The sequence below is a fragment of the Microbacterium sp. LWH7-1.2 genome, from assembly GCF_038397755.1.
Lineage (GTDB): Bacteria > Actinomycetota > Actinomycetes > Actinomycetales > Microbacteriaceae > Microbacterium.
Window position 1 is genome coordinate 733,991 of sequence record NZ_CP151637.1, and the last position, 56,725, is coordinate 790,715.

The window sequence follows — 56,725 nt, forward strand, 5'->3', positions numbered from 1 at the left end:
TCGGCAAGTGGCTCGAGGGTGCGCGCGACTGGTCGATCAGCCGCAACCGCTACTGGGGCTCGCCGATCCCTGTGTGGAAGAGCGACGACCCGGAGCACCCGCGTGTCGACGTCTACGGCTCCCTCGAGGAGCTCGAGCGCGACTTCGGGCGCCTTCCGCGCAATGCGGAGGGGGAGGTGGACCTCCACCGCCCGTACATCGACGATCTCACGCGCCCGAACCCGGACGACCCGACCGGCAAGAGCACGATGCGCCGCATCGAGGACGTCTTCGACGTGTGGTTCGACTCGGGCTCCATGCCGTACGCCCAGGTGCACTACCCCTTCGAGAACCAGGAGTGGTTCGACGAGCACTCGCCGGCGGACTTCATCGTCGAGTACATCGGGCAGACGCGGGGCTGGTTCTACGTCATGCACGTGCTCTCGACGGCGCTGTTCGATCGCCCCGCGTTCACCGGGGTGTCGTGCCACGGCATCGTGCTCGGCAGCGACGGCCTGAAGATGTCGAAGTCGCTGCAGAACTACCCCGACGTCAGCGAGGTGTTCGACCGCGACGGCTCCGACGCGATGCGCTGGTTCCTCATGTCGAGCTCGGTGCTGCGCGGCGGCAACCTCATCGTCACGGAGGAGGGCATCCGTGCAGGCGTCCGCGAGTTCCTGCTGCCCGTGTGGAACGCGTGGTACTTCTTCGCGACCTACGCCAATGCCGCGGGCGGCGCCGGCGGCGAGGGCTATGAGGCATCGTGGCGCACCGACTCCACCGACGTGCTCGACCGCTACATCCTCGCGCTCACCGGCGATCTCGTCCGCGACGTGGCCGCTGATCTCGAGGTGCTCGACTCGACGCTGGCCGCGGCGAAGCTGCGTGACTTCGCCGAGGCACTCACGAACTGGTACATCCGCCGCTCTCGCGACCGCTTCTGGGTAGGCGTCTCCGACGATCCGAAGAGCCGTGAGGCGTTCGACACCCTGTACACCGTGCTCGAGACACTGACCCGCGTGGCCGCGCCGCTCATCCCGCTGGTCTCCGAGAAGGTCTGGCAGGGTCTCACCGGCGGGCGCAGCGTGCATCTGCAGGACTGGCCCGATGCCGGCGCCTTCCCGGCTGCCGACGACATCCGCGCCGCGATGGACGCCGTCCGCGAGGCATCCAGCGTCGCGAACGCCCTGCGCAAGAAGGAGGGCCGCCGCGTGCGCCTGCCCCTTCCCACCCTGACGGTGGCGGTTCCGGATGCTGCGTCCCTCGCGCAGTTCGACGGCATCCTGCGCGACGAGCTCAACGTGAAGTCGGTCCAGCTCATCGAGCTCGGCGACGACGTGTCGGAGCGCTATGGGATCAGCAAGCGTCTGACCGTGAACGCGCGTGCCGCGGGTCCCCGCCTGGGCAAGCAGGTCCAGCACGTGATCTCGGGCGCGAAGGCGGGCGTCTGGGAGGAGCGAGACGGAATCGTGGTCGTCGACGGCATCGCCCTGGAGCCGGGGGAGTACGAGCTCACGCTCGAGGCGGGCGGCGTCGCCGAGGGAACCGCGATCGCGCTGCTCGCGGGCGACGGCTTCGTGCTGCTCGACACCACGACGACGCCCGAGCTCGAGGCCGAGGGCCTCGCCCGCGATGTGATCCGTGCCGTGCAGGACACACGCAAGGCCGCCGGCTTCGACGTCAGCGACCGCATCCGCCTCGGCCTCGTCTTCGACGAAGACGCCGACGGTGAGGCCGTCGCGGCGGCCTTCGACGTCGCCGACGTGGCGGGTGAGACACTGGCCCTCGCCCACACCGTGCGGACGCGGAGCACCGAGCTCGCAGCATCCGGTGATTCGGAGACGGCCATCGAGTACGAGGCGGTGGTCGACGCGGGAACCTATGCCAACCGCGGCGCGTTCACCGTTTCGGTCGGCAGAACGGGGACTCAGGCATGAGCGATCGCGACCGGCAGCGCGCCGACGCCGTCTACGAGGCGCTCCTCCGGCGCCAGGGGGAGCGGTGGGTACAGCCCCGCGTGGAACGCACGAGGCGGATGCTCGAGCTGCTCGACGACCCGCAGAAGACGTACCGCGTCGTCCACGTCACCGGCACCAACGGCAAGACGTCGACCAGCCGCATGATCGAGAGCCTCGTGCGCGCGCACGGATTGCGCACGGGTCTGTTCACGAGCCCCCACCTCGAGCGGTTCACCGAGCGCATCATGATCGACGGCGAGCCGATCGACGATGCCGCGGTCGCGGACGCGTGGGACGAGATCGCGCCCTTCGTCGACCTGGTCGACGCCGAGCTCGCCGCGAATGGCGATGCAGCGCTCACGTTCTTCGAGCTGCTCACGGTGCTGGCGTTCGTCGCCTTCGCCGATGCGCCGATCGACGTGCTCGTGCTCGAGGTCGGCATGGGCGGGTCGTGGGACTCCACGAACACGGCCGACGGCGACGTGGCGGTGTTCGCCCCGATCGACCTCGACCACTCGGACCGCCTCGGCGACACCATCGCCGAGATCGCGAGCGTGAAGGCGGGCATCATCAAGGACGGCGCGGCGGTCGTCTCGGCACGGCAGGATGCTGCCGCCGAGGCGGTGCTCCGCGAAGCGGCGGCCGCCCGCGGAGCGTCGATCGCCTTCGAGGGCGCCGAGTTCGCGCTCGCGCAGCAGCGACTCGCGGTCGGCGGACAGCAGATCAGCGTGCGGGGCCTCGCCGGCACCTACGAAGACGAGTACCTGCCCCTCTACGGAGCGCATCAGGGCTTCAACGCCGCCCTCGCGATCGCGGCCGTCGAGTCGCTGGTGGGGGGCGCGTCGCAGCCGATCGCCGGAGACGTGCTTGCGGACGGCCTCGGTGCCGTGACCTCGCCCGGGCGCCTCCAGCTCGTCGGCGCCGCCCCGACCGTGCTCGTGGACGCGGCTCACAATCCGCATGGCGCTCGCGCCCTCGTGACGGCGTTGCGCGAGTCGTTCGACTTCGACGAGTGGGGCATCGTGCTCGGCGTGCTCTCCGACAAGGATGCCGCCGGGATCGTCGCGGAGATCGCCCCCGTGGCGGCGCACGTGTTCGCCACCGCTCCCGACTCCGAGCGGGCCGAGGACGCCGACGCCATCGCCGACCTCGCCGAAGCGCACGACCTGCGGGTCTCCGTGCACCGCGATCTGCCCGACGCCGCAGAGGCGGCGCGCGCGTGGGCCGCGGCATCCGATCGGCGCGCCGTCGTCATCGCGGGATCGGTCGTGCTCGCGGGCGAGGCCCTCGCCCTCGCCGCGGACGAGGACTGGAAAGCCGGGTGGAACGAGTGACCGACGCGAAGCAGCCGAAGCCCCGCCGCCCGCGCGGTGCGGCGGAGTCGCTCGCCACGATCGTGCTCGGCTTCGAGTCGATCGTGGTGTTCCTCGGGGGCCTCGTCGTCTACGGCCTGAAGGCGCTGCCCGCCTCAATCGAGCCCTGGTGGGGAATCGTCGCGGGGGCCGTGCTCGCGGCGCTGATGATCGCGACGACGCGCCTGGTGCGCTATCGGTGGGGCATCGTGCTCGGGTGGGTGCTGCAGGCGATCGTCCTGCTCGGCGCCTTCCTCGTGCCGGCACTCGCGATCGTCGCGCTCATTTTCGGCGGCATGTACGGGTATGCGACGATCAAGGGGGCCGCTCTCGACCGGCGCAACGCGCGCCTCGCAGCGGATCCCCCTCCCCACGCCTGATCCGTAACGAAAGGTCCCCGCATGCCCATCGAAGAGACCCTCGTCCTCGTCAAGCCTGACGGCGTCGCCCGCGGCCTCACCGGCGCGATCCTCGCCCGTATCGAGGCGAAGGGGTACGCGCTCGTCGACATCCGCCTGGTCGAGCCGGACCGCGAGACCCTCGAGCGGCACTACGCCGAGCACGAGGGCAAGCCGTTCTACGAGCCGCTGCTCGAGTTCATGATGTCGGGCCCGTCGGTCGCGATCCGCGTCGCCGGCAATCGCGTCATCGAGGGCTTCCGCTCGCTGGCGGGCACGACGGACCCGACGACGGCCGCACCCGGCACGGTCCGCGGCGACTACGGCCGCGACTGGGGCCTGAAGGTGCAGCAGAACCTGGTGCACGGCTCCGACAGCCCCGAGTCCGCCGCGCGCGAGCTCGACATCTGGTTCAGCTGATCGCTCGCTCGGCTGACCTGCCGGGAGTGCTCAGGAAGGTCAGCCGAACAGCGTCTGCCAGATGTTGACGACGGCATTCATCTCCAGCTGAGCCAGCAGCAGGACGATGGCGTAGCTGATGATCGCCGCCAGCGGCACCCACACCATGAGGCGGTCCGCGACCTGGCGCACCTTGTCGGATGCCGGAAACAGTCCGGCGCGCAGCATGTGCAGGGTCACCGCGTAGAAGGTAGGGATCGTGACCGCCCACGTCACCATGCACCACGGGCACAGCGTGTGCAGGTTGGGGGCGTAGATGCTCTGGCTGATGAGCCAGATCACGAACCCGAACGCGAACGCGATGCCGGCCCAGAAGCACCACCAGAACCAGCGGGCGAAACGAGCGCGGGCGAGGATCGCCATGCCCACGACGATCGGGGCGGCCCAGCCGGTGAGCCCGAGGATCGGGTTCGGGAACCCGAACACGCTTCCCTGCCACGAATCGAGGTTCGCGCTGCACTGCACCAGCACGCTCAGATCGCACGACGCGATCGCGTCGGGGTTGGCGAGCTTCTCGAACTTCTCGACCGTCAGCGAGAAGGCCGCCCACCAACCGATCACACCTGCGATCACGAGCCATACGGCGAGTCCGGTGGGACGGGTGTGGGTCTGCTGCTCGGGCATGCCTCGGATTATGGCATCGAGATCTGCACGGATGCCGCACCCTCGAGCCGTGGCAAATCGCCGGTCGTCGGCGTGGGGAAGGCGTGACTGGGTGACGAATGGGCATTCTGGCGGGGGAAGTGCGATAATGGGGGTCGATGACTCACGGCCGCGCCGTAACGGTCATCACCAGAAGACTTCAGGGCGACGAATGCCCTTGGCAGCGCGAGCATCCGCCTAGTGCCGGACGACCGCTGCAGACCGAGTGAGTTCGCGGCACCGCCCCGTCCAGAGGGGCATGGGCGGCGCCGCACGAGATTTCGCCGGGCGACGCGCGGTGTCGCCCCGCTAGGAGTACGCCAGTGATGGCTGATGGAACCGATGCAGAATTCAACCCTCAGACCGAACCCGACGCACCGCTGACATCAGCGGGCGACGAGGCGACCACCGCGGCTGACGCGGACTCGCCGGTCGAGGGGCCGCAGGAGACCGCCGAGGTCTCCGAGCCGGCCGAGGAGAGCGCCGCCGAGACGGAGGTCGAGGCTCCTGAGGCGGCCACCGAGACCGAGACTCCCGCAGAGCAGGAGCAGGAGCAGGAGCCGGAGCCGGACTCCGCCGTCGCCGCGCAGCCCCCTGCCGAGGCGACTCCCGAGCCCACCGGAGAGGTCCCCGAGGACGAGGCGACGCCGGCAGCCGAGGCCGCAGAGCCGGGGGCTCCTGCAGAGCCCGACGCCGTGACCGCGGTGAGCCTGGGGCTGCTGCCCGAGGACTTCGTGTCGGCGGTGTCGACGCAGCTCATGTTCTACGCGCCCGAGATCACGCCGCTTCCGGCGCGCCCGGGACGCTCGCAGCCGGAGGCGGAGCCCGAGGCGGCGGCATCGTCCAGCACCTCGCGCCGGCGCAGCCGTCGCCGCGGCGAGGTCCGGGACGAGGCATCCGCTCCGTCGGAGCCGTCGCAGCCCCGCCAGCGTGCCGTCGAGCTCATCACCGAGCCACAGCGCATCAAGGGTTCGACCCGCCTCGAGGCGAAGAAGCAGCGCCGCCGTGACGGTCGTGAGGCCGGCCGCCGCCGCGCGGTCGTCACCGAGGCGGAGTTCCTCGCTCGTCGTGAGGCCGTCGACCGTGACATGATCGTGCGCTCGCGCAACGGCCGCATCCAGATCGCCGTGCTTGAAGACAACGTGCTCGTGGAGCACTACGTCGCGCGAAACCAGGACGCGTCTCTCATCGGCAACGTCTACCTCGGCCGCGTGCAGAACGTCCTGCCGAGCATGGAGGCCGCCTTCGTCGACATCGGCCGGGGCCGCAACGCCGTGCTGTACTCGGGCGAGGTCGATTGGGACGCCGTCGAGACCGGCAACCAGCCCCGCCGGATCGAGCTCGCGCTCAAGACCGGCGACCGTGTCCTCGTCCAGGTCACGAAGGATCCGGTCGGCCACAAGGGCGCCCGGCTCACGAGCCAGATCTCGCTTCCCGGTCGCTATCTCGTGTACGTGCCGGGCGGCAACATGAACGGCATCTCGCGCAAGCTCCCCGACACCGAGCGCGCCCGCCTCAAGAAGATCCTCAAGGAGGTGCTGCCCGAGTCTTCCGGCGTCATCGTCCGCACCGCCGCCGAAGGCGCCACCGAGGATCAGCTGACGCGCGATGTGCAGCGCCTCACCAACCAGTGGGAGCACATCTCGAAGCAGATCGAGACGATCCAGGCGCCCGCGCTGCTGCACTCCGAGCCGGATCTCCTCGTCAAGATCGTCCGCGACGTCTTCAACGAGGACTTCTCGAAGATGCTCATCCAGGGCGACGACGCGCATCACACGATCTCGAAGTACCTCGAGTCCGTGGCACCCGACCTTCTCGAGCGCGTGGAGCGGTACGAGGGCGAGCACGACCCGTTCGACGTCTTCCGCGTCACCGAGCAGATCGAGAAGGCCCTCGACCGCAAGGTGTGGCTGCCCTCCGGCGGCTCGCTGGTCATCGATCGCACCGAGGCGATGACGGTCGTCGACGTCAACACCGGCAAGTTCGTCGGCTCAGGCGGCAACCTCGAAGAGACCGTCACGAAGAACAACCTCGAAGCCGCGGAGGAGATCGTCCGCCAGCTGCGCCTGCGCGACATCGGCGGCATCATCGTGGTCGACTTCATCGACATGGTGCTCGAGTCCAACCGCGACCTCGTCCTGCGCCGCCTCGTCGAGTGCCTGAGCCGCGACCGGACGAAGCACCAGGTCGCCGAGGTCACGTCGCTGGGTCTCGTGCAGATGACGCGCAAGAAACTCGGATTGGGCCTGCTCGAGACCTTCAGCGAGGCGTGCGAGGTCTGCGCCGGGCGCGGCCTGATCGTGCACCACGACCCCGTCGTCAAGCACCGTGTGCCCGCCGCTGCCGGCGGTGCGCCGTCATCCGGCCGTCGCCCGCGGGGCGGAGCCTCGACTCCTGCGACCGGCAGCGGCTCGAACGGCACGCACGTGATCACCGAGGGCGTGAAGTCGGCGCTCGCGCAGATCGCAGCGTCGACGATCCACCACAGCGAAGAGGCTCCGCACGTCGAGGCGGAGCCGGTCGTCGAGCAGACTCCCGTCGAGCGTCCGAAGAAGCCGCGCAAGAAGCGCCAGGATTCCGGCGGGAAGAAGGAGAACCGCACCGAGAAGGACCTCCTCCTCGACTCGGTGCTGAATGCGCTTCCTGAGCCCAAGGCTCCGGGGCAGGGTCGCTCCCGTCGTCGCGTGACGACGGCGGCGCTCACGGGCACACCGGTGCCCCACACGCCCTCAGAGGATTGAGCGCGCACGCCGTCCCGGCTCCGGCCGGGGCGGCGTGACCCCCACTGTCGGCCTCGCCGACGACACCGTGGCACTGATCTCGGCGTTCCCCGCCGACGTCGTGGTGGTCGACTGCACGCTGTTCGCGGTCCTCGACGTGCTTGATCGGATCGACCAGCGCTTCGCGGTGCTCGAGCACACGCTGCACGACTTCCTGGCGTCGGGCGCGCGAGTGGCGGGGCCGGTGCTGTGGACGAGAGGGATACGCGTGCGGGCGCCGCGCCGACACGCCACACCGATCCTGGTGGCGTCCGTGCCCGGTTTCGAGCTGCCGTTCCTTTCGCAGCGCGCGCTTTCCGCGGTTCCTGGACAGGTCGTCTACGCGGGCGCGATGACACGCGCCGTCCCCGCACGACCCGCCGCGCCCACGGTTGTGCTGAGCCTCAGCACCTTCCGCTTCGCCGATCTCGTCCCGATCTGGCAGCGCGTGCTCGACGCCGTCGACGGCCTCGACGTGCGCGTGGTCGCCACGCTGGGCCCGGCCCTGGCGAGAGGGGAGGTGCGCGTACCCGGCGGCATCGAAGTGCATGAATGGATGCCGCACGACGAATTGTTCCCCGAAGCCTCCCTCCTCGTGGGCCACGGTGGGCACGGCACGACCCTCGCGGCGCTCGCGCATGGCGTGCCGGTGCTGGTGCTGCCACTCGAACGAACGTCGGATCAGCCGCGCATCGGACGGGCGGTGGCGCGTGCGGGCGTGGGTGCGAAGTTGTCGCGCCGCACGGATGCCGCGACGATCCGGCGTGCGATCACGCGGACGCTGGCCGACGATGTCATGCGGGATCGCGCCCGCCGGCTGGGCGATGCGATCCGCACGCTCGACGGACCCGGTCGCGCGGCGGACGTGCTCGAACTGTCGGCGGCCGCCGGCGGTGAGGTCAGCGGCGGTCGCGCCCCCGCACCCTGAGCCCGGACGCGATGAGCCGTCGCACCAGCTCGTGTCCGCTGACATGGAGGGCGCCGGCGGCGACCAGGCGCGCGTGCGCCTCTTCGGGCACGTCGTAGTGGTCGAGGTCGAATCCCCGTGCGGGGATCCCGTTCGCCGCGGCGAACGCGTGGAGCTCCGCGAGGTCGGTGTCGGTCACCAGGTGCGCCCACAGCCGACCGTGCGCCGGCCAGAGAGGATCGTCGATCAGGATCGCCACGACCAGATCCTACGCACCGGATGCCGCGCCGACCGCTTTCGCGGAGTGTTCAGGGATCTGGTAAAGTAGACCCTTGGTGCGTCGAGATATCCGCACCAAGTCTTCGTTGACGTCCTCGAGTGCGTGCGCGCGCTCCCAGAAGAAACAGGTGTGAAGTGGTTTACGCAGTTGTGCGCGCCGGCGGCCGGCAGGAGAAGGTCGAGGTCGGCACGATCGTCGTTCTCGACCGTCAGGCCGCGAAGATCGGCGACAAGATCGAGCTCCCCGCGGTGCTCTTCGTCGACGGGGACACCGTCACGACCGATGCCGACAAGCTCGCGAAGGTCACCGTGACCGCCGAGGTGCTCGGTGAGGAGCGCGGCCCGAAGATCGTGATCCAGAAGTTCAAGAACAAGACCGGCTACAAGAAGCGCCAGGGGCACCGTCAGGACCTCACGCGCGTCAAGGTCACCGGCATCAAGTAAGCCACAGGAGACGCAGAGATGGCACACAAAAAGGGCGCAAGCTCCACCCGTAACGGTCGTGACTCCAACGCTCAGCGCCTCGGCGTGAAGCGTTTCGGCGGCCAGGCCGTCAACGCCGGCGAGATCCTCGTCCGCCAGCGTGGCACGCACTTCCACCCGGGCGCCAACGTCGGCCGCGGTGGCGACGACACGCTGTTCGCGCTGGCCGCGGGCGCGGTCGAGTTCGGCCACAAGGGCGGCCGCAAGGTCGTCAACGTCGTGGCGGTCGCGGAGTAATCCAGCGAGTCGCGCAGACTTCCGGAAGGGGCGGGCTTCGGCTCGCCCCTTCCCTTTATCCCCTTCCCGGCACGCCGGGAAGCATCCACACCTGAGGGGGACCGCATGGTCACGTTCGTCGATCGGGTGACGCTTCACCTGCGCGCCGGCAAGGGCGGCAACGGCTGCGTGTCGGTCAAGCGCGAGAAGTTCAAGCCGCTCGCGGGACCCGATGGCGGCAACGGTGGCCACGGTGGCGACGTCGTGCTCGTCGCCGACCCGCAGGTCACGACGCTGCTGTCGTACCACCACTCGCCGCACCGCTCCAGCGGCAACGGCGGCTTCGGCATGGGCGACCACCGATCCGGGGCAGCGGGCGAGCCGCTCGAACTGCCCGTCCCGGTCGGCACGGTCGTGAAGGACGCCACGGGCGAGGTCCTCGTCGACATGATCGAGCCGGGCATGCGCTTCGTCGCAGCCCCCGGAGGCCTCGGCGGGCTCGGCAACGCCGCCCTCGCGAACCCCAAGCGGAAGGCGCCGGGCTTCGCACTGCTCGGCACGCCCGGCTGGGAGGGCGACGTCCTCCTCGAGCTCAAGACCGTCGCCGATGTCGCGCTCGTCGGCTTCCCTTCGGCGGGCAAGTCGAGCCTCATCGCGGCGATCTCCGCCGCGCGGCCGAAGATCGCCGACTACCCCTTCACCACGCTCCACCCGAACCTGGGCGTCGTGCAGGCGGGAGAGCAGCGCTTCACCGTCGCCGACGTGCCCGGCCTCATCGAGGGCGCGAGCGAGGGCAAGGGCCTGGGCCTGGAGTTCCTCCGTCACGTCGAGCGCTGCACGGCACTCGTCCACGTCCTCGACTGCGCCACGCTCGAGCCGGGTCGCGACCCGCTGAGCGACCTCGATGTAATCCTGGCCGAACTCGCCGCCTATCCGGTGCCCGACGGTCAGCTCCCGCTGCTCGAGCGCCCGCAGCTGGTGGCGCTCAACAAGGTCGACGTCCCCGAGGCGAAGGATCTCGCAGACCTCGTCCGCCCCGACCTCGAGGCCCGCGGCTTCCGCGTGTTCGAGATCTCGACGGTGAGCCACGAAGGACTGCGACAGCTCTCGTTCGCGCTCGGCGACATCGTCGCGAAGCACCGCGCCGAGCAGGCTGCGGCTCCCGCACCCGAGCGCATCGTCATCCGGCCGAAGGGCTCGGAGAAGGACTTCTCGGTCCGCGTCGAAGGCGGCACCTACGGCAACATCTACCGCATTCTCGGCGACAAGCCCCTCAAGTGGGTGCAGCAGACCGACTTCCAGAACGAGGAGGCCGTCGGGTACCTCGGCGACCGTCTCGAGAAGCTCGGCGTCGAGGACGAGCTGTTCCGCGCGGGTGCCACGCCTGGCGCGACCGTCGTGATCGGCGAGGGTGACGGCATCGTCTTCGACTGGGAGCCCTCGATCTCTTCGAACGCGGAACTGATGACGGCGCCGCGCGGCACCGATCCGCGCCTGCTGCGCGACAACCGCCGCACGACGTCGGAGCGCCGCGAGCGGTACCACGACATGATGGACGCCAAGTCGGAGGCACGCGCCGAGCTGGAGGCCGAGCGGATCGCGGAGCGCTACCGCGACCAGGAGGACGCGGAGTGAGCGCACGCGAGCGCAGCGATCTCCCGTTCGCCCGCCGCGTCGTCGTCAAGGTCGGATCGTCCTCGATCAGCGGCGAGAACGCGCACAAGATCAAGCCGATCGTCGATGCTCTCGCCGCTGCGCACGGACGCGGCACCGAGGTGGTGCTCGTGTCGTCCGGCGCCATCGCGACGGGCATGCCCTACCTGCTGCTCGACGAGCGTCCGAGTGACCTCGCGACCCAGCAGGCGGCGGCCGCGGTGGGGCAGAACGTGCTCATCTACCGCTACCAGGAGGCGCTTCGTCCGTTCCGCATCGTCGCCGGCCAGGTGCTCCTGACCGCCGGCGACCTCGAGAACGCGACGCACCGCTCCAACGCGCGCCGCGCCATGGAGCGGCTCATGGGCCTGCGCATCCTCCCGATCGTCAATGAGAACGACACGGTCGCGACCCACGAGATCCGTTTCGGCGACAACGACCGCCTTGCAGCCCTGGTCGCGCAGCTGATCGGAGCGGACGCCCTGGTGCTGCTGAGCGACATCGAGTGCCTGTACACGCGTCCGCCGGACGAGCCCGGCGCGTTGCCGATCCCGCGCGTGATCTACGGCGACGACCTGCACGGCTTCGAGTTCGGCTCGGTCGTCGTCAACAGCGTCGGCACCGGGGGAGCGGCGACCAAGGTCTCGGCCGCGCGGCTGGCCGCAGCATCCGGAATCGGGGTCCTCGTCACCAGTGCGGACCTCGTGGGCGAAGCACTGTCGGGCGACGAGATCGGCACGTGGTTCCAGCCCAACCCGGAGCCGACGGCGCCCGCCGCGACGGGTCCCTTGCGGACCACGGTCGATACACTGGGCGGATGACCACCACCGCCACGACGGCACGCGAACGGATGCTGCTCGCCAAGGATGCGGCGCGCAGCATCGGTCTCCTCGGCGACGACGCGAAGCGCGATGCGCTCCTCTCGATCGCCGACGCGATCGAGGCCGCGGCGCCGGAGATCGTGGCGGCCAATGCGGGTGACCTCCGCCGCGGCACCGAGACCGGGCTCTCGACCGCACTGCAGGACCGTCTGCGGCTCGATGAGCCGCGCGTCGCCTCTCTCGCCGCAGCGGTGCGCGAGATCGCCGCACTGCCGGACCCCGTCGGCCGCGTACTCGACGAGCGGATGCTGGAGAACGGCGTGTCGCTCACCAAGATCGCCGTGCCGTTCGGCGTGGTGGGCTCCATCTACGAGGCCCGGCCCAACGTCACCGTCGACATCGCCGCCCTCGCCCTGCGCTCGGGCAACGCGGTCGTGCTGCGGGGCGGCACAGCCGCCGAGCACACCAACGCGGCCCTCGTCCGCGCCATGCGCGGCGCGCTGGCCGACCAGGGCATCGACCCGGAAGCCATCCAGACGGTGGACGAGTTCGGCCGCGAGGGAGCCCGCGAGCTGATGCACGCACGCGGCATCGTGGACGTGCTGGTGCCGCGCGGCAGCGCGCAGCTGATCGAGACGGTCGTGACCGAGTCCTCGGTCCCCGTCATCGAGACTGGCGCCGGCGTGGTGCACATCGTCCTCGATGAGTCGGCGCCGTTGGACTGGGCGCGCGACATCGTGGTGAACGCCAAGACCCAGCGGCCGAGCGTGTGCAACGCCGTCGAGACCGTCCTCGTGCACCGGGGGGCCGCCGACCGCCTGGTCGGCCCGGTCGTGGCGGCCCTGCAGCAGAGCGGCGTCACCGTCCACGGCGACGAGACCGTCGAGCGGCTCGCGGCGGGCGTCACCCCGGCGACCGACGAGGACTGGGCGACCGAGTACCTCAGCCTCGATCTCGCGATGCGTGTCGTTGACGACCTGGACGGCGCGCTCGAGCACATCCGCCGGTATTCGACCCACCACACCGAGTCGATCGTGACGCAGGATGCCGCCAACGAGGCCCGCTTCCTCGCCGAGGTCGATTCCGCCGTGGTGATGACCAACACGTCGACGCGGTTCACCGACGGCGGCGAGTTCGGCTTCGGCGCCGAGGTCGGCATCTCCACCCAGAAGCTGCATGCGCGCGGCCCGATGGGGCTCGCTGAGCTCACGAGCTCGAAGTGGCTCGCGCGGGGTGCCGGGCAGGTCCGCGCGTAACGGAATAGACTTGTCCAGTCCTGCGCCCCAGAGGCGAACCCGAACGGAGCCCGAATGACACTCGTCACGATCATCGCCCTCGCCGCCGAAGAGTCGGAGCACCATGGCAACGTCGCCCTCGAGACCGTCGGGTACGGCATCACCGCGATCGTGGTCTTCGCCGCTCTGGCGATCGTGACGCTGTCGTACCGCAACGTGGCGAACCGCCACGCGCACAAGGCCGAGGCGTACGCCAGGGCTCACGCGAACGACGTCCAGCGAGCGGGGCACGGCCACTAAGGCTGCTGCATGTCCTTGGCGACAGCCCCGAGAGTCGGGGTCATGGGCGGCACGTTCGACCCGATCCATCACGGGCACCTGGTCGCCGCCAGCGAGGTGGCGCAGTGGTTCGACCTCGACGAGGTCGTCTTCGTGCCGACGGGCGAGCCCTGGCAGAAGGCAGACGTCTCGCCGAGCGAGCATCGCTATCTCATGACGGTCATCGCCACGGCATCCAACCCGCGATTCACGGTCAGCCGCGTCGACATCGACCGCGACGGTCCCACCTACACCATCGACACGCTCCGCGATCTGAAGGCCCAGCGCCCGGACGCGGAGCTGTTCTTCATCACCGGTGCCGACGCCATAGCGCAAATTCTCAGTTGGAGGGACCATGATGAGTTGTGGGACCTCGCCCACTTCGTCGCGGTGTCCAGGCCCGGTCACGTTCTGAACACCGACGGTCTGCCGAGCGACGACGTCAGTCAGCTCGAGATCCCCGCCCTCGCGATCTCATCGACGGATTGCCGTGACCGAGTTCAGCGAGGACACCCCGTGTGGTACCTCGTGCCCGACGGGGTCGTCCAATACATTGCGAAGCACCATCTCTACCGGAGCAAGGAATGAGTACACCCGAGCACCCGGCGACGCCAGCCCTCACACGTAAGCAGATCCGCGAGCTGCGGAACACGGGATCTACACCCGTCATCACCGTGACGCCGGACGACGGCGAGGCCTCCGAGGCTCCCGCGTCCGTCGCGGCGCCCCCGGTCGAGGCCACCCCGTCGATACCGCCGCCTATGCCGGTGGCCTCCGCGCCGTTCCCTCGACCGTCCGAGCCCGCCGCCGTGGCGCCGGCACCGGTTCCCGACTCCGCCGTCGACCTGGGCGTGTCGCCGCTCACGCGCCGCCAGGCTCGGCAGCAGGAGCGCATCCGCACCGCGTCGGTCCCCGTGATCACGCCGGAGGTCGTCGCCGCACACGCCGCCGCCACGGGCGGCAGCGCCCCGACGTTCGCGTTCCCCGTCGCCCCGCCGCCCGTGGCGCCGTTCGACGAGCCCGCACCGTCGCTCTTCACACCCCCTCACGACGAGACGCAGGTGTCGACCGACAGCGGCATCCACGCGCTTTTCGGCATTCCGCGGGAGACCGAAGCCGCGCCGGCCGCTACGCCGAACAGGCAGCAAGCCGTGCCCGCGGCACCCGTCCCGGTACCCCCCTTCGCGGCGGAGCCGGCGGAGCCGGCGGCGTCCGAGGTCGAGGAGCGTTCGTTCGACAACGGATTCGGCACCACTGCGATCGACGAAGCCGAAGCGCCCGCCGCGGCGCCGAAGGCGGTCAACCCGCTTCTGGGTGCGAGCCTGCTCGACGAGGCACCGGCCGCCGCTCAACCCGCCGCGGTCGAGTTCCCGCCGTCGTTCGACCAGCTGCTGACACGTACCACCGGCGCCATCGCGATCCCCAACGCACTGATCGTGTCGCAGGCCCCCGAGGTCGCGCCACTGGTGGCGCCCGTCACCGCGACCGGCGAGGTCATCGTCACCGGCACGTTCAACCTGCCTGAGGGCCTCGGCTCCACAGGCCACGCCAAGGGCACCGCCGACGGCAAGGAGATCGACGCGACGCTCGTCGACGGCGAGCTGCCCTCGCACTCCTCGCCGACGCCGATCGCCGCGAGCTCCGCCGTCAGCACCGCGAAGGCGCCCGGCGACGTCATCAAGCCGCCGGTGCCCGAGAAGGGCGGCAAGCTCATGATGTCCCTCGCGATCACCGCGGGCGTACTGGCCCTCGCGCTCGTGGGCGTTCTGATCCTCGCCTTCGTGACAGGAGTCTTCTGATGGTGGCGAGCGCGCAGTCGCACGATATGCTCCAGACCGCTGCGGCAGCGGCCGACGCGAAGGGCGGCGAGGATCTCGTCGCGCTCGACGTGTCGGAGCCGCTTCCGCTGGTCGACATCTTCCTACTCGTCACGGGCCGCAGCGAGCGCAACGTCGCGGCGATCGCCGACGAGATCGAGGACAAGCTGCTCGAGGCGGGCCACAAGCGCCTGCGTCGCGAAGGCCGTGAGGAGTCCCGGTGGATCCTCATCGACTTCGGCAACCTCGTGGTGCACGTGTTCCACGAGCAGGAGCGCGTCTACTACGGCCTCGAGCGACTGTGGAAGGACTGCCCCGTGGTTCCGATCACCCTTCCCGCGCGGGCGACTGCCGAAGAGTGATCCTGGTACGGATCACCCCTCGGAGTGTTGTAAGCTAGACGAGTTGCCCCGCGAGAGCGGGAACAGCGTCTGGGCCTGTGGCGCAGCTGGTAGCGCACCTGCATGGCATGCAGGGGGTCAGGGGTTCGAGTCCCCTCAGGTCCACCAAAACTCCCGGTAAAGCACCGAATCTTCACTCCCTGATCAGGGAGTTTGGATGTTTGGCAGTCGTCTGCTGGACACTTCGCCAGGTCGCCGCAGTGCGCTCTCGCACCTTCTTGGAGTATCTCGAAGGTGCTCGACAACCCCCGCGCACCCTCGCTCTATGGACGGCGTCGGCACCTCGGGTCCGGGACACGGGAACGACCCTCGTTGGCCGAGCTTGCCACCGAGCTGAAGTTTCCGTCCGGACGATCTACGACCCGCGGCAGACGCGCGCACGAATCCATGTCGCGCAGCGCGATGGCGGCTTCGATCAGCGCGGCGTGAGTCAGCGCTTGGGGGAAATTGCCGAGCTGGGCGCCGCTGTCCGGGTCCATTTCCTCCGCGAAGAGGCCGAGCCCCGTCGCGCGGGTCAGCAGCTGCTCGAACACCTCGAGCGCTTCTTCTCGTCGATCGGAGCACGCGAGGGCGCGGACCAGCCAGAAGGAGCACGGGAGGAACGCTCCTTCGCTGCCATGCAGCCCGTCCCGGCCGGGAGGGTAGCGGTAGAGCAGTGGACCGCCGGCGCCGAGGCGGACCCGGATCGCATCGACCGTGCCGCGAACCCGGGGAGAGGTCGCATCCTCGAGGCCGATCACGGGTAGCACGAGCAGCGCCGCATCGAGGTCGTCCGCTCCGTAGCTGCGGGTGTAGCACCCGGCCGCCTCGTCGAACCCCTGCGTCCGGACGTCGGCGGCGATCGCGTCGCGCGCGGTGAGCCACCGTTCCCGGCGGCGCGCCGACAGCGGGTGCGTCTGCCCGATCCGCAGCGCCCGGTCGAGGGCCAGCCAGCCCATCAGCTTCGAGTGCACGTACTGCGCCTCTGTGCTTCGCACCTCCCAGATCCCGGAGTCCGGGTCTCGCCACCGCCGAGCCACCTCGTCGGCGTAGCCTCGCATCGTGCGCCAGGTCTCGCCGTAGAGCCGCCCGTGGCGCTGCGTCATCAGCCACGCCGCCTCCAGCACCCAGCCGTAGCCGTCGAGTTGGTGCTGGTCCGCGGCTGCGTTGCCGACCCGGACGGGAACGCTCCCCGCATAGCCCGACCAGTGTCCGAGCACCCGCTCCCGCGGGGCGGGCCTGCCATCCACGGTGAGCAGCACGGGCAGGCGGGGTCGCTTCAGGCGGCTCGCGTGCAGCAGCCACCAGAAGAAGCCCTGCGCTTCGTGCTCCTTGCCGAGCTTGAGGAAGGCGCCGACGCCGATGCTCGCATCACGCGGCCAGGCGTAGCGGTAGTCCCAGTTGCGCTCGCCACCCAGGCGCTCCGGCAGCGACGTCGTCGGCGCGGCGACCGGCGCCCCCGATGGGGCGTAGGTCAGCAGCCGGAGCGTCACCGCGCTGCGGACGACGGCCGAGCGGTACGGAACAGCGGGATCGATCTCCGCCGCCCAGGCCAGCCACCTCCCCTCGTCGTCGAGCAGCAGGCTCCAGGCGGCCTCCGGGTCGACGTGGACGATGGGCTCGCGGTGAGCGATCCCGAGCGCCATTGTGACGTCCTCACCCTCCCTCAGCCGGACAGTGGTGGCGCGCCCGGGTGTGATCGCTTCTGGGTGCGACGTGCTGAGCGAAAGCGCCAGGGCGTCCCATTCGCACACGAGCGCGTGGCGGTCACGCCGCACGCGGGGCAGCCGGAAGCGGGCGCCCAAGCGGGGATCGAAGTCGACAGCGGCGTCGACCGATCCCCCCTGGACCGAGAGGCGGCGGACGAGCAGCGTCGACGGCAGGAGCCGTCCGGCAAGCTCGGCCACCATTCCCTCCGTGAGCGTCAGCCGTGCGTCGCCGACCTGCCACGTCGTCGCCAACGTCGCGCTGTCTCCGCGGTATCGCCGTTCGACGACAGGGGCCTCCATGGCAGGTCCCATCCGGAAGCTCCCGGCCGACGCGCCCCCGACGAGCCGGCCGAAGACCGGCGGCCCGTCGAATCGCGGCACACACAGCCAGTCCACGGATCCCGCAGCGGAGATGAGTGCCGCGGTGCGGGTGTCTCCGACCAGGCCGTACTCCGCGAGCGGAATCACGGCGTGCGGCACGTCGCCGTCTCTCGCACCGGTCGGCTGTCGCATCTCAGCCTCCCGTGCCCAGCAGCAGACCGAGTGTCGAGCCGTACAGGACGTGCGCGAGCACGGCCACGGTGGGACTCTGGTAGCCGTAGTTCAGCGCCAGGAGTCCCGGCGGCTCGAGCACCGCGATGCTGGACGGACCGGCGCGCTCGGACGCCATCCGCGGATGCACGCCGGGAAGGAGGGGCAGGATCACGAGCAGCGCCACCGCTACGTGCAGCAGTCCGAGCAGTCCGCCGAGCCACCAGGTCGCGGTTTCGAGCACCGCGAACGCGGCCGCGTAACCGAGGGCGAAGACCTGCCCGGCGGCTAGGTGGAGGAAGAATCCGAGAACGCGCGCGCTGTCGGGATCCTCGGTGAGCATCGTGCCGAGCACGAGCGGCAGGTCGAGGCGCGTCAACCCAGCGAGCTGGGCTCCGATGAGCACGGCGGTCAGCGCGGATGTCGCGAGCAGTCCGAAGAGCGCCCACCCGGTCCAGTCGATGGCAAGACCGCTCATGGCTGCCCCCTTGTCGGCCGCCTTCAGCGCTCGGTGCGAGCATCCGCCCGCGCCGGCGCGTTCTCCTCGAGCGCCTGTCGCACACCCTCGAGGAGTTCGTTCCAGGACGCTCCGAACTTCTCGATGCCCTCCCGCTCCAGGGTCTCCATCGCGTCGTCGTAGGAGATCCCGATCTCGGCAAGGGCGTCGAGGTGCGCCCGCGCGTCCTCGTAGGTGCCGACGATGGCGTTCCGGCGGATGATGCCGTGATCGAAGGTCGCCTCCAGCGTCTTCTCCGGCATCGTGTTGACCACATTCGGAGCGACGAGCTCTTCGATGTAGCGGGTGTCCCGCACGTCGGGACTCTTGACGCCGGTCGAGGCCCAGAGGGGCCGCTGCGGGTTCGCGCCCGCCGATGCAAGCGCGCGCCAGCGCGGAGACCGCTGCGATTCCTCGAACGCCTGGTAAGCCAGGCGCGCGTTGGCGATGCCGGCTCCCCCCTTCAGCCGTTCGGCAGCCGGCCCGCCGCGAGCGTCGAGCCTCTTGTCGATCTCGACGTCGACCCGTGAGACGAAGAACGACGCCACGGAGTGGATCCCGTCCAGGTCCCGTCCCGACTCCAAGGCTCGCTCGAGGCCGGTGAGATACGCGTCGATGACCTGCCTGAAGCGGTTGAGGCTGAAGATCAGAGTGACATTGATGCTGATGCCGTCGGCGATGCATTCGGTGATGGCCTGGAGGCCGGCATCCGTGGCCGGAATCTTGATGTAGGCGTTCGGCCGTCCGACCGCCGCGAGGAGCATCCTCGCCTCCTCGACGGTCGCCGCCGCGTCGTGGGCGACGGTAGGGCTGACCTCGATCGACACCCGTCCGTCGACACCGGCCGTGGCATCGAAGATCGGCCGGAAGGCGTCGCAGGCATCGCGCACATCCGCGGTGATGAGGGCGAAGACCGCCTCCTTCGGCACGGTGCCCTTCCGGGCGAGCGCTCTCACTTGGGCGCCGTACGCGTCGCCGTTGTGTACCGCCGTGGCGAAGATCGTCGGGTTGGTGGTGATGCCGACCACGTCTCGCTCGGCGATCAGCCGGTCGAGGTTCCAGGAGTGGATCCGCTCCCGGGAGAGGTCGTCCAACCAGATGCTGACGCCGGCAGCTGACAGCGCAGCCGTGGGACTGACGTCGTTCATGTTCGCGCTCCTTCTTCCCCCGCGATGCTCTCGGGCCCGGCTGCACCGGTGATGCGGACGCAGCAGCGTCCGGCCTGCGGATCCGTGACGAGCTCGCCGCCGCCGTCGGGCACCGCGCTCCGCATGCCTTCCACCAGCGCCCTGTTGAGGTGGCAGACCAATTCGGTGTGCCGCTGCGCGAGGGTGTGGAACGGACAGTTGCCAAACACCACGTCGCCGTCGTCCTCGAGCGGCTCATATCCGCTGTCCTCGAGTGCAGACCGCAGGGAGGTGGACCCGTACGCGAGTTCGCGGCCATGCTCGTGGGCGATGCCGCGCAGAGCGGTGTGCACGTCGGATCCGCTGTCCGCCGACTCCTCGATGGCGCTCGCCAGTATCTCGCCGAGCAGGTCGTAGTGCCGCTCAGGCAGCGACACACTGACTTCCGTGTCCGCGCGTCCGTACAGCTTGGAAGGCCGACCGGCGCCTGGCCCGTCCCGGCCGCTCAACCGGCGGTACCGCACCTCGAGCAGGCCCACATCCGCCAACCGGTCGAGATGGAAGGCCACGGTGCTTCTGGGCAGGCCGACCGCCGCCGCGGCGGCATCTCGACTGAGCGGCTCGGTGCTCTTCGACATCAGTTCGTACAGCGCCAGGCGCGCCGGATCGGCGAGCGCTGTGATGGCCTTGATGCGACGCCTTCTGGATGCGGTGGGGGTGATCCGTTCCGGTTCCACGGGTCCACTCTACTCTAAAGGCAGTGAACCTTGACTAAAGAATTATTGCTTCTTGCAGTCGCAACTATCGGAGTGGACTGGAGTCGATCGGCTGCTGCGCAAGCGCTTTCCGGCGGCATCCGATCGGCGTCGGATCAGGCGCGCAGCAGCCTGCAGCCGTGTGGCTCGAGCGTGATCCGTACGACGGAGCTGCCGGGGGCGACGCTGCGGGCGGCATCGGATTGTTCGTGGACGGCTTCGATGGGAACGGATGCCGCGTCCCAGACGTCGGTGACGGCGGCCGGTGCCGGGCCGAGGCCGAGGGAGCGGGTGTCGAACGGCACCTCGCGTGCTTCGTCGGCGGTGTTGAACACGGCGACCCAGCGGGTGTCGTCGCGCTCGGCGGTCCAGACCACGAGGTCGTGCTCGCGCAGCAGCTCCCGGTTGCCGGTGGAGTCGCGGAGGATCTCGAGCACGTCGTCGTTGGTGAACAGGGCGATCGTCTCGGGCGCGCTGGTCGGCAGGTCGCCGCCGATCATGAGCGGGGAGCGCGCCATCACCCACAGTGTGACGAGCGATCGGCGCTCGGGGAGGGTGAGTGCGCCCTCGCGGGGCTCGCCGACCTCGGCGCGGATGCCGATGCGGCCGAGGGGCAGCATGTCGGCGTCCGGCCAGCCGTCCGGCCCGGCGAGCGGCGCCCAGCGGGCGAGACGGGCGAAGTTGGCCTGGACGTCGTCCCACCGGTCCCACATGTCGTCGCACACGCGCCACATCGTCGTGTGTTCGCGAAGATGGGCGAGATGCGCCGCCGACAGGTCGCGTCCGGGCGAGAGCGACAGCGCGATGTCGCGGTCGGCGCGCTGCACCGCCAGCGAGTACGCCTCGATGTCGGGCGTCTGGTATGGCCACAGCATGTCGTCGGCCTTGATGAAGTCGATGCCCCACTCGGCGAACTGCGCGACGCACGAGTCGTAGTACGCCTGCGCGGCGGGGTTGTGATGGTCGAGCCCGAGGTAGTGCGGATTCCACTCGCAGACGTTCGTCGGGTCGGCGATCTGCGCGGCGGTCGCTTCGGTTCCGAGGACGGGGGTGTCGGCCGCGACCGATACGCGCGGGATGCCGCGCATCACATGGACGCCGAGCTTCAGGCCCATCTCGTGGATGCGTTCGGCGAGCGGCCCGAACCCGGCGCCGCCCGCGGAGCTCGGGAACCGGACCGGGTCGGGGTGCAGGCGCCCGTACGAGTCGATCGTGAGGGACGCGGCATCCGTGTAGCCGTGCGATCTCGCGTGGGGGTCGGCCCAGTCCGCGTCGATGACGATCGTGTCCCACCCGTGGCGGAGCAGGTGCTCGGCCATGAACTCCGCGTTCGCGAGCACCTCGGCCTCGGTGATCGTGGTGCCGTAGCAGTCCCAGCTGTTCCACCCCATCGGGGGCGTGGTCGTCTTGCGCAGTGTCATCGCTGTCTCGTCTTCCTGTCGTGGTGGTGTCAGCGGATCTCGCGCCAGGCGAATCAGCGGGGGAGACCGGACTCGGTGGCGGGCAGGCCGTTCGGTGAGGGGCACGGCGCGCGGGTTCGGGCCGCACGCGCCGCGCCCCTCGGCACGTCGGGTTACCCGACCGTGCCCATGACGTCGGTGCCCGAGCGGGTCACCTCATGCGTCCTGCTCCGCCCGGAAGGTCGGTCCGTCGACGCTGCCCACGACGTCGGCGAGGAGCTGATCCGTGTGCCGCCACTCGCCGCTCCGGCGGCGCGGCCGCACCCGGAAGCACAGCGGCATGTCGCGCGGCGCGCCCTCGGGCACTTCGATGAACAAGCCCTCGGTGGTTCGGCGGTAACGGATCTCGGGGCGCCACGGACCCACCAGGTCCACTCGTTCGATGTCGCACGCCAGCAGGGTCAGTTCGCTTCCGAGCGACCGGATCCTGACTTCGGAATCGGCGACGGGGCCGAGCACCGTCGCGTAGATGTCGCCACGTGCGGTCGTGAAGCGGATGTCGCGCTCGGTGTAGGGCTGGCGGGCCGTGTCGGTGAAGGCTCCGTCGGCGACCGCCACAGGCCCCTCGCCCGGCACGAGCCATGGGCGGGTGCCGTAGACCGCCTCGCCGTTGGTCGCGAGCCATGACCCCACCGCCTCCAGCATCCGCACCTCCTCGGCGGGGATGGTCCCGTCCGCCTTCGGGCCGATGTTGAGCAGCAGGGCGCCGTTCTTCGACACGATGTCGACGAGGTCGCAGACCAGGTCGTACGCGGTCTTCCACTGCTGCGGCTCGACGTGGCACCACGAGGTCGTCGAGACAGAGGTGTCGGTCTGCCAGAACTCCGGGCGGATGCCCGACAGCTGGCCGCGCTCGACATCGAAGACCGCCGTGCCGCCGGGGAAGGCGTCGTACTTGTAGTTGATGGCGACCTCACGCCCCCACTCCTCGGCGCGGGTGTAGAAGTAGGCCGCGAAGCGTCGCAGGTACGGCTCGAAGGCCGGCTGCTCGATCCACCAGTCGAAGTACACGATGTCGGGACGCTGCAGGTCGACGAGTTCGCACGTGCGCGCGAGCCAGTCCTCCAGGAACGAGACGCTCGGCTGCACCTCCTCGGGGGCGGCGGGGCCGTACAGGTCCAGCGTGTCGGGGGCGTCCACGTCGGACGGGATCGAGCGGCCGCCGTTGAAGTAGAACCAGTGTTCGGCGCGGTGGCTCGAGACGCCGAACGCCAGTCCCTGCGCGCGCATCGCGTCGCGGAGTTCGCCGATGACGTCTCGCTCCGGTCCCATGGCGGCGGCGTTCCAGCGCGACAGAGCGGTGTCGTACATCGCGAACCCGTCGTGATGCTCGGCGACGGGCACCACGAACCGGGCGCCCGACCGGCCGATGATCCGTGCCCACTCTGCGGCGTCGAACTTCTCGGCGCGGAACATCGGGACGAAGTCCTTGTAGCCGAACTCCCGCTGGTCGCCGTACGTCCGGCGGTGGTGGTCGTACTCCGGCGTCCCCGGCCGGTACATGTTGCGCGGGTACCACTCGTTCGCGAACGCGGGCACCGAGTACACGCCCCAGTGGATGAAGACACCGAACTTGCCCTCGACGTACCACTGCGGCGGGGCGACCTTCAGGCGCTCCCATTCGGCTGCGCGCGAGCCCGCGGCGATCACGGCGTCGATGGCATCGAGGCGGGCGCCGACCTCGGGGAGCATGGCGGTGGTCATCGGGTCCCCGACGAGTACTCGAAGCTCGAGTGCGCGAGATAGTACGCATCGCGTCCGCGACAGATGGTCGGGTCGGGGAAGAACCCGGGAACGACAGGCTGCACGGCCGCCGATACTGCATCCGTCATCGGATCTCTTCTCCAGTCGTCATTGGTGGGAAGTATTTCGAAACGCTTCGATCTATGAGCCTAGAGGTGAGCCCGCGCGGCCACAAGAGTCGATATCGAAGCGTTTCCACGTCCGGTTCGGCCGCAGGCTTCGCCCTGCCGCTGCATCGCGGCACTCGGCGTCACCCGTGCGCACGCGGATCCTGGGTCGGATCTATGTACGGGGGCGGGCAGCCGCGGTCGACGGCTTCCGGGCGGAGCTCGAAGTGCCACGGCTCGTTTCCGTAGGTCTGGCAGAGCCCGTACGCGGCGCCTTGGCCCGCCAGCCAGTCCACCGCGTCGTAGGAGCCCACGTCCACGGCGTCGCCCGCCACGTGCGCGGAGGTCTCGGGAGACGCCACCCAGCGAGCGGCCTCCTCAGCCGAGCCGTACTGCTCGACCGCCTCCTGCAGAAGGCGATCCTGATATTCGGCCGAGCGCCAGCCGCTGTTCACCCGGATCACGACGCCGCCGCTCGCCGCGTCGGTCGACGCCCGCTTCACTGCGTCGAGCAACGCCGGGGAGAGGCGCGCCACCCCCGGGTATCCCTCGTCGAACGCGGTCGCACCATCGGGGAGGAGTCCGTCCGCCGCGGTGACGGCACCGTCCGGCGCGTCCGGCGCCGGCGCGTGGCGCCCGCCGGGCGTGTCGCCGAGGGAGCCCGCCGCCGCTGCCGATCTGTAGACCGCCAGCCCGACGATCGCGAGGGCGACGATGACCAGGATCACGAGGGCGTGCCGGAGCACGCGGCGGGTTCTCGGCAGGGCGGCTGCGGTGGGGATCATGCTCCCAGCTGACGCGCGCGCGTGTTGCGAGGGCGTATCGGCTTTCGCATACGCGGACGATATGCACCGGCTCGTAGCATCGAGGCATGCGCGTACTGGTGGTCGAGGACGAGCCCCTCATGGCGGAGGCGATCCGCACCGGTCTGCGCCTCGAGGCGATCGCCGCCGACGTCGCGGGCGACGGCGACACCGCACTCGAGCTGCTGGGCATCAACAGCTACGACATCGCCGTCCTCGATCGCGACATCCCCGGCCCCTCGGGGGATGACGTCGCCGCGCACATCGTGCGCTCGGGCAGCGGCATCCCGATCCTGATGCTCACCGCGGCGGATCGCATCGACGACAAGGCGACCGGATTCGAGCTGGGCGCCGACGACTACCTCACGAAGCCGTTCGACCTGCAGGAGCTCGTGCTGCGGCTGCGGGCGCTGGATCGTCGCCGTGCCCACAGCCGGCCGCCGGTGCAGGAGCTCGCGGGACTGAGACTGGATCCGTTCCGCCGCGAGGTCTACCGCGACGACCGCTACGTCGCGCTGACGCGCAAGCAATTCGCCGTCCTCGAGGTGCTGATGAGCGCCGAGGGAGGGGTCGTGAGCGCCGAGGAGCTGCTCGAGCGCGCGTGGGACGAGAACGCCGACCCCTTCACGAACGCCGTGCGCATCACGGTCTCCGCACTGCGCAAGCGGCTGGGCGAGCCGTGGGTGATCACCACCGTCCCCGGAGTCGGCTACCGGATCGGCACGGAGGACGGCGTCGGTCATGACTAGGGCGCCCGGCATGAGCGTCCGGGTCAAGCTCACCCTCAGCTACGCCGGATTCCTCATGGTGGCGGGCACGCTCCTGCTCACCGTGGTGTGGCTGTTCCTCCTCAGATACGTGCCGGATGGACAGATCACCGGTCCGGGGCCATTCGTCCCGAATCGCGACGACCTCATCCGCGCATTCACCCCCGCCGCCACCTGGGCGCTGCTCTTCCTCCTCGTGTTCGGGCTTCTCGGCGGCTGGCTCCTCGCCGGGCGGATGCTCGCGCCGCTGGCGCGGGTCACGGCAGCCACGCGCCTCGCGGCGAGCGGCTCGCTGTCGCACCGGATCGCGCTGCCAGGACGCCAGGACGAGTTCCGCGAGCTGGCCGACAGCTTCGATGCGATGCTTGCGCGCCTCGACGCGCACGTCGCCGAGCAGCGGCGGTTCGCCGCGAATGCGTCGCACGAGCTGCGCACGCCCCTGGCGATCACCCAGACGCTGCTCGACGTCGCCCGCAACGACCCCCACCGCGATGCGGATGCCCTGATCGTGCAACTCCGCGCGGTCAACACCCGTGCGATCGAGCTCACCGAGGCGCTGCTGGTGCTCAGCCGGGCCGAGCAGGGGTCATTCACCCGGGAACCCGTCGATCTGTCCCTCGTCGCCGAGGAGGCCGCCGAGACGCTGCTCCCGCTTGCGGAGGCTCGCGGCGTGGCCATCCGCACGAGCGGCGAAGTCGCCTGGACCACCGGGTCGTACGCCCTGCTGCTCCAGCTGGTGTCGAACCTCGTGCACAACGCCATCGTGCACAACCTCCCCGCGCACGGCACGGTCGATGTCATCACTGCCGAGCGCGACGGCGCAGTGGAGCTCGTCGTCGAGAACACGGGCGAGCAGCTCACCCCCGAGCGAACGGCGACGCTGACCGAGCCGTTCCAGCGCGGGAGCGAGCGCGTCCGTGCCGGCGACCACGTCGGGGTTGGGCTGGGGCTCGCGATCGTCCGGAGCATCGCGGAGGCCCACGGTGGGACGCTCCTCCTCACGGCTCGGGCGGGCGGAGGCCTGCGGGTCGCGGTGCGGCTCGGCGCGCGGCATCCGTGATCCCGGCCATTGCGCGGGTGCGATGCGTCGACAAGGGTGGAACGCATGAGCGCAGTGACCCCGTTCCTCTGGTTCGACGATGCCGCGGAGGAGGCCGTCACGTTCTACACGGGGCTGATCCCGGACTCCGAGCTCGTGACGATCGACCGCTACCCCGACGAGGTGCCGGGGATGGGGGGAAAGGTCATGCACGTGCACTTCCGGCTGGGCGGCCGCGACTATTTCGGGATGGATGCCGGTCCGCAGTTCCCGTTCACGGAGGCTGTCTCGCTGTACGTCGCCTGCCGCGATCAGGCGGAGGTCGACCGATACTGGGACGCGCTGACGGCGGACGGCGGCCAGGAGCAGCCCTGCGGGTGGCTCAAGGACCGCTGGGGTCTGTCGTGGCAGATCATCCCGGACCGGCTCGTGGAGCTGATCCGCCACCCCGACCCCGAGGTCGCCCACCGCGCCGTGCAGGCGATGCTCCGGATGCGGCGCATCGACCTCGCGGTCCTCGAGGCGGCCGTGGCGGACGGATGAGACGCGACGCCCGGTGGGCGGTGGTCGGATGCCTCGTCATGGTGCTGACCGCGACATCCGGGTGCAGCGCTCCGGCGCCCCGGCCGACACCCTCTTCGCAGGCACCCACGGTCGGTCCGAGCACCACTCCGGCGGCCCAGACCTGGTGGCGCGCAGGCTCCGTCACCGGGACCCTCGCGTCGGCGCTCGTCGCACCGTGGTCGGTCGTACCGCTCGACGGCGGGGGAGCGCTGATCTCCGAACGCGGGGACGGCACGGTGCTCGAACTCACCCCCGACGGCGAGGTCCGCGCCGTCGGCGCGATCCCCGGTGTGGTGTCAGGCGGCGAGTCCGGCCTCCACGGCCTCGCGCTGCTCCAGACAGACGGCGCCCTCACGCTCTTCGCCTATTTCGGTGCGGCCGACGACAATCGCGTGGCACGGATGCCGCTGCTCGGCGAACCGGGATCCTTCGCGCTGGGCGAGCCCGAGGTGATCCTCGAGGGCATCGCGCGGGCGAGCACCCACGACGGCGGGCGCCTCGCCTTCGGCCCGGACGGGTACCTGTACGTCACGACGGGAGACGCGCAGCAGCGCGACGCCGCGCAGGACCGCGACAGCCTCAACGGCAAGATCCTGCGCGTGACCGCCGACGGCGATCCTGCCCCCGGCAATCCGTGGGGCACGCGCGTGTGGTCGATGGGGCATCGCAACGTGCAGGGGATCGCGTGGACGGCCGACGGCACGATGTGGGCCAGCGAGTTCGGTCAGGACACCTGGGACGAACTCAACCGCATCGACCCGGGGGGCGACTACGGCTGGCCCGTGGTCGAGGGGATCTCCGGAAGGGAGGAGTTCACGGATCCGGTGGCCCAGTGGCCGACGACTGATGCGAGCCCCAGCGGCATCGCCGCCCGCGGCGACACGGTGTTCATGGCGGGGCTGCGCGGCGAGCGGCTCTGGCAGATCGACACCGACGCGGGCGCGATGCGCGACGAGCCCGTCGCCGCGTTCGTGGGCGAGCACGGACGACTGCGAGACGTCGTCGCGCTGCCCGACGGGTCGCTGTGGCTGCTGACGAGCAACACCGACGGGCGAGGTTCGCCGCGACCAGGCGACGATCTCCTCCTGCGCGTAGAGGTCGTTCCGGCCCCGTGAATCGTCGCGCTCTGCAGCACGCTACGGTGAGACCGTGACCTCGCAGCCCCGCTGTCCGCACTGTCGCCACTTCGTCTACCTGGACACGCTGCAGTGTCCGAACTGCGAAGCCGCGATCGGCTACCACATCCCGACGCGTGAGTTCTACGGAATCCGCCACGGGCAGGCTGTCATCGGCGGCGAGACCTGGTACACCTGCTCGAACCGTGAGTGGGCGTGCAACTGGCTCGTGTGGGAGAACGCTCCCGCCGGCCGCTGCTTCTCGTGCCGGCTCACCCGACGCCGTCCCGCCGCCGACGACACCGTCGCCCTCGAGAAGCTCGCGAAGACCGAGGAGGCCAAGCGACGGCTGCTCCTGCAGCTCGCCGACCTGGGCCTGCCGATCGTCGGCTGGGACGTCGAGAAGGGCGGCCTCGGGTTCGACCTGATCTCGAGCCTCTCCGACGGCAAGCCGGTGACCATCGGGCACGCCAACGGCATCATCACGATCGACCTGGCCGAGAGCCTCGATGATCGACGGGAAGCCCTTCGGGTCCGGCTCGGCGAGCCGTACCGCACGATCCTCGGGCACCTCCGCCACGAGGTCGGGCACTACTACCAGAACGTCCTCCTCGCCGACGACGAGCTCTGGACGCGGTGCCGCGAGCTGTTCGGCGACGAGCGCGCGAGCTATCGGGACGCACTGAAGCGCCATTACACGTTCGGCGCCCCGTCCGACTGGCACGCGGCGTTCATCTCGGAGTACGCGACGATGCACCCGTGGGAGGACTTCGCCGAGACGTTCGCCCACTACCTCCACATCACCGGCACACTGCAGACCGCAGCGGTCATCGGAATCCATCTCGACGCCTCCGTGACGAATCTCCGCGACACGGATGTCGTGCCGCTCGAGTCGTATGAGAACGAGCCCATCCAGCGGCTTCTCACCGACTGGGAGTGGCTGTCGCAGGCGTTCAATCGCATCAACCGGTCGATGGGCTTCGGCGACCTGTACCCGTTCACGATCGTGACGCCGGTGCGGCACAAGCTCGCGTTCGTCCACGACATCGTGACGCGCGCGCCGCTGAGCCCGGGGGAGCAGTACACCCTCGCGATGGCCGGTGCCGGGGCGGGGGAGACGGGGACGTCATGACGTCGTTCGCGCGGGGACAGCGGGTGATCGGTGCGGCGACGCACTACGTCGAGAACCAGCCGTCCTGGCGCGTCGAGGTCGACGAGTACACGCTCAACGCGCCGCTCGCCGCAGCCGTCGGGGCGTTCGGGGCGGAGTGGGCCGACGAAGGGCTCCGGGAAGCGGGCGTGCTGGTCGGGTCGGACTCGTTCCAGCGGGATGCCCACCTCGCGAACGTGCACACCCCCGTCGCGCACGCCCACGACCGCTGGGGCTATCGCCTCGACGAGGTCGAGTACGACCCGTCGTATCACCGGGTGATCGCGGAAGCGGTCTCCCGGGGTGCACACACCTCGGCGTGGGCCGCCCCGCGTGCCGGAGCCCACGTCGCCCGCGCGGCGATGTTCATGCTGTTCGCGCAGGTCGAACCCGGGCACGCGTGCCCGGTCTCGATGACGCACGCCGCGGTCGCCTCGATCGAGGGTTCGCCGTGGGTCGCCGGCGAGTGGCTTCCACGCCTCTACTCGCGGGAGTACGAACCACGACTCGCCGTCGACGGCGGCAAGTCGAGCGCCCTCATCGGGATGGCGATGACCGAGAAGCAGGGAGGCTCCGACGTGCGCGCGGGCACCACCGTGGGCGAGTCGATGGGCGGGCACGCCTACCAGCTCACCGGCCACAAGTGGTTCTGCTCGGCGCCGATGTCGGACGGCTTCCTCGTGCTGGCCCACACCCGCAGCCGCGGCGTGGACGAGGGACTCACCTGTGTGTTCGTGCCCCGCATGCTGCCGCACGACATGCGGAACGTGTTCCGCATCCAGCGGCTGAAAGACAAGCTCGGCAACCGCGCGAACGCCTCGGCGGAGGTCGAGTTCGACGGCACCGTCGGCTTCCTCGTCGGCGAGCCCGGACGCGGAGTCCGGGCGATCATCGAGATGGTCCAGCGCACGCGCCTGGACTGCGTGCTCGGCACGGCCGCGGGCATGCGGCAGTCGGTCGCCGAAGCGGTGTGGCACGCGCGCGGACGCGAGGCGTTCGGCGCTCTCCTTGTCGACCAGCCCGCGATGACCGGCGTGCTCGCCGACCTCGCCCTGGAGTACGAGGCCGCGATGCTCACCGGCCTGCGCCTCGCGCAGCTCTTCGAGGCCGAGGCATCCGATCGCGATGTCGCCCTGCGCCGCCTCGCCACCCCGGTGTCGAAGTACTGGGTGTGCAAACGCGGGCCGCACCATGCCTACGAAGCGCTCGAGTGCCTCGGCGGGAACGGCTACACCGAGACCTTCCCCCTGGCCCGGCGCTACCGCGAGCAGCCCGTCATGGCGATCTGGGAGGGCTCCGGCAACGTCATCGCCCTCGACGTGCTGCGGGCGCTCACGCGCGACCGCGAGTCGGAGGCGGCTTTCGCCGACGAGCTCGCGACCACGGCGGGCGCCTCGGCGGTGCTCGATCGGCACGTGGAACGCACGCTCGCCCTACTGGAGCGCCTTGTGGCCGCTCCGGACGAGGCCCCGTCTCAGGCTCGCCGGCTCAGCGAGGATCTCGCGCTGGCGTTCCAGGCATCCCTCATGCTGCGCCACGCGCCCGGACTCGACGCCGACACGTTCATCGCCGCCCGGCTGGGCGACGATCGCGGGGCGCAGTACGGCGTGCTGCCGTCGGGGACGGATGCCGCCGCCATCGTCGCGCGCCACTGACGGTCGAGCCGCGCTTAGGCTGTCTGAGTGACTGCGGCGCGACGATCCATCCTGCTCGCCGCGGTCGTCGCGGCCGTGGCGATCGTCTGCGCGTCGTGCGCGGCGACCCCCACGGCGAAGCCGTCGGCGACCTCGTCTCCGACAGCCACCGCCGCTCCGACACCCGAGGTCGCCGGTCTCACGCCGGCCGAGCAGGTCGTGTCCACGATGTCGCTGCGGGAGCGCGCGGCGAGCGTCGTGATGGGTCACATTCCGACGACGGATGCTGCGGCCCTGCGCTCGTACATGGAATCCACCGACGCCGGCGGCTTCCTCCTGATGGGCGCGAACATCCCTGCCGACGAGGCGGCGCTCGAGGAGATCACCGGCGCGCTCACGGTCGACCCGGCGCAGCCGCCGCTGATCGCCGTCGACCAGGAGGGCGGAGACGTGTCGCGGCTCCCGTGGGACGACCTCCCGTCCCCGCTCGAGCTGCAGCAGGCCGATCCCGCCACCGTGGAGGCGGCGTACGCCGGCCGCGGCGCGCTCGTCCGCCAGGCCGGCATTCCCGTGAGCTTCGGCATCGTCGCGGACGTCACCGCCGACCCGAACTCGTTCATCCATCGCCGGGTCCTGGGTACGACGCCCGACACGGCCGCGGCGCACGTGGCTGCGGCCGTCGTAGGCGAGAAGGGCAGCGTCTTCTCGACCCTCAAGCACTTCCCGGGTCACGGCGCGGCGCCGGGAGACTCCCACTCGTCGATCCCGTCGACGCCGATGCCGCTCGACCAGTGGCGCACCACCGACGCGCTGCCGTTCCAGGCGGGGGTCGAGGCCGGCGCCGAGCTGCTCATGTTCGGTCATCTGGCGTACACCGCCGTCGATCCGGCGCCCGCGAGCCTCTCACCGGAATGGCACCGCATCGCGCGCGACGAGCTCGGCTTCGACGGCGTGTCGATCACGGACGATCTCGGCATGTTGGAAGGCTCGGGTCTGCCCGCGTACGCCGACCCCGTCGCGAACGCGGTCGACGCCCTCGCTGCAGGCAACGACATGGTGCTGACCGTGGTCTACTCGACGCCCGAGACAGCGCCGCAGATCGTCGACGGCATCGTCACCGCGGTGGAGTCGGGCGCCATGCCCGCCGAGCGACTGGAAGAGGCGGCGACACGCGTGATGGAGCTGCGACTCGCCGTCGCCGAGGCTGGAGAGGGCGAGCTCCCGTGCACGACGTGCGCGGATTCCGACGAATGAGTCAGCCGCCGGCGATCTCGACGAGGCCGGCGCGAAGGACCCGTCCGCGCTCCGCGAAGCCTCGCTGCGCCCGCACGTAGGCGGCCTTGCCCTCCGCGGTCTCGATCGGAACGGCGTCATAACCCCAGTCCGCGAGGTCGTAGGGCGACGCGCGCATGTCGAGCACGCGGATGTCCCGGGCCAGCTCGAATGCATCGAGCAGCACCTCGCCCGGCACGAGCGGCCCGAGCTTCACCGCCCACTTGTACAGGTCCATGCCGGCGTGGAGGCAGCCGGGCTGCTCGAGCTCAGGCTGACCTTCGCGCGTGAGCATCTCCCGATTGCGCGGGACGGCCTCTGGCGTGAAGAACCGGAATGCGTCGAAGTGCGTGCAGCGGAGGTCGTGCTCCTCGACCACGGCGTCGGTCGCGTCCTGGCCCAGCCGCAGCGGGACGGGATGCCGGTGCTCCGGCTGCCGGTACACCATGGCCCACTCGTGCAGACCGAAGCACCCGAAGCCGGGGGCTCGGTCGGCGGTGGCACGGAGGATCCGCGCGACGTTCCCGACGAGCGCTCCCCGCTCGGCACGGAATCCCGCGCCGTCGACGGCGAGAGCTCCGGCCTCGCCACCCGGACGATACCAGCGCCATGCGGCACGCGCGTCGGCGGCGGCATCCGCCAGCTCCACACCCTCGCCAGGATGCCAGCGGTGCAGCACTGCCGGCTTGTACGAGTAGTACGTGAAGAGGAAGTCCTCGACCGGGTGCGTCTCTTGGCGTGCGGCGCGGGCACGATGCGCCGCCGTCAGGGCCCGAGCACGCTCCTCGTGGGCGGCCTCGCGCTCTCGCCATACGGCGCGGGCCAGCACCGGGGCTTCAGGAGGCGCGATCGTCACCGTTCGAGGATACGCGGGACGCCTCCGCACGCCCCCAGCGCGGGATCACGTCTCGACAGGCTCGATGAGCTCCGGCGAGTTGTTGCGCACGTTGCCGACGGCCTTCGAGACCTCGTGGTCGTCGAGCGTTTCGGCGAGGGCAGGAGCCGCGTCGATCGCCGCGTCGAGCACGTCGCGCACGTTGTCGGTCGTGGGGTCGAGCCACGCGTCGGCGTGGTCGGGATCGAGGAACAGCGGCATGCGGTCGTGGATAGAGCCGAGGTGCCCGATCGAGTCGCGGGTGAGGATCGTGAAGCTCAGCAGCCAGCGCTCAGGGTCGTCGTCACCCTTTGTCTTGTCGCGCCACCACTCGTAGAGCCCGGCGAGGAACAGCGGCTCGCCGTCGGCCGGGTGGATGTAGTGCGGGATCTTCACGCCGTCGACGTTCTTCCACTCGTAGTAGCCCGACACGGGCACCACGGCGCGGCGCTTCTCCAGCGCGCCGCGGAACATCGGCTTGTCCTCCAGCTCCTCGGCCCGGGCGTTGAACGCCCGCGCGCCGATCTTGGTGTCTTTCGCCCATGAAGGAATGAGGCCCCAGCGGGCCGCCTCGAGACGGCGCGTGGGGGGCTCGGTCTTCGCCGAGTCGAGCACGATCGCAGCGCTGCTGGTCGGAGCCACGTTGTAGGACGGCTCGGGAAGGTCGTCGCCCTCGACATCGACGCGCAGCACTCCGACGAGATCGGAACCGGCACTGGCCACTACGAAGCGTCCGCACATGCGGCCAGCCTACGCGCGGCCTCCGACGTGGGCGCGAGAGCAGAGGCTCAGGCTTCGAGCGCTCCGGCGGCGCCGAGGACGCCGACAGCCTCCAGCCGTTCCAGCAGGCCTGCGCCGTCGTTCTCGCTCACCCACGGCACTGCGGCCGCCGCGTGGTCGTTCACGGCGGTGCGGCCGCCGGCCAGCACCGCCTCGGCGGGGGACAGGCGCCGGATCGCGACAGCCACGACACGGGAGGGGTGCTCGTCGGTGAACGTGGTGTAGATCGCGTCGTCGTGCTGCCCGTCGTCGCCGATGAGCAGCCACCGCACGTGCGGGAACTCCTCGGCCAGGCGGCGCAGATTCGAGAGCTTGTGGGCCTTGCCGCTGCGGAACCAGCGGTCGTGGGTCGGGCCCCAGTCGGTCAGGAGGAGGGCGCCCGGCGGGAAGACATGGCGGCTGAGGAAGCGAATGAGCGTCGGCGCGATGTTCCACGCTCCCGTGGAGAGGTAGACGAGCGGTGCACCGGGGTTCTCGCGGACGACGCGCTCCATGAGCACCGCCATGCCTGGGACGGGCTGGCGGGCGTGCTCGTTGACCACGAACGAGTTCCAGGCGGCGAGGAGCGGGCGGGGGATGGCCGTGACCATGACCGTGTCGTCCACGTCCGAGACGATGCCGAAGCGGACGTCGGGACCGACGATGAACGCCCGCGTCTCGACCGGTTCGCCGCCCTCGACCGACATCGTGAACGTCTGCCAGCCCGGCTCGAGATCGGCGGGGAGCCGCGTGTCGATCACGCCGCCACGGTCGGCGACGACCGCGTGATCCACCCCCGCGATGCTCACCGTGACCGCCGCGTAGCCGATGGGGACAGCCGCGAAGCTGCGCCAGCCGCGCACGCCGGCGTATTCGCCGGACGCGGTCTCCTTCACCGGCGGGACGATCATCACCCGGCCGAGGACGCGCACCCAGCCGGGTCCGCCGTAGCCCGGGAAGGGGGCGACGGTGGGCGTCTGCCCACGGCGGCGGGCACGCCGTTCGCGCCATGCGTGGAACCGGTACTCCAGGCGGGCGAGCCACAAGATTTTGGCGCGCACGTTCTCGGGGTCGGTGTGGGGCACTCCTTCAGTCTTTCATGTCCGCCACAGGCGACTCGTCTGGACCACCGTGCTCGAGGTGCTTGCGCTCGGCCCGTTCGATCACCTTCTTGCTCACGAAGACCAGCACCAGGAACAGCACGATGACGCCCACGAACACGTAGCCCGCGTAGTGAAGCCGGTCGGCGAGCTCGCGGTAGGTTCCCGCGGCCACCGCGGCGACCGAGATGTACAGCGTCGACCAGATCACGCATGCCGGGATCGTCCACGCGAGGAACCTGCGGTACGGGTAGCCGCTCATCCCGACGGTCAGCGGCACCAGCGAGTGCAGCACCGGCAGGAAGCGGGAGATGAAGATCGCCGGCCCACCGCGCCGCCGCAGATACCGCTCCGAGCGCTCCCAGTTCTCTTCGCCGATGCGGCGCCCCAGCCGGGAGTGCTGGATGCGGGGACCCAGGAAGCGCCCGAGCCAGAAGCCGATGCTCTCGCCGATGAGGGCGCCGAGCACGACGGCGAAGCCGAGGATCACGCCCTCCAGCACCGACGAGACGGCGGTGCCCGCGACGATCACGATCGTGTCCCCGGGTACCACGAGTCCGATGAGCACGCTCGTCTCCAGCATGATCGCGAATCCGGCGAGCAGTGTCCTGACGATGGGGTCGACGCTCTGCACCGCGTCGAGCAGCCACGTCAGGAACTCGTTCACGCCATGAGCCTAGAGGTCTGCAGGCCGCTCTAACCTGGGAACATGACGGAGCCCTTCGCCGCCGCGGTCGTCCCGCACTGGGTGGATCCGGCATCCGTCTTCGCCGCTCTCTTCCAGGGTGAGCCCCACTGCTTCTGGTTGGATGCCGGACCCGACGCGGCCGAGGGATGGAGCTGGATCGGTGCGGGCGCTCGGGACGAGCCGGCGCACGTGAGGGCCACCACATGCAGCGCGGCCCCTTCGGACGGCGGCGAGAACCCTTTCCGCGGCGGGTGGGTGGGCTGGACGGGCTACGATGACGCGGCAGCGCGCGCCGGCGCCCCTGCGTTCGGCGGGGCCGATGGCATCCCGCAGGAATTGTGGCTGCGCGTGGAGCGCCTGGTCGCCTTCGACCACGGCCGGCGAAGGGTCTGTGCGTACGCCTCGTCGGTGGTTGCCGACGAGCTCGCCGCCGCGGTCGCCGCGGCGACAGAGGCTCCGATCGCATCCGCACGCGCCGAATCGCGGGGAGTGGCGCACGCCCGGCATCGCCCCGACGAGTACGCCGCGCTCATCGAACGCTGTCGCGACGCGATCCGCGAGGGCGACGCGTATCAGCTGTGCCTCACGACGCGCTTCGAGGTCGCGGCATCCGTCGATCCTGTCGAGGTCTATCTCCGCCTGCGGGCGGCGACGCCGGCGCATCACGGCGGCTTCGTGCGCTCGGGCGGCGTCGCGCTGCTCAGCGCGAGCCCGGAGCAGTTCCTCCACGTCGAGGGTGCGCCCGGGGTCGGCGCGGTCGTGCGCACGCGGCCGATCAAGGGCACGCGCCCGCGCGGCGCGGACCCGACCGCCGATGCCGCCCTCGCGGCGGAGCTGCGCGCGAGCGAGAAGGAGCGCGCCGAGAACGTCATGATCGTCGACCTGATGCGCAACGACCTCTCCCGCGTGTGCGTGGACGGCACCGTCGGCGTCGACGCCCTGCTCGAGGTCGAGTCGTACCCCGCGGTGCACCAGCTGGTGAGCACCGTGTCGGGCCGGCTCGCGGCCGGAACGACCGTCGACGACCTGTTGGCGGCGACCTTTCCGGCCGGGTCGATGACGGGGGCTCCGAAGCTCTCGGCGATGACGATCCTGCACGGTCTCGAAGGCGCGCCCCGCGGAGTCTTCTCGGGGTGCTTCGGCTGGGTCGGCGAGGACGGCGCTCTCGATCTCGCCATGGTGATCCGCTCGATCGTGGTCCGGCCGGACAGTGCATACGTCGGCGCAGGGGGCGGAATCACGTGGCGGTCGGAGGCTGCGGCGGAGGTCGCCGAGGTGGGGATCAAGGCACGCGGACCCCTCGCCGCGCTGGGCGCCGCACTGCCGCCGGGCTGGTGAACCGCCCGTTCCGCTAACCTGGAAGACGCGCTTCGCGCGCTGCGCGCGCTTTCCGGCTTCCATGATTGGCACTTTCCACGTGAGTCAGACCGAAACCCCCGACACCTCTGCGCCCACAGAGGGCTATGACGCCTACTCCATCCAGCAGAAGTGGCAGGCGCGCTGGTCCGAGGCCGATCCCTTCCGAGCCGGTGGCGCCGATGACAAGCGCCCCCGCAAGTACGTGCTCGGCATGTTCCCGTACCCCTCGGGCGACCTGCACATGGGTCATGCCGAGAGCTACGCGTATGTCGACATCGTTGCGCGGTTCTGGCGTCACCGCGGCTACAACGTCCTGAACCCGATCGGGTGGGACTCGTTCGGCCTGCCCGCGGAGAACGCGGCGATCCAGCGCGGGGCCGACCCGCGCGAATGGACCTACGCGAACATCGAGCAGCACAAGAAGAGCTTCCGCGAGTACGGCTCGTCGTACGACTGGAGCCGGATCCTCCACACGAGCGACCCCGAGTACTACCACTGGAACCAGTGGCTGTTCCAGCGCCTCTACGAGCGCGGCCTGGCCTACCGCAAGGAGAGCCCGGTCAACTGGTGCCCCCATGACCAGACGGTGCTCGCGAACGAGCAGGTCGTGGACGGGCACTGCGAGCGCTGCGGCGCCGAGGTGATCAAGAAGAAGCTCACGCAGTGGTACTTCAAGATCACCGAGTACGCCGACAGGCTGCTGGACGACCTCAACCAGCTCGAGGGGTTCTGGCCGCAGAAGGTCATCCGCATGCAGCGGAACTGGATCGGCCGCTCGGTGGGCGCCGACATCGACTTCGAGATCGAGGGCCGGGCCGACAAGGTCACGGTCTTCTCGACCCGTCCCGACACGCTGCACGGCGCGACGTTCATGGTCGTCGCGCCCGACAGCGACCTGGCAGCCGAGCTCGCCGCCGGCTCGTCGGCCGAGGTGCGCATGCGCTTCCAGGACTACCTCGAGAGCGTGCAGCGCGAGACCGAGATCGAGCGCCAGAGCACCGACCGGCCGAAGACCGGCGTCTTCCTGGCCCGCTTCGCGGTCAACCCGGTCAACGGCGAGCGCCTGCCCATCTGGGCCGCGGACTACGTGCTGGCCGATTACGGGCACGGCGCCGTCATGGCGGTTCCGGCGCACGACCAGCGCGACCTCGACTTCGCGCGCGCGTTCGACCTGCCGGTCAAGGTCGTGGTCGACACGACCGCCCCGATCACCGGAGCGATCCCGGTCATCGAACTGGACGACGAGGGTGTGCCCATCGATCCGGGTCCCCTCGAGACGCTCGACGATCTCGATCCCGCCCGCACCGGCATCGCGCTGACCGGCGACGGCCGTGTCATCAACTCCGGCTCGCTCGACGGCCTGTCCAAGCGCAACGCGATCGCGCGCATCATCGAGCAGCTCGAGGCCGCCGGCACCGGACGCGCGGCGAAGTCGTACCGCCTGCGCGACTGGCTCATCTCGCGCCAGCGGTTCTGGGGCACGCCGATCCCGATGATCCACACCGAAGACGGGCGCATCGTGCCGGTTCCGCAGGACCAGCTGCCGCTGCGCCTCCCCGACGCGCACGGTCTGGACCTCGCCCCCAAGGGCACGTCGCCGCTGGGCGGCGCGACCGAGTGGATGAAGACGAGCGATCCCGAGACGGGCGAGCCGGCGCTGCGCGACCCCGACACGATGGACACGTTCGTCGACAGCTCGTGGTACTTCCTGCGGTTCCTGGCGCCAAACGACCCGAACGAGGCGTTCCCCTCCCGCGAGGCGGACCGGTGGGCGCCCGTCGACTCGTACATCGGCGGCGTCGAGCACGCGATCCTGCACCTGCTGTACGCACGCTTCATCACGAAGGTCCTGTTCGACATGGGGCTCATCGACTTCACCGAGCCGTTCTCGAGCCTGATCAACCAGGGCATGGTGCTCCTCGACGGGTCGAAGATGTCCAAGTCGAAGGGCAACCTCGTCGAGTTCGCGTCGAGCATGGTCGACCCCGGCGCCGACGCGGTGCGCACCGCGATCGCGTTCGCCGGCCCGGTCGAGGACGACATCAACTGGGAGGACGTGTCGACAACGGGCGCCCAGAAGTTCCTCGCGCGTGCCTGGCGCGTCGCGACGGATGTGACCAGCGACCCCGACGTGGTGTGGGCGGAGGGCGACGCGTCGCTGCGCCGTGTGACGCACCGCCTGCTCGCGGACGCGCCGGGACTCGTCGAGCAGACGAAGTTCAACGTGGTCGTCGCCCGCCTCATGGAGCTGGTCAACGCGACGCGCAAGGTCATCGACACCGGCGCCGGCCCCGCCGACCCCGCCGTGCGGGAGGCCGCCGAGGCGACCGCGATGATCCTCGACCTGTTCGCTCCGCACCTCGCGGAGGAGATGTGGGAGATCCTCGGGTACGACGGGTTCGTCGGTCTGGTGCCGTGGCGCACGGCCGACCCGACGCTGCTCGTCGAGGAGACGGTGACCGCGGTCGTCCAGATCGACGGCAAGGTGCGCGGCACCCTTCAGGTGCCTGCGCGCATCGACGCCGCCGAGCTCGAGCGACTCGCCCGCGCCGATGAGAAGGTCGTCCGCTCGCTCGCGGGCCGCGAGATCACGCGCGTGATCGTCCGCCCGCCGAAGGTCGTGAGCTTCAGCACGCACTGACCTTCCTCCACAGCATGGTCGGGTCCCGGGGGTGTGCACATCCCCGGGACCCGCGGCGTCTGCGGCCTTCCCCACCTCCTAGCGTGGGTCCGTGACAGCCGGCGACCGCTCCGAGAGAGGGTCGACCGAGCCCGTCGCCGCGCGCCGCCGCCTGGGGATCGGCGCCGTCGTCGTGCTCGTGATCGCCGCACTGGCGATCACCGTGGGGATCGGCATCCTTCGCAGCGCGACCGCCCCGGTCGACGAGGTCGTCGTCGACGGGACCCCCACGGCCGCCGCGACGCCGTCGGGCGAGCAGTACGTGCACATCTCCGGTGCGGTGCGCGCGCCCGGCCTCTACGTGCTGCCGGCCGGCTCGCGCGTCGTCGACGCCGTCGCGGCCGCCGGCGGCTTCGCCGACGACGCCGACCGTGACGCGATCAACCTCGCCCGCACGCTCGACGACGGGGAGCAGCTGCCGGTCCCGCGCGAGGGCGAGGCGCCACCCGTCGCGGCGGGCGCCCCCGGTTCTCTCCCGACCGGCGACGGGCCCGTCGACCTCAACAAGGCGGACGCGACGCTCCTCGAGACGCTTCCGCGCATCGGTCCTGCGCTCGCGGAGCGGATCATCGCGTGGCGCGACGACAACGGCGGGTTCACGAGCATCGAGGACCTGCTCGCGGTCCCCGGCATCGGCGACAAGATGTTCGAGGCGCTGCGCGACCTCGTGACGGTGTGACATGGGCCGACGGCGCGGTCTGCGGCTGGTCCCGGTCGCCGGGGCGTGCTGGGCGGTTGCGGCGGTCGCGAGCCTCGTTCCGGCGGCATCGCCCTGGATCGCTCTGGCGCTCTGGTCCCTCGTCCTCGCGCTCACCCTCGTCGTGCTGCGCCTCAGCAGGCCCCGGGGCTTTCCGTCGCGTCGCACCGGGTCTCCCACGCGATTCCGGATGCCTCGGCACGCGGTGCGCCGTGCCGCCGCGGTCGTGGCGCTCGCAGTCGCGGCTTCGGCGGCCGCGGCGTCCCATGTCGCCCTGGCACAGCCGGCCCGGACCGCGATCGCCGCGCCCGCCCTGGACGGTGGCCGGGCCGTCGACATCCGTGCCGACGTCGTCGGCAAGATCGAGCACCGCGCCGATGGTTCGCTCGCCTTCGACGCCCGGGCGACGGGCGTGGCGAACGGGAGCGAGATGCACGCGGCGGAGGTCGAGATCACGCTGCGCGTCTCACCGGAGGACGTCGACAAGCCAGCGCAGCTCGACGTCGGCGCGACCGTCGTCGCCCACGGCACCGCACGGCCCGGGAGGCCGGCGGAGAGGGCGGTGCTCGAGGTGTGGGCCTCGCGCGGGGTCGAGGTCCTGAACCCGCCCGAGGGTCTGGCCGCAGTCACCGCGGGGTTGCGACGCGGCCTGGTCGATGCGGTCGAGGGTCTGCCCGGCGAGGGCGCGGGTCTCGTCCCCGGTCTTGCGGTCGGCGACACGTCGGTCGTCGCGCCCTCCCTCGATGCGGCCATGAAGGAATCCTCACTGTCGCACCTCACGGCCGTGTCGGGCGCCAACTGCGCGCTCGTCGTCGGCATCGCGTTCGCCATCGCGGCCGCTCTCGGCGCCTCGCGGAGGCTGCGGGTCGCCGTCGGCCTGTGCGTGCTCGCGGGGTTCGTCCTGCTCGTCACACCCGAGCCGAGCGTCGTGCGCGCCGCCGCGATGGCCGCGATCGCGATGCTCGCCGTGCTGTTCGGCCGCGCCGGCGCGGGGATGACGCTGCTGTCGGTCGCCGTGGCGCTGCTCCTCGTCCTCGATCCGTGGCTGGCAGCGTCTCTCGGGTTCGCGCTGTCGGTCGTCGCGACGGGATCGCTCCTGCTGTGGGCGCGTCCGCTCGCCACTGGGCTCGCCCGCGCTCTCCCGCGGCCGCTGGCTCTCGCGCTCGCGGTACCTCTCGCCGCCCAGCTCGCATGTGGTCCGCTCCTGATCCTCATCGAGCCGACGGTGCCCGTGTACGGCGTGCTCGCGAACCTTCTCGCGGGGCCCGTCGCACCGGCCGCGACCGTGCTGGGGCTCGCGGCGTGTCTCAGTGCGCCGCTGCCGTGGCTGCAATCGGGTCTCGCGGGACTCGCCTGGGTGCCGGCCTCGTGGGTCGCCGCGACTGCGAGCACCGCCTCGGCGCTCCCGGTGGATGGCTTGCCCTGGCTCGAGGGCGTGCCCGGCGCGATGGCCCTCGCCGGGGTGGGCCTGGCTGTCGGGCTCACGATCGCCCTCGACCGCCGCGGTCCGTGGGTGCGGCGACTCACTCGCGTCACCTCCGTCGCCGTCGTCGCCGTCCTGCTGGGCGCCGGGTTCGGCACGGCAGCCCTGGCCACGGTCGCCGGCCGGTGGACCCTGCCTGCCGACTGGTCCGTGCTCGCGTGCGACGTGGGTCAGGGCGATGCCGTCCTGCTCCGGTCGGAGGACGCCGTCGCGCTGGTCGACACCGGGCCGGACCCCGAACCGCTCGCCGCCTGCCTCTCCCGCGCCGGCCTCGACCGGATCGACCTGCTCGTCCTCACCCACTACGACCTCGACCACATCGGCGGGCTCGACGCGGTACGCGGCCGGGTCGGGGCGGTGCTCCACGGACCGGGCGACGCCGCCGGACGCGCGGCCATCGCCTCGCTGGCGGCGCAGGGAGCGCGGCCGACCGAGGCGGCCGCGGGTCTCAGCGGGTCATTCGGGGACGCGCGGTGGCGCGTCCTCTGGCCGAAGGCGGGCAGCCGCGCCTTCCCGCCGGGCAACGACGCCAGCGTCGTCCTCGACGTCCGGGGCGGCGGCATCCCTCCGATGCTCCTCCTCGGCGACTTGTCGGCCTCGCCGCAGCGGCTGCTGACGACGACCGGCGCGCTCGATCCCCCCTACGCGATCGTCAAGACCGCCCATCACGGGAGCGCCGACCAGGACGCCGGCCTGTACGTCGCCGCACAGCCGTCGGTGGCCCTCGTCACCGTCGGTGCCGGCAACGACTACGGGCATCCGCGCGATGAGGCGCTCGCGATCCTCGACGAGGTCGGCGCGCGGATCGAGCGCACCGATCGCGACGGCGCGATCGCCCTCTGGGAATCGGGCACCGGTTCGGTGTCGGTATGGCACGATCGCGGGGGATGAGGGCGACGGCCGCCGTCGGTGGCCGTCGGTAGGCTGGGGGAATGGCTTCCCCCGCACGCCGAGCACCCGCGAAGGCCGCGCGCAGCGCCATTCCCCAGCTCTCGTGGCGAGCTCCGCAGCCGGCGCCGGTCGTCCTCGTCTCCGGGCCGGAGGAGGTCTGCGCTGAACGGGCCATCGCCGGCGTGCGTGACTACCTCCGTGCCGAAGACCCGACGCTCGAGGTGTCCGACATCCGCGCGGACGACTACGCCGCGGGAACCCTCCTGGGTGTGACTTCGCCGTCGCTGTTCGGCGAGCCGCGGCTGGTCCGCGTGAGCGGCGTCGAGAAGTGCTCCGACACGTTCCTCACGGAGGCCGTGGCGTACCTCGCGGCCCCGCAGGACGGCGCGACGGTCGTCCTCCGCCACACCGGCGCCAGCGTGCGCGGCAAGAAGCTGCTCGACGCGATCCGCGCGGGTGAGGGTTCGGGGGTCGAGATCGCATGCCCGGCCGTCAAGCGCGACTCCGACCGCTTCGACTTCGCCGCGGGCGAGTTCCAGGCAGCGAAGAAGCGCATCGCTCCGACGGCGCTGCGCGCGCTCGTCTCCGCCTTCGCGGACGACCTCACCGAACTCGCAGCGGCGTGCCAACAGCTCATCGCCGACGTCCCCGGCGACATCACCGACCAGGTCGTCGAGCGCTACTACGGCGGGCGCGTCGAGACGTCGGCCTTCACGGTCGCCGACACGGCGATCGCGGGGCGCTACGGAGAGGCGCTCATCGCGCTCCGACACGCCCTGGCCTCGGGCGCCGACCCTGTGCCGCTCGTGGCCGCGGTCGCGATGAAGCTGCGGACCATGGCGCGGGTCGCGGGCAACCGCGAACCCGCGGCGGCCCTGGCGTCGCGCCTGGGTATGAAGGACTGGCAAATCGATCGCGCGCGCCGCGACCTGGTCGGCTGGAACGAAGAGAGCCTCGGCCGGGCGATCCAGGCGACGGCACGAGCGGATGCCGAGGTCAAGGGCGGTTCGCGCGACGCGGTGTTCGCCCTCGAGCGCATGATCACCGTGATCGCCACGCGCGCACCGTACGGCGCCTGACCCGACGCTCCCGGCACAAGCAAAAGGCCCGCCCCTTGCGGGACGGGCCTTCACGCGACTCGAGGTCGCGGAGCTTGTCAGAGGCTCAGAGAGCGGCGACCTGCTTGGCGATGGCCGACTTGCGGTTCGCCGCCTGGTTCTTGTGGATGACGCCCTTGCTGACGGCCTTGTCGAGCTTCTTGGTCGCCGTGCCCAGCGCCTTCTCGGCAGCAGCCTTGTCGCCGGCGGCGACGGCCTCACGGGTGCGACGGACGTGCGTCTTCAGCTCGCTCTTGACGGCCTTGTTGCGCTCGCGCGCCTTCTCGTTGGTCTTGTTGCGCTTGATCTGCGACTTGATGTTCGCCACGTGTCGACGTTCTTTCGTTCGAAGGTGAATCGGATTGATGTGCCGGTCAGCGAGAGAGGGACGCTTCGCGGCGGTCGTGAGGGCGAACCCACACGCAAGCCAAACAAGGATTCTATCAGGTGAACCGAGGAGCCGTTGACACTCACAGGCGTGCGCGGCGAAGCCCTTCCATGATGCATGATCTACGCGTGGGAGCGCGCTCGCCTGACGCGCTGAGTGACGAAGGAGTCCGCCGTGCCGCAGCATCCGTCTGTCGACCTCTCGCCGTTCCCGCCCGGGTTCCGGTGGTCCGCCGCGACCGCCGCGTTCCAGGTAGAGGGCTCGCGCGGCGCAGACGGACGGGGTCGGTCGATCTGGGACGACTTCGTGGGCACTCCGGGCGCCGTGCGCGACGGGGCCACCGCCGATCCCGGCCCGGACAGCTACCGGCGGCATCGCGAAGACGTGGCGCTTCTCGCCGCGCTCGGCGTCGACCGGTACCGATTCTCGATCTCGTGGGTGCGCGTACAGCCCGAGCCCGGCGGCCCGGTGCTGCAATCGGGCCTCGACTACTACCGCCGCCTCGCCGACGATCTGCGCGAAGCGGGGGTCACGCCATTCGCGACGCTGTACCACTGGGATCTGCCGAGCGCCCTCGAAGAGCGCGGCGGCTGGCTCAGCCGCGATACGGCGCTGCGCTTCGGCGAGTACGCCGGGATCGTCGCTGAGGCGCTGGGCGACAGCATCCGTCACTGGTACACGCTCAACGAGCCGGTCTCGACGTCGCTCCAGGGCTATGCCGTGGGCACGCTCGCGCCGGGGAGGCAGCTGCTCTTCGGCGCGCTGCCGACCGTGCACCATCAGCTGCTCGGGCACGGCCTCGCGCTGCGCACGCTGCGCGCCGCGCGTGCCGAGGAGGTCGGGATCGTCAACAACCACACCGTCGTGCTGCCGGCAGCGCAGACGGATGCCGACCTCACGGCCGCAGCCGTGTATGACGTGCTCCACAACCGCGTCTTCGCCGACCCCGTGCTCACGGGCGCCTACCCCGACCTCGAGGCGCTCGGGATCCCGCCCATGCCTGTCGAGGACGGCGATCTCGAGCTGATCTCGGCGCCGGGGGACTTCTACGGCATCAACTTCTACAACCCGACGAGCGTCGCCGCGGCGCCCGACGGCAGCCCCGTGCCGTTCGAGATCGTCCCGACGCCCGGCGCACCCGTCACCGGCTTCGGGTCGGAGTGGCCCATCATGCCGGCGGCGCTGACCGGCCTGCTCTTCGACTTCACGGAGCGCTACGGAGACCGTCTGCCGCCGCTCGTGATCGGCGAGAACGGCGCGTCGTTCCCCGAACCGGCTCACGTCGACGGCCCCGTCCCGGACGCCGAGCGCATCTCGTACCTCGCCGGCCACATCGACGCCGTGGGTGCGGCCGTGCGCGGCGGCGTCGACGTGCGCGAGTACACAGTGTGGTCACTGCTGGACAACTTCGAGTGGGCGGACGGGTGGTCTCAGCGGTTCGGTCTCGTGCACGTCGACTTCGACACCGCGGCACGCACTCCGAAGGCGTCGTTCGACTGGTACCGCGCCCTCATCGCGGAGGCTCGCGCGTGACCGCCGGGCCGGGGTCCAAGGTCGGCGCGGGCTGGTTCGCCCTCTTCACGCTCGCCTGGCTCGCACTTTGGACGGTGCAGCTCACTCCGCTGCAGCTGCTCATCCCGCTGCAGCTGGACACCCCGGACGACGCCGACGGCTGGGTGTCGGGGGTGGTGTCGTCGGGCCTCGTACTGGCGATCGGCGGCATCGCCGGTGTGATCGCCGCTCCGGTCGCCGGCGGGCTCTCCGACCGCACCCGCGGCAGGATGGGGCGCCGCCGCCCCTGGGCGCTCGGCGGAGTGTGGCTGGGGACCGCTTCGCTCGCCGCGATCGCCTCGGCGTCCGGGCCGTGGGGCGTGGGGCTCGCCTGGGTGGGCGTCTCGGTCGGCGTCGCCGTGGCCTCTGCGGCCTTCACCGCGCTCATCGCCGATCAGCTGACGACGCAGCGGGGCGCAGCATCCGCCGCCGTCTCGTCCTCCCAGGCACTCGGGATCGTCGTGGGCGTCGGCGTCATCGTGCTGCTCGAACTCGGCGTCGTGGTCGGCTACCTCGTGCTGGCCGGCTTCCTCGCCGTCGTCGGCACGGCAGCGGCGCTCGTGCTGCCCGATCCGCCGGCACGCGCCGACGTGGCTGTGGCGCGCGAAGCGCGCACCCTCGGCGAACGACTCGCTGCCCTTCGCGACCGCGACTTCGCGTGGCTCCTCGCGGGGCGCCTCACGGTGAACGTAGGCAATGCGCTGGGCACGGGACTGCTGCTGTTCTTCCTGCTGTACGGCCTGCACCGCGACCCCGCGACGGCCGAGGACGAGCTGCTGCTGCTGATCCTCGTGTACACGCTCTTCGTGGTGGTGTCCTCGATCGCGTCGGGGTGGATCTCCGACCGCACCGGGCGACGGATCCCGTTCGTCGTGTGGTCGGCCGTCGTCCAGGGCCTCGCGTCGATCATCCTCGTGCTGGCGCCGTCGCTCACGACCGCGATGATCGCGGCCGCGCTCCTCGGCGTCGGCTACGGGGCATACATGTCCGTGGGCCTCGCACTCGGCACGGACCTGCTGCCGTATCCGCAGGACCACGCCCGCGACCTCGGCTTCGTGAACGTGTCGGCGAGCCTCGGCCAGCTCATAGGGCCTCTCCTCGGCGCGGGCCTCGTCGCGCTCGTGGGCGGCTTCTGGCTGCTGTTCCTCGTCGGAGGCGTCCTGTCGATCGCGGGCGGCTTCATGACCTACGCGATCCGCAGTCGGGAGCGCACGTCTTCAGCGGTGTGACGCCTCCAGCGTCGTGAGGGCGACCTCGAGGAGCGCGTTGAACACGCGCGGACGCATGACGGTCACATGGTGAGTCGTCCGCGGCACGACGATGAGCTCCGCGTGGCGCGCGACCCTCATGAACAGCTTCTCGTTGACGCGGAGCTGGTCGTACTGACCGTTGACGAACCAGAGCGGCGCGTCGATGCGATGGAGCGCTGCGAGCAGGTCGAGCACCGAGAGGCTGCGCAGCGCCACATCCTGCGCGTCGAGCGCATACCCTCCGGCCCCGAAGTCGGCCCGGGTCTCGTCGGGGAGGATGCGATCGAGCATCCGGTCGGCGAGCCACATCCCGCGGTCGGGCAGGGAGTCGAAGCCGCGGGCGAGGACCCGGTAGGTCGCGAGGCCGACGCCGCGGGGGATGGCGGTGCAGGATGCCGCGATGAAGCCCGCGACGGGGGGAGGAGTCTCCGCCCCCGCGTACTCGATGCACAGCAGCCCGCCCATCGAGTGGCCCGAGAGCAGAACCGGACCGCGCTCGGCCGCGGCGCGCACCGCGGAGTCGATCGTGGCGAACGCCGACTCGAGCGTGAACTCCTCGGCCATGCGGGACCCGTGGCCGGGGAGGTCGACCGCGGTGACCGGGTTGCCGCGCGCGGTCAGGTAATCGGTCTGCGCGCGCCACATGGTCGCGGACGTCCGGATGCCGTGCACGAGCACGACCTGGACGACCATGACGACAGGGTAGCGGCGCGAGCCCGCCTACCATGGCGGCATGCCCGAGATCGCCCCGCACATCGCGCGCATGCCCGGTTCCGGCGTGCGCCACATCCTCGAGCGCGCGCTGCGCCGGCCCGGCACGATCATCCTCGCCGTCGGTGAGCCGGGCGAGGTCGCGGGCGCGCGGATCCGGGATGCTGCGTCCCGGGCCTGGCACGAGGGTGCGATCCGGTACACGCCCAACGGTGGCATCCCGGCGCTGCGCGAAGCGATCCGCGACAAGCTCGCGCGCGAGAACGCGCTCGACGTCGGCGTCGAGCAGATCTGGGTGACGGTCGGCGCGACGCAGGCGCTGCACCTCGCGATGGCGCTCACGCTGTCGGAGGGTGACGAGGTGCTCGTGCCCGACCCCGGCTACACCACCTTCACGATGAACGCCCACCTTCTGCAGGCGACGCCGGTGCCCTATCCGCTGCGTCCCGAGCGCGCCTTTCAGCCCGATCTCGACGAGCTCGAGTCGCTGGTCACGCCGCGCACACGCGCGATCATCGTGAACACCCCCTCCAATCCGCTCGGCTCGACGTTCGACCGGGCGACGCTGGAAGCGCTCATCGCCCTGGCACGCCGCCATGATCTGTGGCTCATCAGCGACGAGGTGTACGAGCGGTTTACCTGGGGTCAGCCGCACGTGAGCCCCGCGACGCTCGCTGCCGACGGCCGCGTGCTGTCCGTGTTCTCGATGTCGAAGACCTATGCCATGACGGGGGCCCGGGTGGGGTGGCTCGTCACGCCTCCGGGGTGGCGGCAGACGATGCTGCGTGTCCAGGAGTCGGTGGTCAGCTGCGTCGACGAGCCTTCGCAGCGGGCGGCCGCCGAGGCCCTCACCGGCGATCAGGGCGGCGTCGCACACAGCGCGGCCCACTACCGCGGCAACCTCGCCGCGGCGACGGCGCTCCTCGATGCCCGCGGTCTGCGATACCTCGACCCGACCGCCGCCTTCTACCTCTGGATCGACGTGTCGCACGCGTCCGCAGGCGATGTCATGACGTGGTCCGAGCGGTTCCTCGACGAGCAGGGCGTGGCCGTCGCCCCGGGGAGCGCCTTCGGCGCCTCGGGCGAGGGTTGGATCCGCGTATGCGTGGCCAGCGATCGTGACGAGCTGCTCGAAGGGCTCGGCCGCCTCCCCGCTCCCGCCTGACCCCGCCGCGGCCGCCGGGGCTCCTCGAGGGACGCGCACCCGTACAATCGTCTGGACATGTCACCGCGCGCCCTGAAGCCCCTCGAGCCCTCCGCCACGCCGCCCGAGCTGATCCGCAACTTCTGCATCATCGCCCATATCGACCACGGCAAGTCGACATTGGCCGACCGCATGCTGCAGATCACCGGCGTCGTCTCCGACCGCGACATGCGCGCGCAGTACCTCGACCGCATGGATATCGAGCGCGAGCGCGGGATCACGATCAAGTCGCAGGCCGTGCGCATGCCGTGGGCCGCCGCCGATCAGACCTTCGCGCTCAACATGATCGACACCCCCGGACACGTGGACTTCACCTACGAGGTCTCGCGTTCGCTCGCGGCCTGCGAGGGCGCCATCCTCCTGGTCGACGCAGCGCAGGGCATCGAGGCCCAGACGCTCGCGAACCTCTACCTCGCGCTCGAGAACGACCTGCACATCATCCCCGTGCTCAACAAGATCGACCTTCCCGCCGCCGACCCCGAGAAGTACGCGGCGGAGCTGGCCGGTCTCATCGGCGGCTCGCCCGACGACGTGCTGCGCGTGAGCGGCAAGACGGGCATGGGGGTCGAGATCCTGCTCGACCGCATCGTCGAGCAGATCCCCGCTCCGAAGGGGAACGCGGATGCCCCGGCCCGGGCCATGATCTTCGACTCGGTGTACGACTCCTACCGCGGCGTGGTGACGTACGTCCGCATGGTCGACGGCAAGCTGGAGCCGCGCGAGCGCATCCAGATGATGTCGACGAAGGCGACCCACGACCTCCTCGAGATCGGCGTGTCCAGCCCCGAGCCGGTGCCCACGAAGGGGCTGGGCGTCGGCGAGGTGGGCTACCTCATCACCGGCGTCAAGGACGTGCGCCAGTCCAAGGTCGGTGACACGGTCACCAATCAGCGCAAGCCTGCGACCGAGGCACTCGCCGGCTACACCGACCCGAAGCCGATGGTCTTCTCCGGCATCTACCCCATCGACCAGAGCGACTACGCCGACCTGCGCGAGGCGCTCGACAAGCTGAAGCTCTCGGACGCGTCCCTCCAGTACGAGCCCGAGACGTCGGTGGCGCTCGGCTTCGGCTTCCGCTGCGGCTTCCTCGGTCTGCTGCACCTCGAGATCATCACCGAGCGCCTCTCGCGCGAGTTCGACCTCGACCTCATCACGACCGCGCCCTCGGTGACGTACGAGGTCACGACCGACACCGGCGACACCGTCGTCGTCACCAACCCGAGCGAGTACCCCGACGGCCGCGTCGCCGAGGTGTCCGAGCCGGTGGTGAAGGTCGGCATCCTGCTGCCCAAGGATTACGTCGGAACCGTCATGGAGCTCTGCCAGTCCCGCCGCGGGTCGCTCCTCGGAATGGACTACCTCAGCGAGGACCGCGTCGAGCTGCGCTATCACATGCCGCTGGGGGAGATCGTGTTCGACTTCTTCGACCAGTTGAAGTCCAAGACCCAGGGCTATGCGAGCCTCGACTACGAGCCCGCCGGCTCGCAGACCGCCGATCTCGTCAAGGTCGACATCCTGCTGCAGGGCGACAAGGTCGACGCGTTCAGCTCCATCGTGCATCGCGAGAAGGCGTATGCGTACGGCACGATGATGACCGAGCGCCTGCGCAAGCTCATCCCGCGCCAGCAGTTCGAGGTGCCCATCCAGGCCGCCATCGGCGCCCGGATCATCGCCCGCGAGAACATCCGGGCGATGCGCAAGGACGTCCTCGCGAAGTGCTATGGCGGCGACATCTCGCGCAAGCGCAAGCTCCTCGAGAAGCAGAAAGAGGGCAAGAAGCGCATGAAGATGGTCGGTCGCGTCGAGGTCCCGCAGGAGGCGTTCATCGCCGCGCTCTCAGGGGACGTCGAGGGTCCTGCCAAGAAGTGAACCGACTCGCGAAGTAGGCTGGAATCCATGCGTCGAGGAACCTTCCGGGACGACACCGTCGACTATGCCGCTGTCGGGGCGACCCAGGCACCGGATCTGATGCAGTATCCACCGGAGCGCAGCCTCCCGGCGGAGCAGTCGTGGCGCATCGGCAGCGGCGAGGCCCGCTTCCGCGCCGCGAGCGAGGCTCTCATGTCGTGGACTGCTCAGCGGGGTGCGGGACTCGAGCTCACCGATGTGCGCCCTGCGTCCGGCCCCATGTACTCGGGCGTCAGCTTCGACGCCGAGGGCAACCCCGTCGCGCCGAGCCGGTCCGAGGCCGAGCAGCGGTTCGACGCCGACGGCACGCCGTTCGTCGGCGCGGGCACGACGATCCGCGTCGACGGCCGCGTCAAGGGGCTCCGCGCGGACGCCGAGCTTCGCGTCATCTTCGCCGTCGAAGAGCCTCGGCGGGTGGGCTTCGCGCTCGGCACCGTGAGCGACTCGGTCGTAAGCGGCGAGGAGTCGTTCATGCTCGACTGGTACGACAACGACGAGGTCTGGTTCACGGTCCGCGCGTTCGACGCCCCGCGCGCCGTGCTCTACCGGATGCTTCCCGGCCTCACGAAGCGCCGCCGACGGGAGTTGTTCACGCGCTACCTGCGCGCGATCTCGCCGCTGTACACCACCCCCGCGTGAGGCGCTGATGGGCTCCGCTCTTCCGCTCGGCGAGCCCGTTCCCTCGGACGGCTCGCTGCCGCCCGGCACGCGCATCGATCCGGCCGCCGAGTTCAGCGTGTACCTGCACGTCCCGTTCTGCCGCGTGCGCTGCGGCTACTGCGACTTCAACACGTACACCTCGTCTGAGCTGCGGGGGGCCCGCCAGGACGAGTACGCGGACACGCTGCTGCGCGAGATCGCTCTTGCCGCGCCCGTTCTCGAACGCGCCGGCGGAAACCGCCCGGCATCGACGGTGTTCTTCGGCGGCGGCACCCCGACTCTCCTCCCGCCAGGCGACCTCGGGCGCATGCTGGCAGGTGTCCGCGACACGTTCGGCATCGCAGCGGACGCAGAGATCACGGTCGAGGCCAACCCCGACACGGTGACCCCCGCCGTCGCGGCCGAGCTCGCGGCATCCGGTGTCACCCGTCTCTCGGTCGGCATGCAGTCCGCTGTCCCGCACGTCCTCGCCGCGCTCGACCGCACGCACGACCCCGACAACGTCCGCACCGCGGTCAGCGCGGCACGCGGCGCCGGACTCGACGTGAGCGTCGACCTCATCTACGGCGCCCCGGGCGAGTCTCTGGACGACTGGCGCACGTCCCTGGGGGCGGCGGTGGCGCTCGAACCCGATCACGTCTCGGCATACGCGCTCATCATCGAGGACGGCACGAAGCTCGCCCGCCAGATCCGACGCGGCGAGGTCGCCGCTCCCGACGACGACCTGCAGGCTGACATGTACGAACTGGCCGACGACATGCTCGCGGCCGCCGGATTCGACTGGTACGAGGTGTCGAACTGGGCGCGAGGGGACGCGCACCGCTCGCGACACAACCTCGCGTACTGGGTCGGCTCGGACTGGTGGGGCTTCGGCCCCGGCGCGCACAGCCACGTCGCGGGCGTGCGGTTCTGGAACGTCAAGCACCCGGCCGCCTACGCGCAGCGGCTGGCCGCGGGGGAGACGCCGGCAGCCGGACGGGAGATCCCCGATGCCGCAGCCAGGAATCTCGAGAGCGTGCTGCTGCGCACCCGCGTCCGCGACGGACTGCCCGTCGAGGAGCTCCTCGGCGAGGGCCGTCACGCGGTCGCCGCGCTCATCGCGGACGGCCTCATCGAGGGTCACGCCGCGCTGCGGGGGAGGGTCGTGCTCACCCGCCGCGGCCGCCTCCTCGCCGACGCCGTGGTCCGCGCACTCACCGACTGACCTCGGCGGCGCGTGCGGTCCCGGGTGCGACGGCAACCCGACCTGCGTCGCTCGGCGATCCTGACAGCGCATCGGATAGAATTGGCACTCCAGTCGTGCGAGTGCCAGCTGCGGCGTGAGGAGGCGGGATGGTCAGCGAGCGAGGTCTGCAGGTACTGCGGGCGATCGTCCAGGACTACGTCGACACGCGCGAGCCGGTCGGCAGCAAGGCGATCGTCGAGCGCCACGCGTTCGGCGTGTCTGCGGCGACCATCCGCAACGACATGGCGCTGCTCGAGGACGAAGACCTCATCGTGGCGCCGCACACCTCGTCGGGCCGGGTGCCGACCGACAAGGGCTACCGCGTCTTCGTCGATCACCTCGCGGAGCTCCGGCCGCTCTCGCCGGCCCAGCGCGCCGCCATCGCCTCGTTCCTCGACGGCTCCGGCGACCTCGACGACGTCCTCGTGCGCACCGTGCGCGCGCTCACGCAGCTGACCGGTCAGGTCGCCATCGTGCAGTATCCCTCGTTCGCCCGCGCCACGGTCACCCACGTCGAGCTCGTGCAGCTCGGCGGCGGACGCATGCTGGTGATCGTGGTCACCGACACCGGACGCGTGTCGCAGCGCCTGACATTCGTCGGCGAGGACTTCGACGACGCGGATCTCGCGCACATCCGCGCCGGCCTCGGCACCCTCCTGGTCGGCCGCCCCGTGCGCGAGGGACTGCAGCGCATCGCCGAGCGACTCGACGGCCCCGACACGCAAGCGCCTGCGCACGAACGCGCAACAGACGAGATTGTGCGCGCCGTCGCCGAAGAGCTCGAGGAGTTCCGGCAGGACAAACTCGTGATGGCAGGCAGCGCCAACCTCGCCCGCCGCGAGTCCGACTTCCGCGGCAGCATCTACCCGCTCCTCGAGGCGATCGAGGAGCAGGTGACCCTGCTGCGGCTGATGGGCGAGATGGTCGCGGACGAACAGGGCCTCTCGGCGAGCATCGGCCGTGAGAACGAGGCGTTCGGTCTTGCCGAGGCATCCGTCGTCGCCAGCGACTACGACGCGACGGGCGCGCTCGCCCGCGTCGGGGTGCTCGGCCCGACGCGCATGGACTACCCCACGAACCTCGCGACGGTCCGCGCCGTCGCGCGTTATCTCACGCGCATGCTCGAGCAGGACGACACCTCCCGCTGACGCACGCGCGCACACACGATCCCGCGGCCTCGCCGCGGCAGGAAGGCGAATGTGGCTGACCACTACGAGGTCCTCGGCGTCTCACGCGACGCCTCCACCGACGAGATCAAGAAGGCCTACCGCAAGCTGGCCCGCCAGCTGCACCCGGACGTGAACCCGGGCGAGGAGGCGTCCGAGCGCTTCAAGCTCGTGACGCATGCCTACGACGTCCTCAGCGACCCCGAGCAGCGCGCACGTTACGACATGGGCGGCAGCGACTCGCCGTTCGGCGGCGGCGCCGGCGGCTTCGGCGGGTTCAACGACATCTTCGAGACGTTCTTCGGCGCAGCGGGCGGGTCGCGGGGCGGTCGTCCCCGGTCGCGTCGAGAGCGCGGCCAGGACGCGCTCGTGCGCGTCACGCTCGAACTCGGGGACGTCGTCTTCGGCACGCACCGCGACATCGAGGTCGACACCGCCGTGGTGTGCGAGACCTGCCAGGGCTCCTGCTGCCAGCCGGGCACGAGCCCGGTCACGTGCGACATCTGCCACGGCACCGGCAACGTCCAGCGCCAGGTGCGGAGCCTCCTCGGGAACGTCGTCACGACCCAGCCGTGCAACGTCTGCCAGGGCTACGGCACGACCATCCCGTACCCGTGCGCCACCTGCCAGGGGCAGGGCCGCGTGCGCGCGCGCCGCACCGTGTCGCTCGACATACCGGCCGGCGTCGAGACCGGACTGCGCCTGCAGCTTCCGGGTTCGGGCGAGGTCGGCCCGGCGGGCGGCCCGAACGGCGACCTGTACATCGAGGTCACCGTGCAGCCGCACGAGGTGTTCAGCCGCGACGGTGACGACCTGCTCGCGACGCTCGAGGTGTCGATGCCCGACGCGATCCTCGGCACCACGACGACGATCGAGTCGCTCGACGGCCCCGTCGATCTCGAGGTGCGGGCCGGCGTGCAGGCAGGCGACATCCTCACGATCAAGGGGCGCGGCATCACGCCCCTGCGCGGCTCCCAGCGGGGCGACCTCAAGGTCGGTGTGCACGTGGTCACCCCGACGCGCCTCGACCACAAGGAGCGCGCCCTCATCGAGGAGTTCGCCAAGCGCACCAAGGCTCCCTCGCCGAAGCTGGCGGAGTTCCATCAGGGCCTGTTCGCGAAGCTGCGCGATCGCTTCCGGAACGCCTGACCCGTGCCCCTGCACTTCCTCCTCGATCAGCCCGTCGATGCGGCCCCCGGCGAGACGGTGACCCTCACCGGCACGGAGGCGCACCACGCCGCGACCGTGCGCCGCGTGCGGGTCGGCGAGGAGGTCACGGTCGGCGACGGGCGGGGCGCCTGGCTCACCGGCAGCGTCGAGTCGGTCGCGCCGCGGGAGGTGGTCGTCCGCATCGACGGGCGGACGGATGCTGCGCCCCCGCGGCCGCGCGTCGTGCTGGTGCAGGCGCTGGCCAAGGGGGATCGCGACGAGCTCGCCGTCCAGGCGGCGACCGAGCTCGGCGTCGACGAGATCGTGCCCTGGCAGGCGGCGCGGAGCGTCTCGCGGTGGGACGCCGCGAAGGCGGCGAAGGGCCGGGCGCGCTGGGCGACCATCGTGCGCGAGGCCGCCAAGCAGGCGCACCGCGCGTGGGTGCCGGAGGTGGCGGAGCTGACCACGACCGCGGCGCTCGCACGGCGGGCGGCAGCATCCGTCGTCCTGATCCTGGAGCCGACGGCGACCGAGCGGATCAGCGCCCTCAGGGTGGAGCCGGCCGAGGAACGCGACATCGTGCTCGTCGTCGGACCCGAAGGCGGCATCGCTGCGGAGGAGCTCGACGCCCTCGCGGCCGCGGGTGCGCGACTCGTGCGCCTCGGCGACACGGTGCTGCGGACGTCCACCGCGGGACCCGCGGCACTGGCGGTCGTCAGCACGGCCCTCGGCCGCTGGTGACGGCTCGACGGGTTCACCGAGCGGTTCCCTGCGCCTGCCGATCGGTCCCTGAGCCCGTCGAAGGGCCCCGTCGGTAGACTTGCCGCATGAGTGAACCGTCGATCTTCACGCGCATCCTGGACGGCGAGATCCCGTCCGAGATCGTCGCAGAGACCGAGAACGCATTCGCCATCCGTGACATCGCGCCGCGGGCGCCCCTGCACCTGCTGGTGATCCCCAAAACCGAGGAGTACCGCAACGTCGTCGAGCTCGCGGCGGGCGACCCGGAGCTCATGGCGGAACTCGTGGGCCTGGCCAACACGCTGGCCGCCGAGCACGGCGACGGGGACTTCCGCCTCGTGTTCAACACCGGCCCGAACGCGGGCCAGACCATCTTCCACGTGCACGCCCATGTGCTCGCGGGAGGCCTCGAAGAGAAGAGTGTCGGTGCCTGATCAACCTGCTCATGAGACCGTGAGCGACCACGTCGAGGTCGACGGCGTCGCGATGGTGCAGCTCCTCGGTCCACAGGACCGCCTGCTGCGGGTCGTCGAGAAGGAGCACCCGGGTGTCGATGTGCACGTGCGCGGCAACGAGATCACGCTCACGGGGGAGGCGGCGGCGGTCGCCGCGGCGCGGACGCTGGTCGACGAGCTCGTCGCGATGACGAAGGCGGGTCAATCGCTCGGCGAGGACGACGTCGCCTCGTCGAACCGCATCCTCCGCAGCGAGGGCGGCCCCCGCCCGTCGGAGGTGCTCGGCGAGGCGATCCTCTCCTCGCGCGGCAAGGTCATCCGCCCGAAGACCCTCGGCCAGAAGGCGTACGTCGACGCCATCGAGGAGAACACGATCGTGTTCGGCATCGGCCCCGCCGGTACCGGCAAGACGTATCTCGCGATGGCGAAGGCCGTCCAGGCGCTGCAGCGCAAGGAGGTCAGCCGCATCATCCTGACGCGCCCGGCCGTCGAGGCGGGGGAGCGGCTCGGCTTCCTCCCCGGCACGCTCACCGACAAGATCGACCCGTACCTGCGCCCGCTGTACGACGCGCTCAACGAGATGATGGACCCGGAGCTGGTGCCCAAGCTCATGGCGACGGGCACGATCGAGGTCGCTCCGCTGGCGTACATGCGGGGCCGCACGCTGAACGACTCGTTCGTCGTCCTCGACGAGGCGCAGAACACCACGCCCGAGCAGATGAAGATGTTCCTCACGCGCCTGGGCTTCGGGACGCGCATGG

At 70.6% G+C, this 56,725-nt stretch carries 54 protein-coding genes and 1 tRNA gene (2 of these 55 cut by a window edge); 39 read left to right on the forward strand and 16 right to left on the reverse strand.

The genetic code is table 11. The features are described 5' to 3' along the window. The 4 genes in view from ileS to ndk are tightly spaced (at most 21 nt apart) and all read left to right on the forward strand, a layout consistent with a single transcriptional unit that may run on beyond the window. Positions 1-1,916: the 3' portion of an isoleucine--tRNA ligase gene (ileS, locus tag MRBLWH7_RS03480; RefSeq protein ID WP_341999173.1), read on the forward strand. The gene continues 1,468 nt to the left of window position 1, outside the view; 1,916 of the gene's 3,384 nt are visible here — the last part of the coding sequence; its start codon lies beyond the left edge, outside the window; its stop codon occupies positions 1,914-1,916. Further along, on the forward strand, positions 1,913-3,271 hold the full coding sequence (locus MRBLWH7_RS03485) for a folylpolyglutamate synthase/dihydrofolate synthase family protein (protein WP_341999176.1): 1,359 nt from the start codon (positions 1,913-1,915) through the stop codon (positions 3,269-3,271). The genes ileS and MRBLWH7_RS03485 overlap by 4 nt, the downstream gene beginning before the upstream one ends. Next, on the forward strand, positions 3,259-3,669 hold the full coding sequence (locus MRBLWH7_RS03490) for a DUF4233 domain-containing protein (RefSeq protein ID WP_341999177.1): 411 nt from the start codon (positions 3,259-3,261) through the stop codon (positions 3,667-3,669). Before MRBLWH7_RS03485 ends, MRBLWH7_RS03490 begins: the two co-directional genes overlap by 13 nt. A 21-nt stretch (positions 3,670-3,690) precedes the next feature. After that, positions 3,691-4,107: a nucleoside-diphosphate kinase gene (gene ndk / locus MRBLWH7_RS03495; RefSeq protein WP_341999181.1), complete on the forward strand. Its 417-nt coding sequence runs from the start codon at positions 3,691-3,693 to the stop codon at positions 4,105-4,107. Between the two features lie 39 nt (positions 4,108-4,146). Here ndk and MRBLWH7_RS03500 read toward each other — a convergent pair whose 3' ends face one another. Next, the gene (locus MRBLWH7_RS03500) at positions 4,147-4,770 is read right to left on the reverse strand and encodes a vitamin K epoxide reductase family protein (protein WP_341999182.1); all 624 of its coding nucleotides are present in this window, start codon (positions 4,768-4,770) and stop codon (positions 4,147-4,149) included. Between the two features lie 344 nt (positions 4,771-5,114). Here MRBLWH7_RS03500 and MRBLWH7_RS03505 point away from each other — a divergent pair, with 344 nt between their 5' ends. Both MRBLWH7_RS03505 and MRBLWH7_RS03510 read left to right on the forward strand, forming a co-directional pair. Further along, a complete protein-coding gene (locus MRBLWH7_RS03505; RefSeq protein ID WP_341999184.1) occupies positions 5,115-7,529 on the forward strand; it encodes an Rne/Rng family ribonuclease in 2,415 nt (804 codons plus the stop codon). Between the two features lie 34 nt (positions 7,530-7,563). After that, complete coding sequence (locus MRBLWH7_RS03510; RefSeq protein ID WP_341999185.1) at positions 7,564-8,475, forward strand: nucleotide disphospho-sugar-binding domain-containing protein; 912 nt, start codon at positions 7,564-7,566, stop codon at positions 8,473-8,475. On the opposite strand, the gene MRBLWH7_RS03515 is transcribed toward MRBLWH7_RS03510, so the two are convergent. Continuing rightward, positions 8,447-8,713, reverse strand: a complete 267-nt coding sequence (locus MRBLWH7_RS03515) for a DUF4031 domain-containing protein (RefSeq protein WP_310291060.1) — start codon at positions 8,711-8,713, stop codon at positions 8,447-8,449. The genes MRBLWH7_RS03510 and MRBLWH7_RS03515 overlap by 29 nt on opposite strands. A 155-nt stretch (positions 8,714-8,868) precedes the next feature. Here MRBLWH7_RS03515 and rplU point away from each other — a divergent pair, with 155 nt between their 5' ends. From rplU to MRBLWH7_RS03565, 10 genes are all read left to right on the forward strand, one after another. Next, a complete protein-coding gene (gene rplU / locus MRBLWH7_RS03520) occupies positions 8,869-9,177 on the forward strand; it encodes a 50S ribosomal protein L21 (RefSeq protein WP_026059456.1) in 309 nt (102 codons plus the stop codon). Between the two features lie 18 nt (positions 9,178-9,195). Continuing rightward, complete coding sequence (gene rpmA / locus MRBLWH7_RS03525) at positions 9,196-9,453, forward strand: 50S ribosomal protein L27 (RefSeq protein WP_109211194.1); 258 nt, start codon at positions 9,196-9,198, stop codon at positions 9,451-9,453. 105 nt (positions 9,454-9,558) lie between these two features. Next, positions 9,559-11,067, forward strand: a complete 1,509-nt coding sequence (gene obgE / locus MRBLWH7_RS03530) for a GTPase ObgE (protein ID WP_341999195.1) — start codon at positions 9,559-9,561, stop codon at positions 11,065-11,067. Further along, positions 11,064-11,906, forward strand: a complete 843-nt coding sequence (gene proB, locus MRBLWH7_RS03535; protein WP_341999197.1) for a glutamate 5-kinase — start codon at positions 11,064-11,066, stop codon at positions 11,904-11,906. Before obgE ends, proB begins: the two co-directional genes overlap by 4 nt. Beyond that, positions 11,903-13,162, forward strand: coding sequence for a glutamate-5-semialdehyde dehydrogenase (locus MRBLWH7_RS03540; RefSeq protein ID WP_341999199.1), 1,260 nt, complete (start codon positions 11,903-11,905; stop codon positions 13,160-13,162). Before proB ends, MRBLWH7_RS03540 begins: the two co-directional genes overlap by 4 nt. Before the next feature lie 54 nt (positions 13,163-13,216). Then, entirely contained in the window at positions 13,217-13,441 is a 225-nt protein-coding gene (locus MRBLWH7_RS03545; RefSeq protein WP_341999202.1) for a hypothetical protein, read from the forward strand. Positions 13,442-13,450: 9 nt separating this feature from the next. Next, positions 13,451-14,047 (forward strand): nicotinate-nucleotide adenylyltransferase, encoded by a 597-nt coding sequence (gene nadD, locus MRBLWH7_RS03550; protein ID WP_116193242.1) that lies wholly within the window; start codon positions 13,451-13,453, stop codon positions 14,045-14,047. After that, a complete protein-coding gene (locus tag MRBLWH7_RS03555) occupies positions 14,044-15,258 on the forward strand; it encodes a hypothetical protein (RefSeq protein WP_341999206.1) in 1,215 nt (404 codons plus the stop codon). The genes nadD and MRBLWH7_RS03555 overlap by 4 nt, the downstream gene beginning before the upstream one ends. After that, positions 15,258-15,638 carry a ribosome silencing factor gene (gene rsfS / locus MRBLWH7_RS03560; RefSeq protein ID WP_341999208.1) on the forward strand — a complete coding sequence of 127 codons (381 nt, stop codon included), beginning with the start codon at positions 15,258-15,260 and terminating at the stop codon, positions 15,636-15,638. Before MRBLWH7_RS03555 ends, rsfS begins: the two co-directional genes overlap by 1 nt. Before the next feature lie 71 nt (positions 15,639-15,709). Then, positions 15,710-15,785: transfer RNA gene (locus tag MRBLWH7_RS03565), tRNA-Ala, on the forward strand. Between the two features lie 155 nt (positions 15,786-15,940). Here the strand turns inward: MRBLWH7_RS03565 and MRBLWH7_RS03570 are convergent. From MRBLWH7_RS03570 to MRBLWH7_RS03605, 8 genes are all read right to left on the reverse strand, one after another. Next, the gene (locus tag MRBLWH7_RS03570; RefSeq protein WP_341999211.1) at positions 15,941-17,878 is read right to left on the reverse strand and encodes a glycoside hydrolase family 15 protein; all 1,938 of its coding nucleotides are present in this window, start codon (positions 17,876-17,878) and stop codon (positions 15,941-15,943) included. A 1-nt stretch (position 17,879) separates the two neighbouring features. Beyond that, positions 17,880-18,374, reverse strand: a complete 495-nt coding sequence (locus MRBLWH7_RS03575; protein WP_341999212.1) for a hypothetical protein — start codon at positions 18,372-18,374, stop codon at positions 17,880-17,882. 23 nt (positions 18,375-18,397) lie between these two features. Continuing rightward, the gene (gene tal, locus MRBLWH7_RS03580) at positions 18,398-19,540 is read right to left on the reverse strand and encodes a transaldolase (RefSeq protein ID WP_341999214.1); all 1,143 of its coding nucleotides are present in this window, start codon (positions 19,538-19,540) and stop codon (positions 18,398-18,400) included. After that, complete coding sequence (locus MRBLWH7_RS03585; protein ID WP_341999216.1) at positions 19,537-20,256, reverse strand: helix-turn-helix domain-containing protein; 720 nt, start codon at positions 20,254-20,256, stop codon at positions 19,537-19,539. Before MRBLWH7_RS03585 ends, tal begins: the two co-directional genes overlap by 4 nt. A 134-nt stretch (positions 20,257-20,390) precedes the next feature. Then, positions 20,391-21,695, reverse strand: coding sequence for an alpha-galactosidase (locus MRBLWH7_RS03590; protein WP_341999218.1), 1,305 nt, complete (start codon positions 21,693-21,695; stop codon positions 20,391-20,393). A 195-nt stretch (positions 21,696-21,890) separates the two neighbouring features. Then, positions 21,891-23,438: an alpha-L-fucosidase gene (locus MRBLWH7_RS03595; RefSeq protein WP_341999220.1), complete on the reverse strand. Its 1,548-nt coding sequence runs from the start codon at positions 23,436-23,438 to the stop codon at positions 21,891-21,893. Then, the gene (locus MRBLWH7_RS03600; protein WP_341999222.1) at positions 23,435-23,566 is read right to left on the reverse strand and encodes a hypothetical protein; all 132 of its coding nucleotides are present in this window, start codon (positions 23,564-23,566) and stop codon (positions 23,435-23,437) included. Before MRBLWH7_RS03600 ends, MRBLWH7_RS03595 begins: the two co-directional genes overlap by 4 nt. 161 nt (positions 23,567-23,727) lie before the next feature. Further along, positions 23,728-24,369: a M15 family metallopeptidase gene (locus MRBLWH7_RS03605; RefSeq protein WP_341999224.1), complete on the reverse strand. Its 642-nt coding sequence runs from the start codon at positions 24,367-24,369 to the stop codon at positions 23,728-23,730. Between the two features lie 86 nt (positions 24,370-24,455). On the opposite strand from MRBLWH7_RS03605, the gene MRBLWH7_RS03610 reads away from it, so the two are divergent. From MRBLWH7_RS03610 to MRBLWH7_RS03640, 7 genes are read left to right on the forward strand one after another with little or no spacing between them, the layout of a single operon-like run. Beyond that, complete coding sequence (locus MRBLWH7_RS03610) at positions 24,456-25,136, forward strand: response regulator transcription factor (RefSeq protein ID WP_341999226.1); 681 nt, start codon at positions 24,456-24,458, stop codon at positions 25,134-25,136. Positions 25,137-25,146: 10 nt separating this feature from the next. Further along, positions 25,147-26,214 (forward strand): HAMP domain-containing sensor histidine kinase, encoded by a 1,068-nt coding sequence (locus MRBLWH7_RS03615; RefSeq protein ID WP_341999228.1) that lies wholly within the window; start codon positions 25,147-25,149, stop codon positions 26,212-26,214. Between the two features lie 45 nt (positions 26,215-26,259). Then, positions 26,260-26,736 (forward strand): VOC family protein, encoded by a 477-nt coding sequence (locus tag MRBLWH7_RS03620; RefSeq protein WP_341999231.1) that lies wholly within the window; start codon positions 26,260-26,262, stop codon positions 26,734-26,736. After that, complete coding sequence (locus MRBLWH7_RS03625; protein ID WP_341999233.1) at positions 26,733-27,872, forward strand: PQQ-dependent sugar dehydrogenase; 1,140 nt, start codon at positions 26,733-26,735, stop codon at positions 27,870-27,872. The genes MRBLWH7_RS03620 and MRBLWH7_RS03625 overlap by 4 nt, the downstream gene beginning before the upstream one ends. 34 nt (positions 27,873-27,906) lie before the next feature. Then, positions 27,907-29,004 carry a putative zinc-binding metallopeptidase gene (locus MRBLWH7_RS03630; RefSeq protein ID WP_341999237.1) on the forward strand — a complete coding sequence of 366 codons (1,098 nt, stop codon included), beginning with the start codon at positions 27,907-27,909 and terminating at the stop codon, positions 29,002-29,004. Continuing rightward, on the forward strand, positions 29,001-30,677 hold the full coding sequence (locus MRBLWH7_RS03635) for an acyl-CoA dehydrogenase family protein (protein ID WP_341999239.1): 1,677 nt from the start codon (positions 29,001-29,003) through the stop codon (positions 30,675-30,677). Before MRBLWH7_RS03630 ends, MRBLWH7_RS03635 begins: the two co-directional genes overlap by 4 nt. Positions 30,678-30,704: 27 nt before the next feature. Next, positions 30,705-31,910: a glycoside hydrolase family 3 N-terminal domain-containing protein gene (locus MRBLWH7_RS03640; protein WP_341999241.1), complete on the forward strand. Its 1,206-nt coding sequence runs from the start codon at positions 30,705-30,707 to the stop codon at positions 31,908-31,910. A 1-nt stretch (position 31,911) separates the two neighbouring features. Here the strand turns inward: MRBLWH7_RS03640 and MRBLWH7_RS03645 are convergent, their stop codons facing one another. Genes MRBLWH7_RS03645 through MRBLWH7_RS03660 form a run of 4 tightly spaced genes read right to left on the reverse strand, consistent with a single transcriptional unit; the run spans position 31,912 to position 35,328 of the window. Beyond that, positions 31,912-32,784: a 3-methyladenine DNA glycosylase gene (locus MRBLWH7_RS03645; protein ID WP_341999242.1), complete on the reverse strand. Its 873-nt coding sequence runs from the start codon at positions 32,782-32,784 to the stop codon at positions 31,912-31,914. 45 nt (positions 32,785-32,829) lie between these two features. Next, a complete protein-coding gene (locus MRBLWH7_RS03650; protein ID WP_341999244.1) occupies positions 32,830-33,543 on the reverse strand; it encodes an SOS response-associated peptidase in 714 nt (237 codons plus the stop codon). Between the two features lie 47 nt (positions 33,544-33,590). Further along, positions 33,591-34,646: a phosphatase domain-containing protein gene (locus tag MRBLWH7_RS03655; RefSeq protein WP_341999247.1), complete on the reverse strand. Its 1,056-nt coding sequence runs from the start codon at positions 34,644-34,646 to the stop codon at positions 33,591-33,593. 4 nt (positions 34,647-34,650) lie between these two features. Continuing rightward, the gene (locus MRBLWH7_RS03660; protein ID WP_341999249.1) at positions 34,651-35,328 is read right to left on the reverse strand and encodes a DedA family protein; all 678 of its coding nucleotides are present in this window, start codon (positions 35,326-35,328) and stop codon (positions 34,651-34,653) included. Positions 35,329-35,370: 42 nt separating this feature from the next. On the opposite strand from MRBLWH7_RS03660, the gene MRBLWH7_RS03665 reads away from it, so the two are divergent. The 5 genes from MRBLWH7_RS03665 (at position 35,371) to holA (ending at position 43,538) form a co-directional block, all read left to right on the forward strand. Next, positions 35,371-36,687 carry an anthranilate synthase component I family protein gene (locus tag MRBLWH7_RS03665; protein ID WP_341999251.1) on the forward strand — a complete coding sequence of 439 codons (1,317 nt, stop codon included), beginning with the start codon at positions 35,371-35,373 and terminating at the stop codon, positions 36,685-36,687. A 79-nt stretch (positions 36,688-36,766) separates the two neighbouring features. Then, positions 36,767-39,349 carry a leucine--tRNA ligase gene (leuS, locus tag MRBLWH7_RS03670; protein ID WP_341999253.1) on the forward strand — a complete coding sequence of 861 codons (2,583 nt, stop codon included), beginning with the start codon at positions 36,767-36,769 and terminating at the stop codon, positions 39,347-39,349. A 91-nt stretch (positions 39,350-39,440) separates the two neighbouring features. Beyond that, a complete protein-coding gene (locus MRBLWH7_RS03675; RefSeq protein WP_341999255.1) occupies positions 39,441-40,067 on the forward strand; it encodes a ComEA family DNA-binding protein in 627 nt (208 codons plus the stop codon). 1 nt (position 40,068) lies between these two features. Next, a complete protein-coding gene (locus tag MRBLWH7_RS03680) occupies positions 40,069-42,459 on the forward strand; it encodes a ComEC/Rec2 family competence protein (protein WP_341999257.1) in 2,391 nt (796 codons plus the stop codon). Positions 42,460-42,500: 41 nt separating this feature from the next. Next, positions 42,501-43,538, forward strand: a complete 1,038-nt coding sequence (gene holA, locus MRBLWH7_RS03685) for a DNA polymerase III subunit delta (protein WP_341999259.1) — start codon at positions 42,501-42,503, stop codon at positions 43,536-43,538. An 85-nt stretch (positions 43,539-43,623) separates the two neighbouring features. On the opposite strand, the gene rpsT is transcribed toward holA, so the two are convergent. Further along, a complete protein-coding gene (gene rpsT / locus MRBLWH7_RS03690) occupies positions 43,624-43,884 on the reverse strand; it encodes a 30S ribosomal protein S20 (RefSeq protein ID WP_341999261.1) in 261 nt (86 codons plus the stop codon). Positions 43,885-44,118: 234 nt separating this feature from the next. On the opposite strand from rpsT, the gene MRBLWH7_RS03695 reads away from it, so the two are divergent. Together MRBLWH7_RS03695 and MRBLWH7_RS03700 are read left to right on the forward strand one after the other, a co-directional pair. After that, complete coding sequence (locus MRBLWH7_RS03695) at positions 44,119-45,477, forward strand: GH1 family beta-glucosidase (RefSeq protein WP_341999263.1); 1,359 nt, start codon at positions 44,119-44,121, stop codon at positions 45,475-45,477. Next, complete coding sequence (locus tag MRBLWH7_RS03700) at positions 45,474-46,724, forward strand: MFS transporter (RefSeq protein WP_341999264.1); 1,251 nt, start codon at positions 45,474-45,476, stop codon at positions 46,722-46,724. The genes MRBLWH7_RS03695 and MRBLWH7_RS03700 overlap by 4 nt, the downstream gene beginning before the upstream one ends. On the opposite strand, the gene MRBLWH7_RS03705 is transcribed toward MRBLWH7_RS03700, so the two are convergent. After that, a complete protein-coding gene (locus tag MRBLWH7_RS03705; RefSeq protein WP_341999266.1) occupies positions 46,713-47,438 on the reverse strand; it encodes an alpha/beta hydrolase in 726 nt (241 codons plus the stop codon). The two genes, MRBLWH7_RS03700 and MRBLWH7_RS03705, sit on opposite strands and share 12 nt — an antisense overlap. Before the next feature lie 40 nt (positions 47,439-47,478). On the opposite strand from MRBLWH7_RS03705, the gene MRBLWH7_RS03710 reads away from it, so the two are divergent. The 9 genes from MRBLWH7_RS03710 to MRBLWH7_RS03750 form a co-directional block, all read left to right on the forward strand. Beyond that, on the forward strand, positions 47,479-48,621 hold the full coding sequence (locus tag MRBLWH7_RS03710; RefSeq protein ID WP_341999268.1) for an aminotransferase class I/II-fold pyridoxal phosphate-dependent enzyme: 1,143 nt from the start codon (positions 47,479-47,481) through the stop codon (positions 48,619-48,621). A 57-nt stretch (positions 48,622-48,678) separates the two neighbouring features. After that, complete coding sequence (gene lepA, locus MRBLWH7_RS03715) at positions 48,679-50,529, forward strand: translation elongation factor 4 (RefSeq protein ID WP_341999270.1); 1,851 nt, start codon at positions 48,679-48,681, stop codon at positions 50,527-50,529. Between the two features lie 27 nt (positions 50,530-50,556). Next, positions 50,557-51,207, forward strand: coding sequence for a DUF1990 family protein (locus MRBLWH7_RS03720; RefSeq protein WP_341999272.1), 651 nt, complete (start codon positions 50,557-50,559; stop codon positions 51,205-51,207). A gap of 7 nt (positions 51,208-51,214) precedes the next feature. Beyond that, the gene (gene hemW / locus MRBLWH7_RS03725) at positions 51,215-52,432 is read left to right on the forward strand and encodes a radical SAM family heme chaperone HemW (RefSeq protein ID WP_341999274.1); all 1,218 of its coding nucleotides are present in this window, start codon (positions 51,215-51,217) and stop codon (positions 52,430-52,432) included. Positions 52,433-52,560: 128 nt separating this feature from the next. Beyond that, positions 52,561-53,601, forward strand: coding sequence for a heat-inducible transcriptional repressor HrcA (hrcA, locus tag MRBLWH7_RS03730; RefSeq protein WP_341999276.1), 1,041 nt, complete (start codon positions 52,561-52,563; stop codon positions 53,599-53,601). A gap of 51 nt (positions 53,602-53,652) precedes the next feature. Continuing rightward, positions 53,653-54,768, forward strand: coding sequence for a molecular chaperone DnaJ (gene dnaJ, locus MRBLWH7_RS03735; protein WP_341999278.1), 1,116 nt, complete (start codon positions 53,653-53,655; stop codon positions 54,766-54,768). Between the two features lie 3 nt (positions 54,769-54,771). Beyond that, positions 54,772-55,509 carry a 16S rRNA (uracil(1498)-N(3))-methyltransferase gene (locus tag MRBLWH7_RS03740; RefSeq protein ID WP_341999280.1) on the forward strand — a complete coding sequence of 246 codons (738 nt, stop codon included), beginning with the start codon at positions 54,772-54,774 and terminating at the stop codon, positions 55,507-55,509. 86 nt (positions 55,510-55,595) lie between these two features. Then, positions 55,596-55,943, forward strand: a complete 348-nt coding sequence (locus tag MRBLWH7_RS03745) for an HIT domain-containing protein (protein WP_341999282.1) — start codon at positions 55,596-55,598, stop codon at positions 55,941-55,943. Positions 55,944-55,995: 52 nt separating this feature from the next. Next, a protein-coding gene (locus tag MRBLWH7_RS03750; protein WP_342001901.1) for a PhoH family protein crosses the window boundary here: on the forward strand, positions 55,996-56,725 show its 5' portion. It continues 302 nt past the right edge of the window; only the first 730 of its 1,032 coding nucleotides appear in the window; it begins with the start codon at positions 55,996-55,998; its stop codon lies off the right edge, out of view.

Excerpts from the sequence above, each read along its gene's own strand:
- MRBLWH7_RS03605 (WP_341999224.1), bottom strand. The coding sequence starts at position 24,369 with ATGATCCCCACCGCAGCCGCCCTGCCGAGAACCCGCCGCGTGCTCCGG.
- ndk (WP_341999181.1), top strand. The coding sequence starts at position 3,691 with ATGCCCATCGAAGAGACCCTCGTCCTCGTCAAGCCTGACGGCGTCGCC.
- lepA (WP_341999270.1), top strand. The coding sequence starts at position 48,679 with ATGTCACCGCGCGCCCTGAAGCCCCTCGAGCCCTCCGCCACGCCGCCC.
- obgE (WP_341999195.1), top strand. The coding sequence starts at position 9,559 with ATGGTCACGTTCGTCGATCGGGTGACGCTTCACCTGCGCGCCGGCAAG.
- MRBLWH7_RS03705 (WP_341999266.1), bottom strand. The coding sequence starts at position 47,438 with ATGGTCGTCCAGGTCGTGCTCGTGCACGGCATCCGGACGTCCGCGACC.
- hemW (WP_341999274.1), top strand. The coding sequence starts at position 51,215 with ATGGGCTCCGCTCTTCCGCTCGGCGAGCCCGTTCCCTCGGACGGCTCG.
- hrcA (WP_341999276.1), top strand. The coding sequence starts at position 52,561 with ATGGTCAGCGAGCGAGGTCTGCAGGTACTGCGGGCGATCGTCCAGGAC.
- nadD (WP_116193242.1), top strand. The coding sequence starts at position 13,451 with ATGTCCTTGGCGACAGCCCCGAGAGTCGGGGTCATGGGCGGCACGTTC.
- MRBLWH7_RS03615 (WP_341999228.1), top strand. The coding sequence starts at position 25,147 with ATGAGCGTCCGGGTCAAGCTCACCCTCAGCTACGCCGGATTCCTCATG.
- MRBLWH7_RS03625 (WP_341999233.1), top strand. The coding sequence starts at position 26,733 with ATGAGACGCGACGCCCGGTGGGCGGTGGTCGGATGCCTCGTCATGGTG.
- MRBLWH7_RS03635 (WP_341999239.1), top strand. The coding sequence starts at position 29,001 with ATGACGTCGTTCGCGCGGGGACAGCGGGTGATCGGTGCGGCGACGCAC.
- MRBLWH7_RS03575 (WP_341999212.1), bottom strand. The coding sequence starts at position 18,374 with ATGAGCGGTCTTGCCATCGACTGGACCGGGTGGGCGCTCTTCGGACTG.
- rsfS (WP_341999208.1), top strand. The coding sequence starts at position 15,258 with ATGGTGGCGAGCGCGCAGTCGCACGATATGCTCCAGACCGCTGCGGCA.
- MRBLWH7_RS03710 (WP_341999268.1), top strand. The coding sequence starts at position 47,479 with ATGCCCGAGATCGCCCCGCACATCGCGCGCATGCCCGGTTCCGGCGTG.
- MRBLWH7_RS03665 (WP_341999251.1), top strand. The coding sequence starts at position 35,371 with ATGACGGAGCCCTTCGCCGCCGCGGTCGTCCCGCACTGGGTGGATCCG.
- MRBLWH7_RS03610 (WP_341999226.1), top strand. The coding sequence starts at position 24,456 with ATGCGCGTACTGGTGGTCGAGGACGAGCCCCTCATGGCGGAGGCGATC.
- MRBLWH7_RS03720 (WP_341999272.1), top strand. The coding sequence starts at position 50,557 with ATGCGTCGAGGAACCTTCCGGGACGACACCGTCGACTATGCCGCTGTC.
- MRBLWH7_RS03595 (WP_341999220.1), bottom strand. The coding sequence starts at position 23,438 with ATGACCACCGCCATGCTCCCCGAGGTCGGCGCCCGCCTCGATGCCATC.
- holA (WP_341999259.1), top strand. The coding sequence starts at position 42,501 with ATGGCTTCCCCCGCACGCCGAGCACCCGCGAAGGCCGCGCGCAGCGCC.
- MRBLWH7_RS03555 (WP_341999206.1), top strand. The coding sequence starts at position 14,044 with ATGAGTACACCCGAGCACCCGGCGACGCCAGCCCTCACACGTAAGCAG.
- tal (WP_341999214.1), bottom strand. The coding sequence starts at position 19,540 with ATGAACGACGTCAGTCCCACGGCTGCGCTGTCAGCTGCCGGCGTCAGC.
- MRBLWH7_RS03590 (WP_341999218.1), bottom strand. The coding sequence starts at position 21,695 with ATGACACTGCGCAAGACGACCACGCCCCCGATGGGGTGGAACAGCTGG.
- MRBLWH7_RS03505 (WP_341999184.1), top strand. The coding sequence starts at position 5,115 with ATGGCTGATGGAACCGATGCAGAATTCAACCCTCAGACCGAACCCGAC.
- MRBLWH7_RS03680 (WP_341999257.1), top strand. The coding sequence starts at position 40,069 with ATGGGCCGACGGCGCGGTCTGCGGCTGGTCCCGGTCGCCGGGGCGTGC.
- MRBLWH7_RS03570 (WP_341999211.1), bottom strand. The coding sequence starts at position 17,878 with ATGCGACAGCCGACCGGTGCGAGAGACGGCGACGTGCCGCACGCCGTG.
- MRBLWH7_RS03540 (WP_341999199.1), top strand. The coding sequence starts at position 11,903 with ATGACCACCACCGCCACGACGGCACGCGAACGGATGCTGCTCGCCAAG.
- MRBLWH7_RS03500 (WP_341999182.1), bottom strand. The coding sequence starts at position 4,770 with ATGCCCGAGCAGCAGACCCACACCCGTCCCACCGGACTCGCCGTATGG.
- MRBLWH7_RS03485 (WP_341999176.1), top strand. The coding sequence starts at position 1,913 with ATGAGCGATCGCGACCGGCAGCGCGCCGACGCCGTCTACGAGGCGCTC.
- MRBLWH7_RS03620 (WP_341999231.1), top strand. The coding sequence starts at position 26,260 with ATGAGCGCAGTGACCCCGTTCCTCTGGTTCGACGATGCCGCGGAGGAG.
- rpmA (WP_109211194.1), top strand. The coding sequence starts at position 9,196 with ATGGCACACAAAAAGGGCGCAAGCTCCACCCGTAACGGTCGTGACTCC.
- MRBLWH7_RS03745 (WP_341999282.1), top strand. The coding sequence starts at position 55,596 with ATGAGTGAACCGTCGATCTTCACGCGCATCCTGGACGGCGAGATCCCG.
- MRBLWH7_RS03545 (WP_341999202.1), top strand. The coding sequence starts at position 13,217 with ATGACACTCGTCACGATCATCGCCCTCGCCGCCGAAGAGTCGGAGCAC.
- MRBLWH7_RS03650 (WP_341999244.1), bottom strand. The coding sequence starts at position 33,543 with ATGTGCGGACGCTTCGTAGTGGCCAGTGCCGGTTCCGATCTCGTCGGA.
- MRBLWH7_RS03600 (WP_341999222.1), bottom strand. The coding sequence starts at position 23,566 with ATGACGGATGCAGTATCGGCGGCCGTGCAGCCTGTCGTTCCCGGGTTC.